Raw genomic sequence first — 56764 nt, forward strand, 5'->3', positions numbered from 1 at the left:
GAGTCGAAGGCGCGCCACTCGGGGCCGCGATCGATCTCGTCGGCCTCGACGACGAGTCCGCAGTCAGTACAGACGGTCTCGCCGTGTTCGGTGTCGCTGACTAGTCGGCCGCTACACTCCGGACACACCAGCTCGTCCTCGGGGGCCTCCTCTTCGTGTTCTCGTTCCTGATCTACCTCACTTTCGCGTTCGGTTTCGGCGTCGCTCTCCTCCTCGGCCTCTCGTGTGCGTTCGCGCGTATCGGCCATGATGCTGGATGCTCGAATGGTGTGATCGACGACACTACAGAACGTTCGAAGTGTTTTTCAGTTTGGGGTCGAGCAATATAACTCCTTCGCTGGTTCTCAGGGCGGTGTTCAGATACGGCTGAACAGTGAGGCGCGGTGTGATTTCAGTGATCCATGCGGAAATCCACCCGCCTCAACGGTTGTTTGGACNGCGGTGTTCAGATACGGCTGAACAGTGAGGCGCGGTGTGATTTCAGTGATCCATGCGGAAATCCACCCGCCTCAACGGTTGTTTGGACGAGATCGAGTGAGGTTTTGTGAAGCGAGAAGCAACGCCACGACTGTTGATGAAGCTCGGAATCCAGTTGCATCTCGCCGGTCTTTCGCTTTTAAATACTGTCTCGATTCTCGATGTGTTCGGCGTTAGTCGCGCTCGATCCACGATCAATAACTGGGTTCACAAGGCGGAGTTACAGCCAGAGTNGAGACCGTGATCCGACTCGACGACGAGCGCTACTGGCTGTACGCTGCGGTCGATCCCGAGTCGAACGAACTGCTGCACACGAAGCTTGATCCCACCAGAAACACCGCTCTCGCTCTGGCTTCTCCGCCGAACTCCGTGAGAAGCACCACGTCGATGACGCCACGTTTCTCATCGACGGCGCAACACCGCTACACGAAGCCTGCCGCCGCCGACAGCCTCGATTTCCGCTCCGAACGACACGGAAATCGTAACAGCGCCGGACGTGTCTTCCGCGAGGGAAAACGACGTACCGCCTCGTTCTCGAACTGTTTCAGTCATGCCGGCGCAGCAACTGCCGACGAGTGGTTGCGATCGTTCGCCGTCGCATCGAATCTGCGTATCTGAACACTACCCTGGGAAAACGACAGTTTCGACGATCCATCGACCCTCGATTCAGTGCCATCACGGAACGCCGTACGTCCAGCGAGTCCGAACGCTCATGACGACCGCCGGCCTCCTTGATGTATGGCCGAGCGTGGCGATCCGCGCCTGCCGGGCGTCGCTGACGACGACCCCGACCGCGTGATCTGTCACGTCGACATGGACTGTTTTTACGCCGCGTGCGAGCGCCTCCGCAAGCCGGAGCTGCGTGGTGAGCCCGTGGTCGTCGGGATGGGCTACGAACCCGGCGAGTCCCACGGTGCGGTTGCGACTGCGAGCTACGAGGCCCGTGCCCACGGGATCGAGAGCGCACAGGGGATCACGACGGCGCTCGACCGCCTTCCGCGCGTCGAAGACGTCGACGATCCCGACGACACCGACGCGGTGGGTCACTACTGTGCGGTCGACATGGAGTTTTACGAAACCATAAGTGACGAGGTACGATCCGTCCTCGACGACTGCGCCGACACCGTCCGGGCGGTGAGCATCGACGAAGCGTATCTCGACGTCACCGACCGCACAGGATGGGAGCGCGTCAACGACCGGACGCTCGCCGAGGGGTACGCCCGCCACGTGAAAGAGCGCATCCACGAGTCCGTGGGTGTGGTCGCGAGCGTCGGCGTCGCGCCCACGATGAGCGCCGCGAAGGTCGCGAGCGACCACGACAAACCCGACGGGCTCGTGGTCGTCGAACCCGGCGAAGTCCGCGAGTTCTTCGCGCCGCTCGATGTCGAGGCCGTTCACGGGGTGGGGCCCGTCACGGCCCGCGAACTCCGCGAGATCGAGATCGAGACTGCGGGCGATCTCGCGGCGGCCGATCCCGACGTACTCGCCCCCTTCGGCGAGCGCGGTCGGGAGATTTGGGAATTCGCCCGAGGCGACGACCACAGGCCGGTGACGCCCGTCGGTCGGCCGAAGAGTCTCTCGCGTGAGTCGGCGTTCACCGAGGCGACCGCCGACACCGACGCGAAACGCGACCGAGTGACGACGCTCGCGGCGGCGGTCGCCGACCGTGCCGACCGCGAGGACGCGCTCTACCAGACGATCGGTATCAAGGTCGTGACGCCGCCGTTCGACGTCAACACCCGCGCACGCTCGCTGCCCGGTCCCGTGGCCGACGCCGATCTCGTCGACGATGTCGCGCTCTCCTTGCTCTCCGAGTTCCACGAGGCCGACGTCAGAAAGCTCGGCGTCCGGGTCTCGAACCTCGCGTTCGCTGCGGGCGAACAGTCCGACCTCGACGGCTGGGAGACGGTCGAGCCCGTTGACGAACAGGCCGACGGCCGATCGGACGGCGGAACCGATCCGACCGACGAGACCGGATCAATAGGCGCGGCCGAACTGACGGAGTGGACGAACGAAGATTCGAACACCGACGAGGAACGCTCCGGCGCTGGGTCGAGCCAGGGACAGCGAACCCTCGGTGAGTTCGACGCAGACGGGTAGGTACAAGGGTTTCACGAGCCAATCGGAGCTATGGAGCTCCGCGCTCGCGATCACGTCCCCGCGCTGACCGGTGTGCTCTCCGCGATCTCGCTCGCGCTCGTGTTCGGAGCCGTTCTCGGGGCCCTCCCCGTCGAATCGCTCCCGCGCGTCCCCGCCGGAATCGTCGACGCGATCCCGCACGTGAACGCCGCCATCAGCCTCGTCGCCATCGGCACCATCACGACCGCGTGGCGCGCCATCCGTCGCGGCAACGTCGACCGCCACCGCGCGCTCATGCTGGCGTCGCTCGTTTTGTTCGTCGCCTTTCTCACCCTCTATCTCTACAGGGTCGCACTCGTGGGCACTGCGCCCTTCCCTGGCCCCGAGACGATCTACCAGTTCGTCTATCTCCCGGTCCTCGCGATCCACATCACGCTCGCGATCGTCTGTGTGCCGCTGCTGTACTACGTCCTCTTGCTCGCGCTCACGCGACCGATCGAGGAGCTCCCGCAGACGAGCCACCGCCGCATCGGGCGCGTCGCCGCGAGCCTCTGGCTGGTTTCGTTCGCTCTCGGCGTGGTGGTGTACGCGATGCTCTACGTGATCTACTGACGGTCGTTCCGGTTGGAAAGTATTTTGTTCGAGCTTACACGACCGGGTGCATGGCCGATCCGCCCCATTCTGGACCTCGATCGACGAAGCCTCCCGGCCGACCGAACGGGATGGCATCGTGACGACACTGCCTTCGGTCCGCAATGCACGTCTCGTCGCACGGATCGAGATACGGCGGTCGTGGCGCAAACTCCAGGCGAACCCCGGTCGACTCGCGCTGCTCGGGCTCGCGATGATGTTCCCCGCGTTGCTCGTCGTCGCCGCGCCGTTCGGGGCGTACTTCCTCGGACGTGCACTCCACGAGGGCGGACTCTCGTTCCCGCTCAGTCCGATCCGCGGAGTCACGACGTTTTTCCTCCTGCTCAGCGCCGTTGGCAACGCCTATCGCGTGCTCCAGCAGACCGGCGATCTCGACGAACGCGAGGGAATCTTGACCACGATCCCCGCACGCGACGCCGCTGCCGGGGTGCTCCTCACGGAGTTCGCGCGACTGCTCGTCATCGGCATCGTGCCGGTCGCCGGCGTCGCGATCGGGTTCGCACTCGGCGCGCGCTCCCCGCTCAGCGCGGTAGTGCTTCCCGGAGCGGTGCTGGGACTCGCTGCCCTCGGAGTCACCGCCGGATTCGCGCTCGGGATGGCGCTGAAGCTCGGGTTCGCCCGCTCGCAGTTCCTCGCGAGCCACAAGACCGCCATCGGCGCGGTCGCTTTTCTCGTGTACATGGCGGTCGTCTTCTTCCCACAGTTCGCGAGCATCACGGGCAGTTCGTTCGATCTCTACGCACTGCTCGGCGGGCTGCCGACAGGCTGGCTCGCGGATCTCGCGCTGCTCGGCGCGCCCGGCGCGAGCGTGAGCCCACTGCGGGCCGGATTCGCCGCAGGCACGCTACTCGTCGGCGTCCCGGCGTTCACCGGTCTCTCGATCCGGCTCGCGGGCCGGTACTGGTACGCCGACGCCATCCAGCCCGACGACGATGGCAACGCTGTGGAGGCGAGCGGGATCGACGATACACCAGTATCGATTTTCGAAGGTATCGTTGCACGGCCCACGCTCGCGGTCGCGAGGAAGACGTGGCTGCGTGCGCAGCGCGCGCCGATCACCCTCAGCTACGTGCTCTACCCGGCGTTCGTGTTCGTTGTCCCGCTTCAGAACGCCGTCCGCACGGGCGCGGTCCCGCCGACACTCCCCGCGCTCGTCGCGATCTACGGTGCGTGGATGACCGGTGCGGCGTTCGCACTCAATCCGATCGGCGACGAGAGTGCGACGCTTCCCGTCACGCTCACTGCGTCGGCATCCGGCACGCGGCTGGTCCGGGGAAAGATCCTCCCTGGAGTCGCGATCGGCGCGCCCGCAACGACGATCACGACGGTCGTCGTGGGTGCTTTCAGTCCGCTCGATGCCGTCTCGATCGCCGCTCTCGCCGTCGCCGCAGTGACGTGCTGTGTGGGTGGTTCGGGGCTCGCGGTCGGCATCGGGGCCGCCTTTCCTCGATTCGGGAGTGTAACCATCACGGGGAATCGTGAGGCGGTCGTCCCGAGCCTCACGGCGTTCGCAGTGTTCTCACTCGGCTTGTTCGTGTTCGCGCTGCCCGCTCTCGCCGTTGGTGTCCCATCGATCGCACCGGGAATCGCCACAGCCATCGACGTCTCGCCCACGACGGTAACGACGGTCGGTGTTCTGCTCACCGCGCTGTCGATCGGCGTCGTGGGCTGGCTCGCCTCCCGGTACGCCGGACGGACGATCGACGGGTACACGCTGTAGTGTTCCGGTCGCGTACCGTCGATCGATGTTTCCATGGTCGTTGGGCTCCCGTCGCGAACCGTACCACCTTTTGACCACGACTGCGGACACCGACCGTGCAGAACGTCACCGACCGCACGAGCAACCCCTTCGGGATGCGCCCGCCGTGCGAGCAGTTCGTCCCCGGCTACGGCGACGCCAACGCCGATTTCCACGTCATCGGCGATCATCCCGGCGTTCACGGTGGCGTCGAAACTGGCGTTCCCTTCACGAACGCCGCCGGCCGTCGCCTCCAACGCGTTCTCCATGCAGCCGGACTACTCGACGAACCAGACTCCGACGCCCCAACGACCGACGAGACCTTCTTCTCGTATCTCCACACCTGCGTCGCCGACGAACCCACGCCGGCGTCGTACGCCGACTGTGAGCGCTTCTTCGACGCCGAACTCCGCGCGATCAGCGCCCACGTCCTCCTCCCGGTCGGCGAGCGCGCGACCAGATACGTTCTCGAACACTACACCGCTCGCCCGGTGGCTGGCGATCTCGATATGGACGCACTCCACGCGACCGAACTCCGCGGCGGCGGCTGGCTCGTCCTCCCGGTCACCGAACTCGCGGACTGGACCGAGGACGACGCCGATCGGCTGACCCGCGCGCTCGAAACCCTCCTCGCGACCGACTACCGGCGCGAGACCGATCTCGGCCGGTTCATCCCCGGCGGTGACTCCTACCGCGTCCGGTGACGATTCCGACACCACTCACTGGCAAGCTGCTGCCGAAGACCCCACCGGCGGAACACTGACGACCGAGACGTAGCCTAGCAGCCACACTGATCGGCCAATCGGTGACAGCCGCAACGGTCGCTCACGACCCAAAACAGAACTGTGGCCCGAGAAGGGAACCGGGAACGTGGTGTCCGTTATTCCTCGGCCGACTCGTCGACGTCCAGCTCGAGTTCGTCGATGTACGAGTCGATCTCGTCGTCGTCGAGCTGGGCGAGGCGTTCGGTCTCGACGTCGACGGTGGCGACGCCGATCTCGGCGGCGTCAGGCTCGTCGTCGGTCGCGGTCGCGAGGGTTTCGAGCGCGAGCCCGACCCCGGCGTCCAGGTCCATCTCCTCGCGGTAGTTCTCTTCGAGGTGATCGAGCATCTCCGCGCGGCCTGACCCGACCGCGAGCGCCTGCCATTCGCTCGCCGTCCCCGACGGATCGGTCTCGTAGAGACGGGGTTCGCCGTCCTCGACGCCACCGATGATGAGTGCGACGCCGAACGGGCGCGCACCGCCGACCTGGGTGTACTGCTGGATGTGGTCGGTGATGTCCTTGGTGAGCGTCTCGACGCCGACCGGCTCGCCGTACCGGAGCTGGTTGACCTGGGCCTGCTGGCGGGCGAAGTCGATGAGCTGGCGGGCGTCGGCGACGTGGCCCGCGCTGGCGATACCGATGTGATCGTCGGCCTTGTGGATCTTCTCGACGCTGGAGCGCTCTTCGAGCGGCGACCGGAAGCGCTTGTCGACCGCGAGCACGACACCGTCCGGCGTCCGGACGCCGATGCTCGCCGTGCCGCGCTTGACCGCCTCGCGAGCGTACTCGACTTGATAAAGCCGCCCGTCCGGTGACCAGATCGAGACCCCGCGGTCGTAGGCCTGTTGTTGGGATTGTCCCTGCATAGTTCAGATATCGAGCGACGTCGCTCCCACGAACCCGGGTTCCCCGTGAACGTCGAATCGCCCGTTCCGCACGACAGCGGGCCGCTGTGAGTCCGCGAACACGACGTTTCTCTCGGCCGCTCCTCGGGACGCGCGACCTATATACCTTTCTTCACAGGCACGAACCGTCCCGCTCACTCCGAGCACCCGAACGCCGACCGGCGACCCCGAGATCTCGTCGACGCACGCGATCGCAGCGCGCGCCCGCTCGACCTCCCCGTGTCGCACACGGACGATCGCGGTCCCGTCTCCGTCGGCGAACGAGAAGTCGAGAACCCGGAGATCGACGTCCGCGGCTCCCGGATCGCCAAGCAGGTTCTGGGCGGCGTACCAACACGCGCGCTGGAACGCGTGTTTCCCGGGATCGGCGTCGGGCCACGCCTCGATCGCGATCGCGAGATACCGCCGGCGCGGCCGGAGGTGTTTCGGGAGGTGTTTCATTCCTCCGCGTCCGCCCCGTCCAGCCCGAACGCCCCTGACGCGCCGTCCGCAGCCGTCGCGTCGACACCGTCGCCGACTGCGGCACGTTCGGCGACCAGCACGCCGACCTGATCGTGGACGCGCTCGACCGCGGTGAGCGAAAAGCCCGCGTCGGTCAGCGCGTCCGCGAGCGTCCCGACGGTCGCGGGATCGTCGACCTCGGGGCTGTAAAACGGTGCGTCGGGATCGGCCTCGCCGAAGAGCATCACGTCGCCGAGGACGAATTTGTGGGGAGCCAGCCCCGCGATCGTCTCGATCGCCTCGCGCTTTTCGTCGTCGCTCAGGTGATGCATCGCGAAGTTCGAGACCACGATATCCACGGGATCGTCGACGGCGGGCTCTCGGAAGCTTCCCTCCGCAAGCGCGAGGTTGTCGATCCCGACCTCCTCGGCCTTCGCTTGGGCTTCGTCCATCATCCCTGCGGAGATATCTCGGCCGACGACGCGCTCGGCGTCGGGCGCGAGTGCGAGCGCGATCGCCCCCGTCCCTGTCCCGAGATCGAGCACGGTGTCGTCGGGCTCGGGGCTGGCGTGTTCCACGACGAGAGAGGCACACGCCCGGTACTCGTCGCTGTCCTGACTTTCGTCGTAGGCCGTAGCGTGATCGTCGAACCGTGCCGCGTGCTCCTCAATCGTCTTCTTCATACCGACCACGTTCGACCCCTGGCTCAATGAACGACTCGCTTAGGCGCTCACGATTCCGCGCGGCGAGTCGACTCCATTCGGCGAGCCCCCGCTCGATGTCCTCGCGATCGAACCCGATCGTCTCGCCGATCGCGAGGAGTTCGCGCGGTGCGCGGAGCTGAAGGTGGTTCTCTGGGCTCGCGCTCACCACGTACGGCGCGTCGTACTGGAAGGCGATCTCGCGGAGCTTCCGGAGGTCGGCAAGTGCCTGGACTCGCCGACCGCCGCTCAGCCGGAGCACTCGCCCGAAATCGAACTCGAAACGCACGCCGTTCCGTGCGGCCGCACGCGCGAGGACGTGGTTCACGTCGCCGTCGGCCATCGGACCGGCGAGCACGTCGACGCGGGGTTCCTCGCACGCGAAGCGGTTCAGCGCGCGTGATCCCTCGACCAGCACCAGGGTGCGCTCGTCGCGACAATCCTTGACGCGCGCGCTCGCCGCGGAAGCGTCGTCGGCCTCGATCCCGATCGCGTCAACGACATCGACGTCGTACTCCGCAGCGATCTCTTCGCCGTCCGGCCCGTCGCGATTGGATTCGTCGAGCAGTCCCGCTTCGGCTGCGTTTCGGACCACGATCCCGTCGAACTCGTACTCCGCCGCGGTCTGGGCGAGCCGTGCAGCGGTGCTCTCGCCGTCGGGAGACGCCCGGACTGCCTCGTAGTAGTTGACCATCTACGACCGCGCTTCGAGCGCGTCGGCGGCGTTCTCGACCGCCGCTTCCTTCTTCGCGGGGTAGGCTTCGATCTTCCCCCGGAGTTCGAGTCCCTCGCCCCGCTCGACCCGGCCCTTGTAGGCCGCCTGCTTGTCGAGGCGCATGAACAGCGCGCAGTTGTCGTTCACCCGGTCGCCGAGCTCGTCGCGGATCCGATCGAGGTCGAGGTCCGCGAGGCGGTCGAGAACGTGACGGACGTCGTCGGCGTTCTCGGCGCGCGCCGAGAGCACCACGATCCGGTCGCCGTGATGGCCCTCGCTCACGGCTCGGTTGATCTCGAACTCATCCGGCAGGAGGGTCCGAAGCGCGCGCTCGACACGAGCCTCGTCCTCGGTGGCGTAGCAGAACGAACGAAGATCGACGTAGTGGAAGGGAACCTCAGTCATATAGTCAGTACGGTGGTGCGGGTAAAAGGAACTGCGTTCAGTCCTCGGCGGGTTCGAGCGAGTCCTCGGGGACGCCCGATTCCTGGCCGTCCTCGAAGTTCACGGTGTAGGTCGGGTCGCCGAACATCGTCTCCATCACCTGCGTGACGGTGCCGGTTTCGCCGTCGTACTCGCTGTGCTCGTCGTGAAAGAGTACCTGATCGTCTTCCTCGAAGCTCATGGCTCCGCTACCGCTCGGTCGGATAAAAACAGCGTGGATTCGCCCGGTCGGACTCTCGCCGGCTGAACGTTTATGTCAGGGGCCGACGAACCCACCTCCATGATTTTGCATGTTCGATCACTGGTGTCGTCGAACCGTCGCAGTCCATGGAGCCCACCGCTCCGTCCCGACGCCGAACGATGACCCTCGACGAGCTCTGGTTTCTCGCCGACGAGGCCGACCAGCGCGCGGCGCGGGCCCACCACGACCTCCTCGACGGCCGCGAGCCGACAATGGAGACCACCCACCACCGTCGGGTGTCGCGACAGCGGTTTCGCACTCTCGCCGAGCGCATCCGCGAGACCGGCGCGCCGTACGGCGTACACACCATCGTCTATCAGCCATCGGGCGAACTCCTGCTGTGTCGCCACGAGGGCGTCGGACTGTGGGTCCTCCCTGGCGGCGAGATCGACGGCAACGAGGGGTTCCGGGCGGCCGCCGAGCGCGAACTCGCCGAGGAGGCCGGAATCGAGGCGCACTACGATGGCCTCGCCATCGCCGCGCGGATCGAGGTTCGGTGTGACGACCACGCCACGTGGGGCGTGATGCCAGTGTTCGCCGCCGTGGCCGAGACCACCGCCACCTGTCTCTTATACACATCTCTGANCAGAGATGTGTATAAGAGACAGCTCTTACGCTGACTCGGAACGCTTCTCCATCGGCCGTTCGCCGAGAATCTCGACCTCGTCACCGACCGCGAGTTCTGCTCCCCAGTCCGACTGGGGAACCTGCGTGTTGAGCATCAGCCGAAAGAAGTGATCGAATCGGTCGGAATCCGTCCACTCGGGCAACGTCTCCTCGCGCTTCTCGACGAAGACCCGCTGGAACTCGTCGTGACTCTCGCCGGTGTGTGGATCGCGTGTCGGCACGACACATCGTTGACACGGGTTGATCCCCTCGAACACGACGTCACCGATCTCGAACGCGACGAGGTGGTCGTGATCCGCGAACAGACGGTCCTCCCAGAACGGCGGAACGCCGTCGATTTCGAGGTTCGCCCGCAGTCGGAGCCGCAGCTCCTCGACATCGATCTCGGGGAACCACGAGGCGACCGCACGGAGCGTCCCAGTGCTGATGAGCGTCGGTCCCGAGAGGTCGGTATCGTCGGGGAACCCGCCGGCTGTCTCCCGCTTTAGCCGGGCTGGCGGATCGAAATGGGTGCTCAGCCAGTTCTCGGCCGATTCACGATCGGCTTCGAGATCGAACCGCTCGGCACTATCGTCGCCCTCCCGACGGAGCGCGACCTCGGTGAATCCGGGGTCGAACGATGAACGGATCCGATGGACCTTCGCAGTGCGCTTCCCGTTGATGTAGCGGCCGTCGTCGTCGATCATGGCGTACTCGCGGTCGTGTTCGAGCCCGCCGTTTTCGACGATCCGTGCCGTGTCGCACGCGACGGGATCGAGCGATTTGATCGGAAAGACGGCGATGCGTGCCAATCGGACCATTCGTGTTCCGCGACGATTGCACTGTGACTGACTACCGCGTTTCGATTCGTCGTGATGCGGCCAACGCAGTCGTCTCGTCTTCCGCCTCGTTGGTGGGGCGGTTCGGTCACAGCGACGGCAGCGATCGCAATCAAGCGTACTCGTCTCACCCGGAATCGTCGCAAACGGATTCCTGATTGCACGGATACACTATCGGTAGAAAGTCGTTGGTGAAACAGAAGACAGATGCCGAAATCATTCGAGAAACGAGCGAATGGACGAGCTTCGACGCCGCGACGCCCTCACGGTGTTTGGGTCGCTGTCGGCGTCGTTGGCAGCGATGTTCGGGGTAACGATGGCGGACTCGGCCCGAGAGGATGCAGACGAGCCATCATCGTCCGGTGAATCGCCCACAGACTCCAACAGTTCGTCGTCCCAAACGAACAGCAGCGCCGAGCAGCTCGCGTACGCGCACGACGTTCGAGCACGTGCTCGTGCGGCCGGCAGGCCACTGTCTACCGTCACCGATCTCGGGGAGTGGACGGCCACTAACGGGAAGATCACGCCGACGGACTGGCGAGACGACGGGACGGAAACCGCTGTGCGACTCGATTCGCCGGCGAGCGCGACGCGAACGGGAATCTCGACGACGTTCGATAGGGAAATCGACCTGACTACTGCGGCGCTGTCGCTGGGTATCGAACTCGAACGGGCCGCCACGGAGACCCTCCGGATCCGGCTGTTCGCGCCAGATGAACGCAACCAGTTCACCATGCAGCGCTACTGCAAACGGCGGCAGGGGGCCATCCGCCTCGACGTTGCTCCGGGAGAGACGATCGGTGCGCCCGATCCGACCGCCGTCCGCGGTCTGTCGGTCGAATCGTACACCGGCGGTGGGAAATCGCTCGGTCTCACGACAGGCGCGCTTCGGGTCAGGGACTCGCCACAACGCCGCCATGGCGCGGTTATTCTGACCTTCGACGACGGCGATCGCACCCAGCTGGAAGCCGCGAAACCACTGATGGACGAGTACGGTTTCGCCGGCACTGTCGGCGTGATCCCGTGGCTGGTGGGCGAGGACAACCGGATCGGCCGGCAGGAGCTCCACGAGATGGCGGCCGACGGCTGGGAGATGGCCTCCCATCCCCAGCGTGAGGGATCGCCGCTCCCGTCGCTATCGAAGTCCGACCAGCGCGCCCTCGTCGAGCGATCGAAGCGCTGGCTCCTCGACGAAGGGTTCGAGCAGCGCGGTGAGAGCCTGATCTGGCCGTTCGGCGCGTTCGACGAGCAAACGCTCGACCTCGTCGGCGAGTACCACCGGCTCGCTTTCGCCGGTGGCTCCTCGACGGCCCCGTGGGCGATCACCGAGCCGGGATGGGTGCCACGAGTGAACGGCGACGATTCGAACGCCGTCAAACGGGCCATCGACATGGCCGAGCAGTTCGGGAGCGTTGCAACCCTGATGTACCACACGATCGGAGAGACACGCCTCTCGATCGATGGGTTTCGCGAACAGCTCCGATACATCGATCGGGCCGACGTCGACGTGATCGTCCCGTCCGCACTCGCGAACGCACAGCCGTACTGACCGCTGACCGATCGCTGTCCCGCCGGCCGGCCGCCGTGACGGCAGTCGGCGATTCGTCGCCCATCGAGTTCTCACTCCCTCTCGCGCCCCGGTGTTCGGCCGTCGGAGCACTCAGCCGTGCTCGTGGTCCGCTCAGGCCGTCTCGTCGGGATCGATCTCGACGTGCCGTCCGCCACGAGCGAGGTCGACACCGATGAATCCGAGCACGAGCGCGAAGCCGACCATCCACACGGTGGAAAACGTCGCTCCCTCGTCACGGAGGAAACCGAACGTGGCGTTCAGGACGAGTGCAACCGCCAGCAGGAAGTAGGCGGCCCCACAGAGACGGTGCCAGCCGACCAGCGCCGTGAGTGGGGTGTCGAAACCAGCGAGCACGAACAACACGCCAGCCACGAGAAAACAGCCCAGCGGGAACGCAATGCCGACCGATTTCGGCACGCCAACGACGGCGAGAAATCCGCCCACAACGGCGAAATCCACGAGACCGAGCCACCGCGACACTCGACGATAGTTCATGGACGCATGCTCGCCGCCGACGAAATAGTGCTGTCGGCATCACGATCCGTTTTCCGTGGACCGATGCTTGACTACCCGTGGGATTTTCCCTCTCGCGTCTCGGCATTCAGCCGCCGGATCGCGGCCTGGGCGTTGCTCGCGTCGTAGCCGAAGAGGACGTCGGTCGCGTAGGCGTCGGCGACCTCGGCGGCGTGGACCAGATTCTCGATCTCGATGTCGACGGCGTAGAGTTCGATCGCGAGCGGTGCGTCGAGCGCGTCACGAAACCCGCTCGCGATCGATTCGAGCCAGTAGGTCGTGCCGTAGGCCGTGTCGTAGAGCGGGACGACGAACTCGTCGACGTGTTCGGAAAGCCCATCCAGATCGAGTCCCGATCGCTCGTGGAGATGCCCGGGGTAGGGATCGGGGTGGAGCGTGAGCGAGAGTTTGCCGGGAATCCGGTCGGCGGCCTCGCCCACGAACTCGGTGACGACCGACGCGCGCCACGCGAAGCGGTCGTCGTACTCGCTCGTTGCGAATCGCTCGACGCAGCGATCGCAGAAACAGTACTCGGGTCGGGGGAAGCCGACGTCGTCGAGGCGGACGTCGCCGCTCGTGTCGGCCGCGTCCGCGATGGTTTCGAGCAGGCCCTCGCGGTAGTCGGGATGGGTGGGGCAGACGTACCCCCAGTCGAAGTACTGGCGTTCGCGGGTGGCGAGGTCGCCGTCCTCGGTCACGGGGGCGAGCTCGGGGCTCGCGTCGGCGGCCGCGGTGTCGGCGTGACACGCGATCATGCTCGTCGCGCCGGCGATCGGTTCCCTGGCCTGGCCGCTCACTGACTTGACCTCGTAGCATCGCCGATCGAACGTCGGCCAGTCGAGCTCCTCGGCGTTGCGCGTCACGACCCCGAACATACCCGTGCTGGGAGCCGCCACGGGGTAAGCGGTTCGTTCGGACGCTACTTCGAGCCGGTGGCAGCGAGCACGACACCGAACAGGAGCCCGACGACCAGTAACCCCCCACCGCCGAGGGCGTAGAGCTCGGTGGTCGTGAACTGGAACCGGTCGCCGTAACGGACGATTCCCGCCGTGAGCAGTAGTGTGAGTCCTGATCCAACGAGCGTCGTCACGAAATCGAACCCGAATCGAGCGCCAGGATCGGCCATACTTCCTCCGCTCCCCGCCACGAGTTCGTTCTTCGGGTGGCTGTTGCAAGCCATCGATCCGCCCGCCGAACCGTTGTCGCCACTACGGCACGGAACACTGGAAGGCCGCCATCGCCGTGTCGGCCTACCGACGCGCGACAGCGACCGCGAGAACGATTGCGAACAACGCGACCACGGCGGTGAGTTTTCGAGACATCACCCGATACGACAGAACAGACGAACATAATCGTTGTGGCATCACGCCGCGAGTCGAACCGCGGTTCGATGTGGATCGGTCCGGTGTCGCCGCTCAGACGTCGATGTGCTCGGTGAGGTTTTCGCGGAGGATGGTCTCGCAGTACGCACACCGCACGCCGTCGTCGAGCACTTCGAACCGCGAGGTCACGGGCTCGCCGTCGGTGGTGATGCAGTCGTGGTTCGGACACGAGAGCACGCCCTCGACGACGGCGGGGCGTTCGACACGGTGTTTCTCGGCGACACCGTACTCCCGGATGATGTTGATCGAGGCCGCGGGCGCGATCAGCGAGATCACGTCGACCTCGTCCTGGCTGAGTTCGCGGCCCTCGATCTTCACGACGTCCTTGTGGCCCAGCCGATCGGACGGGACGTTCATCCCGACGCTCACGACCTCGTCGGTCGAACTGCCGATCCCGAGGATGGCGAGCACGTCGGGGGCGTGCCCGCCCGCGATGTGATCGATCACCGTGCCGTTTTCGATCTTGCTGATCCGGAGCTCGTGGTCGTCGCGCTCGCTCATCGAGACCCTCCGTTCGCGCTGTCGTCCTCGGTAGCGTCTACGGCCTCCCCATCGTCGGTATCGTCGAGCAGCAGATCGAGCAGCGCCATCCGGACGGGAACGCCGTTGTGGGCCTGCTCGAAGTAGTGGGCGTGATCGGTCGGGTCGACATCGGGCGCGATCTCGTCGACCCGCGGCAGCGGGTGCATCACGATGCACTCGTCGCGGGCGCGGTCGAGGGTTTCGGCGTCGATGCGGTACTCGCCCGCCACCGCACGGTACTCGTTCTCGTCGGGGAAGCGTTCGCGCTGGATTCGGGTGACGTAGAGCACGTCGAGCTCGGAGAGGACGTCATCGAGATCCTCGTGCTCACGGACCTGCGCGCCGGCCTCGTGGAGGTCGTACCGCACGGAACGGGGAAGCCGCAGACTTTCCGGACTCACGAAGTGCTGACTGGCATCGAACTTGGTGAGCGCGTACGCGAGCGAATGTACAGTCCTGCCGTACTTCAGATCGCCCATGATCCCGACCGTGAGATCGGTGAGCCCGCCCGCGTTCTCGCGCATGGTGTAGAGATCGAGCAGCGTCTGCGTGGGATGCTGGCCCGCGCCGTCGCCGGCGTTGAGCAGCGGCACGTCGACGAAATCGCTCGCCATCGTCGCCGCGCCCTCGCTGGGATGGCGGAGCACCAGCGCGTCGGCGTACCCTTCGATGACTCGTACTGTGTCGGCGAGACTCTCACCTTTGGTCGCGCTGGAGGAATCGACCGGCCCCATGTCGAGCGCGTCGCCGCCGAGGCGCTTGATCGCGGCCTCGAAGCTCATCCGCGTGCGCGTGCTCGGCTCGAAAAAGCACAGCCCGAGCAGCCGCCCCGCGTGGCGGTCCCGGTCCGGGGGATCGCGCTCGATGGCGGCCGCACGATCGAGCACCGTCTCGATGTCGGCGCGCGAGAGGTTCTTCGCGGTGATGACGTGATCACGATCGAGCATCGGTTGTGAGGAGACACCTCCGTTGTGCGGCTAGGTGGGCCATTCTCGTGTCGAGTCGAACGGCCGATCGTCTTGTAGTTGTGGATACGGCGATCGCGGCGCTCGAACCGGGTGTGCGGAGCGATCGATCGTGCGAACCGTCGCCGTCGGGCGGTGATCGGACGTTTCACAAGCCTTATGCGCGTCTCGGGGGTGGATAGCGCCAATGAGTCAACGCCGGGAGCAACTCGCCGAGCGACTCCCCGCGCTCGACGCCGTCGAGTCGTGGTATCACGTTCCTCTTCTGGTCGTTCTCGTCGGGTTCATGTTCTGGATCCGGGTGCGCAACTGGCGGCGATTCGTCGTCGACGGCGAAGTCCTCTTCAGCGGCAACGACGCCTGGTATCACCTCCGACAGGTGGAGTACACGGTCGTGAACTGGCCGTCGACGCTGCCGTTCGAGCCGTGGACCAGCTTCCCCACGGGGACGGCGATCGGCCAGTTCGGCACGCTGTACGATCAGATCGTCGCCACCGCGGCGCTCGTGATCGGGCTCGGCAGCCCTTCGGAGCAGACCACCGCCCTCACGCTGCTGTTCGCGCCCGCAGTGTTCGGGACGCTCGTCGCGATCCCGGCGTACTTCCTCGCCAAACGCTTCGGCGGCCGGTTCGGCGGCGTAGTCGGGGTAGCGATCCTCGCGCTCTCGCCGAGCACGCTCCTCGCACGCTCGGTCGCGGGCTTTTCGGACCACCACGCAGCGGAGGCGTTCTTCCAGGTGCTCGCGGTCGCCGTGATCGTGATCGCACTCACGGTCGCCGAGCGCGAGAAACCCGTCTACGAGCAGTTCGTCGAGCGCGACGTGTCCAGCCTGCGCCGACCGATCGGCTGGGCCGTCCTCGCCGGGATCGCCATCTCGGTCTACATCTGGGTGTGGCCACCCGGCCTCCTGCTCGTCGGGATCTTCGGCGTCTTCCTCCTCGTCGCGCTACCGGCCGCGTATCTGCGTGGCGAGAGTCCGGAACACGTCGCCATCGTGAGTGCGGTCGCGCTGTCGGTCGTCGGCGTGCTCACGCTCGTCACCTTCCAGTCGACCGAGATCAGCGTGACCAGCTTCTCGCTGCTCCATCCCGCGCTCGCGTTCCTGGGGGCGATCGGCTGCGTGTTCATGGCGTGGCTCGCCCGGACGGTCGAAGCACGCGACTTACCGGGACTCGCTTACCCGGGGACGATCCTCGGGCTGTTCGTCGCTGGTGCGGTCGTGATGGCGGTCGCCACACCCTCGCTGTTCGAGTACTTCCTCAACCAGCTCGAACGCATCGTGGGGCTCGGGTCGAGCGCGACATCGCTGACCGTCGGCGAGGCCCAGCCGCCCTTCCAGGCCGGCGTGCCGTTCGGAGAAGCGGTCAACCAGGCGCTCGGCTTCTTCCGGAACTCCTACGGGCTCGCCTTCTTCACCGGGATCGCCGGTGCGGTGGTGTTGATGGTGCGACTCGCGCTCGGCCGGAGCAAACAGCCGGCTGCTGCGGTGTTCGTCCTCGTCTGGACCGCACTGATGATCGCGGCGACGCTGACCCAGACCCGGTTCGACTACTACCTCATCGTCCCGATCTGCGTGCTCAACGCCGTCCTCGTCGGGGAGCTGATCCGATTTCTCGCTTCCAGTGATGCAGCAACGGGCCTCCGGAACCTCGAGGCCTATCAGGTGCTCACGGTGCTCGCGGTCGTTTTGCTCATCACCGCACCGCTCGTCGTGGGCAGCGGCGCCGCGCTGACGAGTGCCGGCGGCCATGCGGACGAGCGTTCGTACCCCGGCTCCACCGTCCGTGGCTGGAGCGGAAGCCTCGACTGGATGGCGAACAACACGCCTGCGGAGGGGACTTACGGCGGGCACAACAACTCGATGGACTACTACGGGGAGTACGAGCGTACCGACGACTTCGACTACCCCGACGGAGCCTACGGCGTGCTATCGTGGTGGGACTACGGCCACTGGATCACGACGCTCGGCGAGCGCATCCCGACGGCGAACCCCTTCCAGCAGAACGCCCGTCAGGCCGCGAACTTCCTGCTCGCCGACGACGTCTCGCGAGCCAACGAGATCACACGGACGGAGGATGGCGAGGGCGTGCGTTACGTGATGATCGACTGGCGGATGGCCGATCCCGCCGGCGGGGCGTTGTTCACCGCGCCGTTCACGTGGTACAACGACGGCCCGCTGTCGATCTACGACGACGTGACGCCGATCGTGACCCAGCAACCGGGGAGCCAACAGCCCTCGCTCGCGTTTTACGCCTACGAGCAGCGCCACTACGAGACGATGCGGACCCGGCTGTACTCGTTCCACGGCAGCGCGGTCGAACCCGAGCCGGTCGTGGTCGACTACGAGAGTCCGATCCCGCAGGGCGACTCCACAGCACAGGCATCCGTCCCGTCGGGCAACGAGTCGGCGATCAAGCGCTTCGACAACATGTCGGCCGCACGGGCGTTCGTCGAGGAGGACGGCTCGGCCCAGATCGGTGGTGTCGGAGCCTATCCCCAGGAACGCGTGGCAGCACTCGAACACTACCGACTGGCCGACGCGAGCCAGCAGCCCTCGAGACAGCTCGCCCAGAGCCTGTTCCAGCGACTCCAGGCGACGGGCCTGAACGCGAGCGAGCTGGTCCCCACGTCGCCGAGCTGGGTCAAGACGTTCGAGCGGGTGCCCGGCGCGACGGTCGAGGGCACCGGCCCGGCGAATACAACTGTCGAAGCCACCGTCGAGATGGGTATGCCCGGCTCCGAAAGCACGTTCAACTACACCCAGCAGGCCACGACCGACGACCAAGGTGCGTTCACGATGACGCTGCCGTACTCCACCACCGGCTACGACCAGTGGGGGACCGAGCAAGGCGCGACGAACGTCTCGGTCCAGGCGAACGGGCCGTACACGTTCCAGACGCCGGTCGAGGGTGGCGGTGACAACGCGACCCGGTGGAACGCGACCACCGACGTCTCCGAGGGAGCGGTGATCGGCCGCACCAACGAGAGCGTCACGGTCGATCTCCAGCAGGAATCGGTGTCGCTGCCGACGAACACCTCGGCCGGAAATGCGACGGCCGGGAACGCGACGAACGGCACGTCGAGCGGCAACGCGAGTGCCGCGACGAACGCCTCAACCACCGAGAACGGCTCCACCGGCACGAACACGACGAACGCGAGCGCGATGGCGGCTCCCGGCGAGCGTGTCGCCGGCGCGGCTCGGACAGCACCGAGCCAAGCACGGGTAGCACGATGAGCGGGCGAGAGTCGATGCGTGAGTGGTTCATCGTCTACCTCAAGGGGATGTTCATGGGGGCTGCGGACGCAGTGCCCGGCGTCTCGGGCGGGACGATCGCGCTCATCACGGGGATCTACGAGCGGCTGATCGCCGCGATCACGGCGCTCGATCCGGGCGTGCTCCGGTACCTGCCGCGGGTCCACCGCCGGACGGAGCGCGCCGAGCTCCGGGCCGCGCTGGTGGCAATGGACGTTCCCTTCTTACTCGCGCTCGGGGCAGGGATCGCCACGGCGCTGGTCACCGTCGCACAGGTTATGACCTACGCCTTCGAGACCTACCCGGGGCTCGTGGCGGCGCTGTTTTTCGGCCTGATCGCGGCCTCGGCGATCGTGCTTTACGACCACGTCTCGCTCGACACGCCACGACGAGTCGCGGTCGCAGTCTTCGGGTTCGTGCTCGCGTTCGCGCTCTCGGGGCCGGAAGTCAGCAACTCGATGCCGAACTCGCCGCTGTTCGTACTCGTCGCCGGCTCGATCGCGATCGCCGGCATGATCCTGCCCGGGATCTCGGGGGCCTTTTTCCTCTACGTTCTCGGCCAGTACGAGTTCTTGACGGGCACCCTCACGGAGTTCACCGACGGACTCGTCGGCCTCGCGTCGGGCGGCAGCCTCGAAGTGCTGATCGAACCAGGCATCGTGATCCTCGCGTTCGGCGCTGGTGCGCTCGTCGGTCTCTTCTCGATCGCCTACGCCATCCGGTGGGCGCTCGCAAACTACCGAGAGGCGACGTTGACGTTCCTCGTGAGCCTGATGGTCGGCGCGCTTCGCCTACCCGCGACTGAAGTGATCAACAACACGCCCGTCGCGACACCGACCGCGATCGGATCGGTGCTCGCCGTCGCCGCGGTCGGTGGCGCGCTCGTGCTTCTCGTCGATCGCTACACCGCCGACATCGACTTCTCCTGAGGCGCGCTCGACCATCCGTTTCAGTCGCCCGGTTCGTTGCTCTACACCCCGTACCGAACGGTGAGAACGGCGAGTCATGACTGGTGGAGACTAGGCCGACCGTCCGGGGAACGTGACGGGAAAGGTTGATAGTTAGTAGGCGAGTACCAACAGGTATGAGCTCCGCCGACCCGCAGGGGATCCAGGCGTTTCCCGAGGCGCTCACCGAGCCCGACGCGTGGCTCGAACCGTTCGAGTGGTACCAGGAGATGCGCGAGGGGTCGCCGGTGCGGTACGATCCGGCACGCGGGTCGTGGGACGTCTTCCGCCACGCAGACGTCAAGCGTGTCATCAGCGACGACGAGACGTTCTCGGTGGACCCGCGCAACGCGAGTGATTTCGTCGAAGCCGGCGGCGAGGGCGAGGGACTCATCCTCGATACGATGCTGTTTCAGGACCCGCCGCGCCACGACGAGCTCCGCGCGATCGTCGAGGAGGCGTTCAGTCCGCGCGTCGTGGCCGAACTCGAACCGCGCCTCCGCGAACTCATGGGTGACCTGCTCGACGACGCCCTCGCCACGAACGACGGCACGATGGATCTCGTCGACGAACTCGCCTATCCGTTCCCGGTCATCGTGATCGCCGAGGTCCTCGGCGTGCCGAGCGAGGACCGCGCGCAGTTCAGGGAATGGTCGGAGTCGCTCGTCGCGGCCGCGGACGGCGAGGCGGGTGCAGAAGTCGCCGAACGACAGCAGGCGAGCCAGCGCGAGATGGCGATGTATTTCCTCGAACTCATCGAGGACCGTCGCGAGAACCCGCGCGACGACCTCCTCTCGACGATCGCCACGGCGGAGTTGTCCGACGGCAGCACACTCCCCCAGCAGGAGGCGCTCGGGATGTGTATGCTGTTGCTCATCGCCGGCAACATCACGACCACGAACCTCATCACGAACGCCGTGCGGTGTTTCGGGAACCACGATCTGTTCGCCGAGCTGGCGGGCGAGGAGAACGCCATCGGGACTGCTGTCGAAGAGGTGCTGCGGTATCGCGCACCCGTGCAGGCGATGACGCGCGTCGCGCGGTCCGACGTCACGCTCGGCGGCGAAACGATCGAGGAAGGCGACCGACTCGTGGCGTGGCTCGGCTCGGCGAACCGCGACAGCCGCCAGTTCGCAACCGCCGACGAGTTCGTGGTCGATCGCGCGCCCACCGGGCATCTCGGCTTCGGCCACGGCACGCACTACTGTCTCGGCGCGCCGCTGGCCCGACTCGAAGCCCGCGTCGCGCTGTCGGAACTGCTTTCGCGAGTCGACGGACTGGCGCTCGCCGACACCGACCTCTCGCCGACGCGAAGCTCGTTCATCTACGGTGTGGAGTCGCTGCCGATCCGCTACGACGCGGCCTGACGGCGCGTCAACTGCGCCCGTCGATGGAGTTGCGTGGATGGTCGGTCCGCTGAATCGCGGCGCCACGACGGTCAATCGCCGATCGATGGCACACGAGACCGGCAGCAGAGTCGGGAGCGCGGACGGGAGGCTATATAGTGTGCCGGCAGCCGCAGGCAGAACTGAAAGACGGTTGGTAAGTGTTTGTCGGGACAGGGGGAGAAGAATGAGTACACTATCCGAAGACGTACGGCTACCGTGTGGGTGGGTGTGCAAACACGCCGAGGAGGACGAACTCGTGTTCGCGTACGACACCTTCGAGGTGGAAGCAACGAAGGCCGACAGATCGGACCCGCTATCGTTCGATATGGCCGGGCGCTGGCGGCTGACGTGCCGGAAGCGCGCCGGCGGGACGGTGAACGAGCGCTCGATCGGCTACGTCACGAGCCGCGGGGCCGCGACCGATACGCTGCTGTCGTGTATGAAACACGCGAGCGCGAGCGCCAGACGGAGCGATTCGACCGATCCGTTCACGCTCGACACCATCGCCGCGGGCGCGGACCGCTGTGACGGCACGTCGCCGATGCGGACCGACACGCGCCCTGACGCTGGCCGGCGAGGACGGACGTACTGATCCCGTACGTCCGACGGACCCGACGACAACACACCTATTACACGCCGGGCGCAACCCCCGGCGATGAAGAACGTCGACGACCTGATCGGCAGCGCGAACGAACTGGCTGACCAGGGGCTCTCGAACGGCGAGATCGCCGACGAGCTCAACGTCTCGCGCGAGACCGCGAGCTGGCTGGTCGAACGCGGCGGCGGCACCGCGACCCGGGAGCCCGCACCGACCGACGCGCTCGAAGACATCCACGTCGACTGGAGCGCGTTCGGCCGCGATAGTACGAGACTCTCGTACGTCGGCCGCGCGATGGCCGACCTGCTCGGTNGCCATCAGAGATGTGTATAAGAGACAGCCTACGCGCCCCGGAAACACCAGTGGGAGGAGGGCGATATCGACGACCTCAGCGGCAACTTCTCACGGAACTTCGCCGAGATCCGCGGGCGGGAGTGTTACGTGGTCGACGACACCATCACGAGCGGGACGACGATGACCGAGACGATCGACGCCATCACCGAGCAGGGTGGCACGCCGGTCGGCTGTGGCGTGCTGGTCGACAAGCGCGGTGTCGGGGAGTTGGAGGGCGTGCCGGTCGAATCGCTTCTCCAGGTCATCCGCGTCGGGCAGGAGGGTTGAGGTAGCCTGCCGCGATCTGTCGTGGTATACCACCACGTGGTCAGTAGTAACATGTATCAACTGCCGGAGTGAATCGAGAACAGTGTCGCCGGATAGCGGATCCGACAACGCCACCGAACGGCGCAAGGCCGGACCACGAACCGCCGAGAAAGTCGGCGTCGAGCGGTGGATCGAAGGCGTCTTCTTCGGTTGTGCGGAGGTCGCGATACTCGGCTTGCCGGCACTTTTCAGTCTACTCGACGCATCCGCCAACGCCGAGGTGAAACTCGCTGCTATCGTCGCGCTGTCGACCGCCGCGATCGCCATCGGGACGATCCGAACCGGATGGACGAGGCTTTCGTGGCCGCCGCTAACGCCACGACTGCTTCTCGCCCGCGCCGTCGTCCACAACCTGCTCGTCCTGGTCGCGGCCTACGGCGGCGCGACGATCGACCTCCTCTCGGGATCGGCGCTCGGCTCTGCCGCGTTCGCCGTCCTCGTCGCGGCCGGCACGGTGTGGGTGTTCCCGCAGATCACCGCCCACGCCTCGACGCTCCCGTCGTGGTGGAAATGGGGTCCGTAGTGGCCTCGGACCGCGCCTCTCAGAGCGGGTCGGTCTCGAACTCCATCTCCACATCGATGTCGAGAACGTCGACGAGCGTCGGTGCGACCGTCCGCGCGTCGACCGTCTCGGGCACCGACGCGGGTGCGGCCGGACCGCCGAGCCCGTAGAACCCTTCACAGTCCCGGCGGCCGTGTGAGCCGCCGACGAGCGTCGGGTCGAGCGATGCGAGGCCGCTGTCGCCGAAGAACAGTTCACAGGGATCGAAGCCGGGCTTGGCGTGGATGTCCATGTCGGTCGCGTAGTACGGTGCATCGCTTTCCTCGCGCCACCAGTAGTACTGGAACCACGCCGAGGACTCCGCGACGAGCACTAAGTCGCCCGCGCTCGGATGATCGACGCCGTACTCGACCTTCCCCTCACCACCGAGCACGCGTTCGACGCCGTCCAGCGGGGCGAGCGCCTCACGAGCGTCATCGACACTCCCCTCGTCGGTGTAGACGTGTGTCACCTGGTGATCGACCATCGCAAACGCCCTCGACGAGCCGAGATCGACCTCTTCGCCACCCTCGCCGTCGTCCATCACCGAGAGCAGTCCGGCGTCGCGGAGCGCACGGTTCGGAAACACGGGCGTATCGACGTCGTGAAAACCGTATTCGCTGACGACGTTCACGACCGTCTCGTCCCACCGGTCGTCGCCACGGAGGCCGTCGATGAACTCGCCGACGAGATCATCGACGACGCCGATCGCGTCGTCGAGTTCGTCGCTGGAGCCGTGTCGGAGACCGTCGTAGTCGAGGTGGGGGACGTAGATCCAGAGCAGGTCTGGATCGTGGCGCTCGATCGCCTCGCTCGCGGCGTCGAGGATCCACGTCGACGATTCCTCGTTCGCGCCCGGTCCCCAGTAGGTGTGCAGCGGGAAGTGGCCGAGCTCTTCCCGAAGATCGTCGTAAAAGTCGTCGGGGTTGGTCCAGCAGTTCATTTCGAGGATGTTGTTGTCCTCGTCCTCGATCGGTGAGGGCGTGAGCGCGACGTCGGCGGTCGTGTCGATGAGATGCTGGAAGCAGAACACGCCGGTGGTGAGGCCGGCGTCGCTCGCGGTCTCCCAGAGGCGGTCGCGGTCGGCTCGGTCGCGCTCCCAGAACGCGGCCACGTCGTGCTCGCGGTCGTACTCGCCGCTGGAGACGTCGCCGTGGGATTCGGGCGAGCGTCCGGTGGCGAGCGTGGTCTGCACGGGAAGGGTGACCGCCGGGAACGGTGGTTCGAGCGTCGCCCGCGCGGGCTCGCCGACGAGATCGGCGATGTTCGGTGCGAGCCCTCGGTCGAGGTGGTCGGGTTCGAGGCCGATGACGTCGAGGACGATCGCCCGGCCGGCACTTGTGGTTCCGCCAGCGGTTGTCGTGGTTCCGTCGTCGTCAGGTTCGGTGGTCATGGCGAGTTCTCCGTCTCCACCTCGGTCGTCGCTGCGTTCGTGTGTCGGTCCACGTACTCGGAGAGTCGTTCGAACTGCCGAGAGAGATCGTGTTCGTCGACACCGAGCGGGTCCTTGAAGAAGGAGGCGAGGTGGGGCTGGAGCCCGCCTTCGTCCTGTGCGTCGGCGTGGGCAAGGAGCCGAACGAGATCGAGCACGAGCGGTGCGGCGAGCGCCGAGTCCGACCCCTCCCACGTGAACTGCAACTTCATCTGCGTGTCGAGAAAGCCCTGGAATCGGATGTCGTCCCACGCGGTCTTCCAGTCGCCGAGCGCGGGCGTGTAGTCGATTCTGACCCGGTTGTGGATGTCGTCGTCGAGAATTTCGTCGAGGACGCCACCCTTGCTCTGGAGCTTGCCCGCTTTGTTCGCGTCGTCTTCGAGCACTTCCCCATCGCGGTTCCCGAGGATGTTGTGGCCCTCCCACGAGAGCACTCGGAGGTTCCGTCCGGCGAACATCGGCGCGAGCGCGCTCTTCAGGAGCGTTTCGCCGGTTTTGCCGTCACGGCCCATGTGGGGGACGTTCTCGCGCTCGGCGAGGTCCTGAATCCCACCGAGCGCGTTCGCGGCGTTCGGCGTGAAGTTCACGAACGGGTGGCCGTCGTCGATGGCGGCGTAGGCGTAGAGCGCGCTCGCCGGCAGCGGGTCGTCGGCGTCGAGCGCGGCCTCGATCGCTGCGATCGAGTCGTACTGGTCGGGATCGGTCGGCATCGGCTCCGAGGAAGCGACGTTCACCACCACGACCCGATCGAGACTCTCATCCTCGCGGAAGGCGGCGTAGTCGGCACGGATGCGCTCGACGATCTCCCGAATCGAGAGCGTCTCGTCGTCGAACGCTGCATCGTCGGCGATCTCCGCGACGGTGCGCCCGCAGTTGCGCGCGGTGCCGGTCACGATCCGGTCGTCGATCGTGGCGAGGTCGTCCCGAACCGCGTCGAGGGTGTCTCGATCGGGAACGCCGTTGCGTTCGTGGAGGCGTTCTGCCGTCTCGACGACGCTGCCGGCCTGGATGTCGTGGCCGCCGAACACCAGCGATTCGACCGCTGGAAGGTCCAGATCCGTCAGGGGAGCGCGTTCGGTCACCATCCCGTCGGTGGCGGTCGCCTCGCGAGCGATCGCGTGCGCGCCGATCATCGCGGTCGTGGCGACGTTTCCGCGTGCCCCGATCAGCCACACGCCGATTCTCGCGCTCACCGCGACCGCCCGACCATCGTGGCGCTTGCCTTCTCCTGCTGGCATGGCTGCGATTCGCTCCCCTGTTTCCCGATCGGTTCAGAATTCCGTCGCTGCATCGCTTGAGACGACGGTTCCGAGACACACCTACTTTGTGATGTCGGCACCGAACGGTGTGAGTCGTCAGTCGAAACGTCCTGAAAGACAGTCGACTCGATTCTCATAGCAGCCGACTCCGACACGACGAATACTGACTCAGCTCAGATGAGAACCGCAACAGCCCACATACCTCCCCAGCCGATTCGCTCGTCGCTACGCTCCTCGCTCATCCCTCGCGCAGTGTCCGCGCTCGGCGCTCACTTCGTTCGCACACGAGCGCGCGCCAACCGTCAACGATGGTATCGAGTCGCGAACCGAGCGTGTACGATCAGCACATAGTAGTGCGTCCGGCACCCACCCACGGACATGGAGATCATCGACCCGCACATGCACATGGTGTCGCGCTCGGCCGACGACTACCGACGTGCGCGCCGTGCCGGCGTCGAGTGCTGCATCGAGCCCGCGTTCTGGAGCGGGACCGACAAACAGCACGCCGGCTCCTTTTTCGATTACTTCGAGCAGATCATCGACTTCGAGACCGACCGCGCGGAGCGCGCGGCGGGGATGGATCACTACGTCACGATCGGGCTCGAACCCAAGGAGGCGAACTACCGCGAGATGGCCGAAGAGGTCCTCGAACGCCTCCCCGAGTACCTCGACCGCGAGAACGTCGTCGGCCTCGGCGAGATCGGGTTCGATCAGGGAACCGACGACGAGGAGTGGGCCCTTCGCGAACAGCTCCGGATGGCCGACGAGCGCGAACTCCCGGTCATCATCCACACGCCACACACAGACAAACTCGAAGGCACCGAACGGATCGTCGAGATCATCGAGGACGAAGGTGTGAGCCAGGAACGCATCGTCATCGACCACAACACCCCCGAGACGATCGAGACGTCTCTCACGACGGACTGCTGGGTTGGCTTCACGCTCTACCCCGGCAAGATCGCCGACGAGAAAGCGATCGATCTCCTCGAAGAGTACGGGACCGACAAGATGCTCTTCAACAGCGCCGCCGACTGGGATCCCTCCGATCCGCTCGCGGTGCCGAAGGCGAGGGACAAGATGCTCGATCGGGGCTGGCCACGCGAGGACGTCAAGAAAGTCGTCTTCGACAACCCCTACGAGTTCTTCGATCAGTCGCCGAACTTCGAGTACGACCCACGATGAAGTTCGGGTTCTCGGCCAACGCGTTCCGCGAGTACGACTGGAAAGAAACGATCGAAATCGTCGCCGACGCGGGCTACGACGGGATCGAACTCCTGTTCGACCGGCCGCATCTCTACCCCCACGACGTCGACGACCAGACGGTCGCCGACGTGCACGACGCGCTCGACGAGCACGCACTCGCAATCAGCAACTGCAACGCGTTCATGCTCACGGCGATCGAGGGGTTCCACCATCCCTCGTACGTCGAGCCCGACCCCGACTACCGCCAGGAGCGCATCGACTACACGAAGGCCGCGCTGCGGACCGCAGCCGCGCTGGATCACGACTACATCTCGATCGAGCCCGGCGGGCCGATTCCGGACGAAAAATCCCGCGAGTGGGCGCTCGATACGTTCGTCGAGAGCCTCCGTGAGGTGCTCCCGGTCGCCGAGGACGTGGGCGTGGATCTCCACGTCGAACCCGAACCCGATCTCCTGATCGAGACCTCCGCCGAGTTCCAGGAGTTCGCCGACCGGATCGACCATCCCCGGATTCGGTGTAACTTCGACGCCGGCCACCTCTTTTGTGTCGGCGAGGACCCCGTCGAGGCCTTCGACGCGCTCGAACCGTTCGTGGATCACGTCCACCTCGAAGACATCCCCGAAGATCGGAGCCACGAACACACCCAGCTCGGCGACGGCGCGATGGACATCGACGGGTTCCTCGGCGCGCTGGACGACCGGAGCTACGAGGGGTTCGTCACGGTCGAGCTCTACCCCTACGAGGAAACCGCGGCCGAGACCGCCCGCGACGCGATGGCCTACCTCGAAGACGGCGGGTGGGTCTGAGAGGGTGGCCGTCGGCGAGTCGAGTCCGCGGGAGCGAGTCGCGGCCTACGCGAGCCTGGTGCGCGTCCCGAACCTCTTCAGCGCGCCGCCGGACGTCCTGCTCGGCGCGGCGCTTGCGACTGCGGCCGGCGCGTCGGTCCCGATTCCCGCGCTCGTCGGCCTCTGTCTCGCGTCGGTGCTGCTGTACGCCGGCGGCGTAGTATTAAACGACTACTTCGACGCGCCGATCGACGCGACCGAGCGACCCGAACGACCGATCCCCTCGGGGGAGGTGTCGCGGCAGGCGGCGGGCGTGCTCGGCGGATCGCTGCTGGTCGCGGGTGTCGCGCTCGCGTTCGTCGCTGCCGGCCTGCGTGCTGGCGTTCTCGCGGCGGCGCTCGCGGCCACGATCGCACTCTACGATGGCGTACTGAAAGGCGGTCCCGTCGGTTTCCTCGCGATGGGGACTGCACGCGGGCTGAACGTCCTCCTCGGGACGGCCGCCGCCGCGAGCGCGGTCGCCCTCCCACCGTGGGCGCTCTCGGTGCCGGCGGTCGTCACGCTCTATATCGCCCTGGTGACGTACATGGCTGCGAACGAGGCGACCGACACCCCGCGAGGGGCGGTCGCTGCCACGGCCGCCGGCGTCGTCGTGGCCGCCGCGGCGGTGCTCGGGCTGGTCGCGACTGTCGGTCCGCCGATCGTCCGGGCCGGACTCGCGGTCGTACTCGTCGCCGGCTTCCTCGCGTGGACCGGGCGCGCGCTCGAACCGGCGTACGTCGATCCTCGCCCTCGAACTGTCGGTCCCGCGGTGGGGGCCTGCGTGCTCGGGCTCGTGATCCTCGACGCGGCGTTCGCGGCAGTCGCCGGCGTCGCGTGGGCGCTCGTCGTGCTCGTCTTTCTCGCTCCTGCGGTCGGACTCGCCCAGGTGTTCGACGTCTCGTGAGGGGCGGTGCCTCGTAAGGTGTTTGTCGTGGACGGCCGTTCGGATGGGTATGGTCGATCTCGCGTTCTCGACGAACGCCTACACCCGCCACGCGCTGCCTGAAGCGGTCGAGCGAATCGCCGATCACGGCTACGCTGGCGTTGAGGTCCTGGGCGACGAACCCCACGCGTACTTCCCTGAGTTTGACGAGGCCAACGAGGAGGATCTGGTCGCGGCGCTCGACAACTCTGAACTACGGGTCTCGAACATCAACGCCAACACCGCGACGGGCTACTACGACGACGCGCCGCCCTCCTCGTTTTTCGATCCGAGCGTGGTCACCGCCGACGATGGCGATCGCGAATGGCGGGTCGAGTACACGAAACGTGCGATCGATCTCGCCGCCCTGACCGATGCGCCCGCGGTCTGTCTCGCCACTGGCCGGCCGCTTCCCGGCACGCCGCCCGAACGCGCCCACGAGCATCTCCGCGACTCGCTCGATTCGATCCTCGATTACGCCGAAGAGCACGGCGTGGAGATCGGGATCGAATACGAGCCCGAACTCCTCGTGGAGTGCACCGAGGAAGTGCTCGACCTCATCGACGATGTGGGCCGCGACTCGCTCGGGATCAACCTCGACGTCGGCCACGCTGCGGTCTACGGCGAGGATCCCGCCGAAGCGATCCGTCGGAGTGCAGGCCACATCACGGGCGTTCATCTGGAAGACATCGTCGGCGGCGTTCGAGGCAAACACTACCACCGGATTCCCGGTGAGGGCGACCTCGACTTCCGCGCGATCTTCGACGCGCTCGACGATGTCGGCTACGACGGGTTCGCCACGCTCGAACTCTACACCTACCCCGATCGCCCCGACGAGGCCGCCCGCGAGGCCTACGAGGCGCTCTCGGGATACTGCTGAGATCACAGTCGTCTCGGTGGGGCGGACGACCACGGAAAACGATCCGATATTTTCAACACAGTCTCCTATACGGGGAGGAGTCGTGGGAAACGGGGTGAGCGAGCCCGTCCGATACCCTCAAACCACGTCCCCACGGGAATCCGATATGGAGTTCCACGACGCCGCGAACTTCCTCTTCGGGCTGCGGCGCTACCCCCCCAAGCCGCGGCTGTCCGCGACGCGCGACCTTCTGGCCGCACTCGACGATCCACAGGACGGGATCGCGTTCGTCCAGATCGCGGGCTCGAACGGGAAGGGATCGACCGCCCGGATGACCGAGTCGATCCTCCGCGAGGCGGGACTCGATGTCGGACTCTACACCTCGCCACATCTCGATTCGGTCCGCGAGCGCGTCACGGTGAACGGCCGGTCGATCACGGAGGCCGCTCTCGCGGAGTACGTCGAAGCGGTGCGGCCCTACATCGTCGATCGCGCGACCGACGGCGATTCGCCGACCTTCTTCGAGACGATCACGGGGCTCGCGTTCTGGGAGTTCGCCCGCCAGGACGTGGACTGCGCGGTGCTCGAAGTCGGCATCGGCGGGCAGTACGACGCGACCAGCGTCGTCGATCCGGTGGCGAGTGCGGTCACGAGCGTCACGCTCGAACACACCGACGTGCTCGGCGACACAGTAGAAGAGATCGGACGCGACCTCGCCCACGTCGCCCCCAGCGACGGGCCGCTCGTGACCGCCGCGACCGGCGACGCACGGTCGGGGATCGACACGGTGGCCGACGAGGTCGTGACGGTGGGATCCGGCACCGAGGACATCGCCGTGAGCTACGACGGCCGCGTCGGTATCGAGGGGCGCATCGAGCTTGTGGGGGACGACTGGACGGTCGAGACCCGACTCCCACTCGTGGGCGCACACCAGGCCGACAACGCCGGCGTCGCGGTCCCGCTCGCCCGCCACGTCGCAGACGAACTCGGTGTCGGGGTCGAACCGGACGATCTCGCGCACGGCCTCCGCAGGGCTCACTGGCCCGGTCGGTTCGAGGTCATGGGCCGCGAACCACTGATCGCGCTCGACGGCGCACACAACCCCGGAGCGTGCGAACGCCTCGCGAGCGTCCTCGACGAGTTCGAGTACGACGATCTCCACGTGGTGTTCGGCGCGCTCGCCGACAAGGATCACCGAGGCATGGTCGAGGCGCTCCCGACGCCGGATCGCGCCGTCACCTGCCAGCCCGACATCGACCGCGCCGAGGACGAGGGCGTGCTCGCGACGTCGTTCGAGCGCGAGGGCGTCGCCGTCGAATCCCGCAATGCCGTCACCGACGCGGTGGCCGAGGCAGTCGCGGCCGCCGATCCCAACGACTGCGTCGTCGTCTGCGGCTCGCTCTACACCGTCCGGGAGGCCCGGACCCGGTGGAGTCGCCTCGACGTCCCGAAACGTGTCGATGATCTCGACGACGCCCGCCGCGTGCTCTCCGGGGCGCACGTCACCGATCCCGGCGTCTACCGGATGCGAGGGAAAACCGTTCACCGTACCCTGAAAACGCGGGTACGACCGCGCCAGGCCCAGTATCTCAAAGAAGAGCTGCTCTCGCTCGGCGGCGAGTGTGCGGTCTCGGGGTTGAACGACCAGAACGAGGAGCGACTCGACGTCGTTCTCGCGGGCACGCTCGCCCAGTTCAAACGCCTCGTCGCGAAGCTCGACGCCCAGCCATACGGGCTCGGCCCGCTCGCCGCCGATATCGCTCGCGCGCTCGACATCGATACCGCGAGCAGCGGTCCCGATGGTGATACGGCGCTGGAAACGAGCCGCCCGTGGGACGACGGCACCGCCGTCATGGGGATTTTGAATGTCACGCCCGACAGCTTCCACGACGGCGGCGAGTTCGACGAGACCGACGCCGCGGTCAAGCAGGCCGAGGAGATGGTCGCAGCGGGGGCCGACGTGATCGATATCGGTGGCGAAAGCACCCGTCCCGGTGCGGAGCCGGTGTCGGTGGCCGACGAGCGCGATCGGGTCGTCCCCGTGATCGAGCGTATCGCCGATGTCGACGCGCTGCTCTCGATCGATACCCGGAAGGCCGAGGTCGCCCGGGCGGCGCTTTCGGCCGGAGCCGACATCGTGAACGACGTCTCCGGACTCGATGACCCCGAGATGCGGTTCGTGGCCGCCGAGTTCGACTGTCCGATCGTCGTGATGCACAGTATCGACGCGCCAGTCGATCCCGACGCCGAACCTGAGTACGACGACGTGGTCGAGGACGCGATCCGGGAGCTCGAACCCCTCGTCAGGCGGTGTGTGCAGGCGGGGCTCGACCGCGAGCAGATCATCGTCGATCCCGGACTGGGCTTTGCGAAAACCGAGCGTGAGGACTTCTCACTTCTCGGGCGTCTCGGGGAGTTCCGGGCGCTCGACTGCCCCGTCCTCGTGGGCCATTCACACAAATCGATGTTCGGCCTCGTCGACAGCGAAGCCGGCGAGCGACTCCCGGCGACGGTGGCGGCGAGCGCGCTCGCGGCCGAGCGCGGTGCCGACATCGTCCGTGTTCACGACGTCGCCGAGACCGTCGCCGCCGTCAGCGTGAGTGCGGCCACCACTGCACCGCAGACGTTCGATCGCGACGAGTGAACCGTTTTTCCTCGTCGGGTGCGTAGTGTTCAGATACGCAGATTCCATGCGACGGCGAACGATCGCAACCACTCGTCGGCAGTTGCTGGATCGGCGTGGCTGAAACAGTTCGAGAACGAGGAGATCGTCGTTTTCCCTCGCGGAAGACACGTTCGACGGCGTTACGATTTCCATGCTGTTCGTCGCGGAAATCGAGACCATGGCGGCGGCGGCAGGCTTCGTGTAGCGGTGTCGCGCCGTCGACGAGAAACGTGGCGTCGTCGACGTGGTGCTTCTGACGGAGTTCGGCGGAGAAGCCATGAGCGAGAGCGTTGTTTATGGTCGTTTCAAGCTTCGTGTGCAGCAGTTCGTACGACTCGGGATCGACCGCAGCGTAGAGCCAGTAGCGCTCGTCGTCGAGTCGGATCGCGGTCTCGTCGACCGCGACGTAGTCCGGCGTCTTGCCGGACTCTGGCTGTAACTCCGCCTCGTGAACCCAGTTATTGATCGTGGATCGAGCGCGACTAACACCGAAAACGTCGAGAATCGAGATAGTATTTAAAAGCGAAAGACCGGCGAGGTGCAACTGAAATACTCAGCTTCATCAACAGCCGCGGCGTCGCTTCTCGCTTCACAAAACCTCACTCGATCCCGTCCAAACAACCGTTGAGGCGGGTGGATTTCCGCATGAATCACTGAAATCACACCGCGCCTCACTGTTCAGCCGTATCTGAACACCGCCGACGAGAGCCGTCGTGGTAAAGGTTCTACATGTTCCGGACGGATACAGCATCGGTTCATCATCGACCGTTTGGCCGAATCGTCGCCAGTCAGGCGGTCGCGCTCAGTACGACGTGATCGGTTCCCGTTCGGCGTCTTTCGACTGTTCCGTAGCGGGAAAGATGGTTCCGGAGGTCGAGTTCGCGATGGTGTACGATCGTCAGGCTGCCGTCGGCAGCGAGAACACCGTGTATCCCGGCGAACAGCTCCGAGAGCACACCGTGACCGGCGTGTGTCGGGGGATTGCAGAGCACGCTGTCGAACGTCCGGTGGGCGATGCCTGCAACGCCATCGGCAGTGACGACGGTTCCGTCCACCTGGGACGCGCGGAGGCTGCGCTCCGCGCACGATGTTGCAACGCAGTCGTCGTCACTGAGCCAGACCTCACAGTCCGCCACCCGGCCAGCGTACGCCCCGATCGCACCGTAGCCACAGCAGAGGTCCAACACCGTTTCGCCGTCCTCGATCGTTGCCGTTTCGAGAAGGAGGCGTGTCCCGTCGTCCAGTTTGTCGGCCGAGAACAGACCCGGGACGGTGACGAGCGAGAGTGCCGTCCCGTTCACTTTCGGATGAATCGTTCGCGGCGAGACGTACGTCGGCGGCTCGAACGACGGTGAGAGAGTCGCCGCGAGAAGCGCACAGCCGTTGCGGTCGGCGACCCGTTCGACAGTCGCAGCCACCTCCTGGAGACACGCCTCGTAGCGCGCGAGGCCGGAGCGTTTCGAGGCCGCCAGATAGAGGGTTCCACCGAGTCGCAGCATGGCGAGAGAGTCGACGAGACGTTGTTTTCCGACCGAAATCGGCGTATAGGGCTTCGGGGCGTATGCGACCGTATCGAACGTCTCATTGAGGACGGTGACGTCGGCGTTGAGCGTGATCGCTGCATCGGCACCGTTCTCGGCCGCGTTTCGTTCGCAGAGCTGTGCCGCACGAGCACTCGATTCCACCATGTGGACGGCGGTTGCACAACCAGCGAGAACGGTCCCGACCACGCCGTAGTTCGCAGCGCGATTCAGGAGATGGCCGAGATCGGCGTTCCAGAGCGCGTCCACTAGCAGGAGTTCGGCGTCCCGGAACGAACGTTTCGAGTGGACGCCATCCGCGGTGTGGAAGCGGTACGTTGGGCGCGCGTCCGCAACGCGCGATTCGAGGGTCAACTGGTAGGGCGCGCGCTTCATCGAAAGCGCCCTCCAATCGATAGCGAAACCGGGGATTGCCCTCGATCAACTCGTCGTTCGAGGGAGAGACGGTGCTGTTGGGTGTCGAACGGTCGCGTCGACGGCGTGATTGGCATATGCGTGGGTTCGGCAGCTCAGGGGTGATCGAACAGCGAGGCAGCCCACGCACTGCGCTCGTGGCAGTGAGAACCGACGAAAACGGTTCACGCACGACTGAGCGCAGCGCGCGAACCAGGTGCCAATCAGCGTGACGCCCCGGCGAGGTCACAGCCGGTCGTGAAGCCGGTTGGGTCGCCGAACCGCCCACAGTTGGCGAGCCGGCCGAACCTGTCCCACAGCCGCACGATGACGTGCGCTACTGTGAAACGACGATCGGCCCGAAGCTCTTGTCCAACGTGCTTCGGCATTTCTGTCCCACCTACTAAAGATTCGTGATCGAGTCGATCGTCTCTCCGTTGAATTCTGCTGTCTACGGAGCTACTCCTCGGAAATCGTTACGGGAAGTGGATTTGAACCACGCGAACCTCGGTCGCTGCGCTCTCCTGGTGGATGAAGGGCGAAGGAACGAACGCCGGAGCACGCTTCGCGCGTGGTTCGAGGGAGCGAAGCTCCCTCGTCATCACGAAAGGCGCGAAGCGCCTTTCGAACGACTCCGAGCATCCGCTCGCCTTCGGCTCACGGGAACGGAGTGAGTGACTGAGGGCTTTGGCAGTACTGAGGCGGAGCTGTGAGGTCGCGGTAATCGTATCGATCGCACCACGAGCGAACGAGCAACGCGAGTGAGCGAGTGGGCCGAGGAACCCCCGAAGTTCTCGTGAGCGAAGCGAACGAGAGCACGGAAGAGCTTCGCTCTTCCGGAGGGGGTGACAAAGGCTTTTGGTCCAGATTTTGCGAGTAGAGAGGTTCCGAAGGAACCTCTTACAGCCGGCGCTTCGCGCCGCGATTCGAGGCGGCTCCGCCGCCTCGTGCGCCCGCGAGCAGAGAGCGACCGTAGCAAAAGGTGGGATAGCGGGAGGTAGATTTGAACTACCGGTCTGCGGGTTATGAGCCCGCCGGAATCTCCTGGCTATCCTATCCCGCTACCTCTTCGTATCGCTGTCCGTTGGTTAAGGGTTGTGATTCATCCCTCGCCAGGCCCCGTGTGGACCTGCCACGTGAACAGGCTCTCGGCGACGAAGTTGACAAGCAAGCCCGCGCCGATCCCGCCGAGCTTCGAAACGACGAACCAGGCGTCGAGGCCCGCGATGGCGAAGTCGATCCCGATCGCCCGGTAGAGCAGTCGAAACATGCCGAGTTGGACGAGAATACCGCCGGTACGCACGAGGTTCGATCGGGCCAGCCGTCGAAGCGTCGGCCGAATGCCGCCCGTCCCTTCCTCCGAGAACGTCCAGTTATCGTTGAGGAAGAACATCACGACGACCGAGACCTCGATCCCGACGAAGACGGCGACCTCGGGATAGACGCCGAGTTCGCGCAGCGCCGTCGCGGTCGTCACGTCGAACAGCGCGCCGACGACCCCGACCGAGGCGAACTTGCCGAACCGCACCGCCGACACCAGTTCGAGAAATCGTCTCGTCACTCGACCGTTCGCGAGCCATGCCTGGAGATCGGCCAGCAACGAGCGCACGCTCATCGATCGGGGCGGCCCGCGTCGACCAGCGCGGTCGGCTCCTCGCGCCGTGCGGCGATCGCGTCGTGAAGTGAGCTCTCCGCGACCAGCGCCGCACGATGGCGGGCGGCGAGCAGGCCGTTCGCGAGCGCGAGCGACGTTTCGACGGGCGACACAGTGGAGTCGGGCTCGTCGTGCCACGTGATCGGGACCTCTCGGATCGAACAGCCGAACGCGTTGGCCATCGCCACCAGCTCGATGTCCCACGCGAACCCCGGCTCGTAGAGGTGTTCGCGGATCGTCGTCCATGCCTCGCGCGAGATCGCCTTCGCGCCACACTGATAGTCGTACAGCGGCGGATCGACGAGACGACGGGCGAGCCATGCGAACGTATCGCCGAGCCGACGGCGCGCGAACGTCCGGTGGCGTGCGATCGTCGCATCGGGATGGCGACGCGAGCCGACCGCGAGCGCCGCTTCGTCCGCCGCGACTGGCGCGATCACGTCGGCGAGCGAGTCGGCGGGCGTGCTCCCGTCGGCGTCGGCGAAGACGAGCACGTCGGTGTCGAGTGCCTCGAATCCGGCGGTGATCGCGCGTCCCTTCCCCCGGCGATCGGGGGACGTAGCGACGGTCGCCGGGAGGTCCGCGAGCCGTTCGGCCACCCCGGACTGGGGCGCGTCGAGTTCGATCCGAATGGTCGTCGAGGCGCAGCGCTCGTCGATCGCGGCGACGTAGGTCGCGAGACGCTCGACGTCGGGCCGGTAGGCCGGCACGACGACCCCGACGGACCGGTGCATGGAGCCACCTCCGCGGGCGCGGACAAAAGGGGTTCGGAACCACTGACTCGGATTCGTCTCCGATCTGGTCGCTCGCCGATCCCACAAGAGCAATATGCGCCGGTTCCCGGCTTTGGCTATGGAGTACGGTCTCGTCGTCCGGTGGCTCGCCGTCTTCCTCGTCCTCGGCATGGCGGGCACACCGCTGGCCGCGCTCTGTTTCCGCCGATTCCCCGACCGTGGGGCCGCCCTCGCGTTGCCGCTCTCGCTTGCGATCGTTGGCATCGTGGCGTACTGGGTTGGTCATCTCTCGCTCACCCTCGGCCTCGTCGCCGGACTCGCCGTCCTCGTGGGCCTGTCGGCGATCGCGCTCCGACGACTCGATCGCGACGAGATCTACAGCCGGCGAGCGCTCGCCCCGATAGCGGTGTTCGGGCTCGCCTTTCTGTTCATGATCGCAGCTCGGGCAGTCGATCCAGCAGTACACCCTGGCGGTGGCGAGAAGTTCCTTGATTTCGGTCTCCTCAAGTCGCTCTCGCGCACGACACGCCTTCCACCGGAGGACGTCTGGTTCGCCGGCGAATCGGCCAGCTACTACTACGGCGGCCATCTCCTCACGACGCTGCTCTCGAAGCTCACGCTCACCGAACCCCGATACGCGTACAACCTCGCGCTCGCGGGCTTCTACGCGATGGTCGTGACCGCGGCCTACGGGCTCGCGGGCGCGATCGCGGCCGAGCGCGACCGATCACCCCGCACCGCGGGTGTGATCGCGGCCTTCCTCGTCGGGTTCGCGAGCAACCTCGAAACCGCTGGCCGGGCAGTGTTGTGGGCGCTACCCGACGGTGCGACGGAATCGGTCGCCGGCTGGCTCGGCGTCGAAATTCGGGGTCTCGCCGCGTCACCGACGGCGTTCACCTACTGGGACGCGAGCCGCGTCATTCCCGGCACCGTCAACGAGTTCCCACTCTTCGCGTGGCTCAACGGCGATCTCCACGCTCACATGATGAGCACGCCGTTCCTCCTGCTCGCGGCGGGACTCTGGTTCGCGTACTACCGGACACCTGCCGACGCGGTGTGGCGACGGCGACTCTTCGTGTTTGGCGCTGTGCCGCCGCTCGCAGGTCTTCTCGCGGTCGTCAACACGTGGAGCTTTCCGACCGTCGCCGGGATCGGGTGGCTCGCGCTGACGTTCGCCGATGCCGATCCGGTGTCGCTGTTTCCCAAGCGGATCGCGGGTCGCTTGCGCTCGCCCACCGACACCGGCCTCAGCCGGGAACTTCGCAGGACGGTGAGCGCGCTCGCGGCCGCGGCGGTCGTCCTCGTGCTCGGGTTCGTGTGGTCGGTCCCGTTCTGGCTCGGTTCGGCGAGCGGCCGCGCGGTGGCGTTCCTTCCGGCCCGAAGCCCGCTCGGCCCGCTGCTGCTCGTCTACGGTGCGTTCCTCCTGGTGTTCGTGCCGTACCTCGCCGCACGCACCCGTTCGGAACTCCCACGACGAAGCCAGTTGGCAGCCCTCGCAGCGACGGGTGGCCTGATCGCGGTCGCGTTGCTCGCGGATGCGGCTGCTGTCGGCGTGTTCGGTCCGCTGCTGGTCGTCGGCTGGCTCGTTCTCGTCACCCGACGGAACGCCGGATCGAGCGGTGCTCGATCGACGGTCGTCGACAGCGGCCGACAGCACCCAGCCGAATCCGATGGCGGGGTCGCTACCGGCGACTCACTCGTTCCAACCGTCGGCTACGAGACGGTGCTGCTGGTCGCCGGAGCAGGGCTCGTCCTACTGGTCGAGTTCGTCTACATCCAGGAGAACGCGGGACCGGGACGGTTCAACACGGTGTTCAAAACGCACGCGCAGGTCTGGGTGCTCTTCGCGACTGCCGCGGGCGCGATGGCCGCGTGGCTGGTCGACGCCCGTCCCGTAGGGACGATTGCCGACGCGATGGCGGGGCGATGGCGGGTCGCCGGTCGCGCGCTGCTCGCGCTGGTCGTCCTCTCGACGTCGATCTACGGCGGCCTCGCGCTCACCGATCAGTTCACCAGTGAGAGCCCGATGACGAGCGCCGACGACCCCACGCTTGACGCGCGTGCGTTCGTCCCGGCGACCCACCCCGACGAGGCGGCCGCCATCGCGTGGCTCGACAACCGGTCCGGCCAACCCCACATCGTTTCGGTCCCGGGGTGTGGCTGCAACGAGGAGCGGACTCTCCGGCCCTACCGCTGGGTGAACGCACCCTCCAGTCTGACGGGACTGCCGACGGTCGTCGGCTGGGACCACGAAGTCGGCTATCGCGGGACCGACCCCTACCACGAGCGCGTCGCGGACGTCGCGGCCATCTACGAGGGCGCTCCCACGGTCCAGACCGAACTCCTCGCGGAGTACGACGTCCAGTACGTCTACATCGGGCCGAACGAGCGCGCGGCGTACGGATCGATCTCGGTCGCGGATCTCCAGGGCGTCAGCGTCGCTCGGGAGTTCGAGGACGTGACGATCTACCGCGTCGATCACGAAGAGCTACCGACCTGAGTGGCATCGGATCGCGCTGCCAGCCGTCGAAATTCTACGGTGTACTGTCGAAGGGGTTCCAACGATGGCCGGAGCGCCGTGGGCGAGTTCCGAGACAAACGAGTGCCGCAGGCCACTCCCTCCCAGCCGATTCCTTCGCTCGCTACGCTCCCTCAGTCATCCACCGTCAGAGCGAAGTCGTTCGAGAGAGCGAAGCTCTCTCGGGATCTCGAAGTGTCGAAAGCACTTCGACGACTCGTCGGAAGACCGACGGTCTTCCGAAATGACGAGACGCCGAAGGCGTCTCGAACCACGCTCACTTCGTTCACGCCTCACACCGCTCGCGCAGACCTCGCGCGAGTCACGCGTCTCCCGACGCGTTCCCGCGCGCCACCGCTCCCTGAATGAACGGTGACGAGCGCGATCTACCCGAATCCAGGTGGACCGTCATCGTCGTCCACGCTGCCGGTGTCGATGTCCGGTCCCACGTCCTTTCGCTGGCGCTCCAGTTCCTTGATCTGCCGGAGGTAGTAGAGTGCGCCGCCGGCCGCGACGAGCACCAGTACGGCCGCCCCAGCGATGAAGAGATAGAGATCGCGCTGGAGGTAGTACCGCACCACGACCGAGCTGCTATCGACGTTCTCCCACGTGAGTCGAACCCGATCATCGGCGGTGCGATCGGCGGTGTAGCCGCCGGGCGAGACGCGGGCGAGCGGCTCGTAATCGACCCGCATCCCCTTCGGGATCGTGACCTCGTACGTTCCCTCGACGAACGTCCGAGTCCCCAAGCGCTTGCCCTGGGCCGACGCGGTGAACGCGACTTTCCCGTTCTTCGCGGGGAGGTTGATGACCGCTCGCTCGCGCTCGCTCGTGACGTTCAGCCCCGACGATTCGGACGGGGTGACGACGGTCCCGTTCGGATACTGGAACTGGAGCGCGGAGACCGGCAGTGGTTGGTTCTGCCCGAGCTCGTTGCGCTGGAAGACCGGGAACGTCGACTCGTTCGAGACGTTATAGACGGCTGTGTAGCGTCCACCGGTGACGTTGATCGTGGCGTTCGTCCCGTTGGTTTCCCAGTCGTAGCTCGCGTTGGCGGCCGCGTCCCCGCCACCCGAACCGAAGACCGACGAACAGCCCGCCAGCGCGACGAACGCGACCACTAGCCCGAACGCGAGCAGCCGCCGGCGCGTCATGGCACGACACAGAGGAGCTCGGCGGGCAGATACCCACCGATGCTCGCGAGCAGCCCCGGCGGATCGGTGTTCTCGCGACAGATCACGCTCTGTTCGAGGAGCCCGATCCGCTCGACGGTTACGATGTCGTTCGCGTGGCCCGCGCGGTTGACGGTCGCGCGCGCCTCTCCACGGGTCGCGCTGTTGACGTTCACCCGACCGGCCCCGCGCGTCCAGTCGTACAGCCGATCGCGCTCGTCGTCGGCCAGCCGCGATGGCTCGCCGTAGACGAACTGAAGCGGGAGATGCTGGACGAGGCCGTACCGCGTTCTGATCTGCTCGGGACTCCCCTGACCCAGCCCGATCTCGTCGGCCGGCACGTGGATGTCCTCACCGGCATCAAGCACGAATCCCGACTCGTCCCACGATTCGAGGGTCCCAGTGTAGGTTTCGCCGGGCTCGAACTCGGGCGTGATCGCCCCCCACTCCTCGCGGAGGACGTTCCGTGCGGCAACCTTGTCCTCGCCCTCGACGGTCACCGACGGGAAGTCGTCGTGGCGGACGCCGACCTCGTACGCGACGTCGAGTTCGCCGATCGCGTTGTCGACGAGCGAGCCCAGTCCGGTGAGCGCACGCTCGCGGGCGTCACCTCCGACGTAACATTTCGTGGCAAGAACGACCATTAGGCAGGGATGGTGAGTGTGTCGCGGAGATCGTCGATGCGTTCGTCCATCGCGTCGATCAGCCGATCGTTCTCCATCGATTCGAGTTCGGAGCCACACTGGGGACACTCGAACCCGAACTCCATCGCCTCGCCGAACTCGAACCGGAGCGAGTCGACCTCACACAGGTAGAACTCGTTGTCGCGTTCGTACTCCCGACGCACCTCTAGGGCTTCGAGCAGCCGCCCCATCTCGTCCTGGAGATTACCGGGGATCGACTCGTACTCGAACGTCCAGAGGTACGTGAGCCAGCCCGAGTCCTCGTCACGGAGCCGACGATAGCTCGCGAGATCGTTCTCGTAGAGAATAAAGAGCGCTCGCCGGACGTCGTTGAGTTCGAGTCCGAGGTCCTCGGCGAGCTCTTCGTCGGTCACTTCGCCGTCGGGCGGCGCAGCGGCGACGGGCATCCCGCGCGGGCCGACGAGCTCGTGGAGGTACGTCTGTACCACCGGATCCTCGAGGAGTTCCTCGAACGCCATTACCCGTCTTCGGGCATGCCGGCGTGTAAACCCATCGTTCGTCGGGTGCGGCTGCGCTGTCCCCAACCGGCGACACGATCGGCGGCGACGAGCGCGGAACCAGCGCAGACGGAATCGGTGCGGGCAGGACCGGCACGGACAGAACCGGTGCGGACGGGGCCAGAGCGGGCGTTCGTGATACACGTCCAGATCGTCCGGTGTTCTCGACTGACGACAACCGTGTATCGGTGCTGGCGCTGTGTGGGGACATGGTGGAACTGACCGTCGCCGACGCCAACGACAGCGTCATTCGGCAGTGTACCGAGTTCGAACTCCGTGAGCACGGCCTCATCACGAAAACCGAGAACGGGGACGAAACCGGCTTTTCCCGTTGGGGAGTTTCGCCTACGTCGGGCAAACCCAACGGCGGGGCGACCAGCAAGCGATTGTCAAACAGCGAGGCGACCGACAGTCGACTCCCCAGCAGTCCACTCGACCGCAAACCAGCCAGCAGCACCGCCAGCAGTAGTTCGATTCTGAAGGCTAAGGAGCGTTCGACCGCTCAGGCAGATCCGTCGATAGCCAGTTCGTCGAGGAGCGTCTCGGCGGCCGCGGCCGACGAGCCGGGACCGCGGGCGGTGACGAGATCGCCGTCGACGGTGACGCTCGTGTCGGCGTCGAGTTCGGCGTCCCAGTTTGCGCCCGCCGCGCGGACTTCGTCCTCGACCCAGTAGGGGAGCTTCCGCCCGTCGGGCATTCTGTCGTGCTCGTCGACGATACCCTCCTCCCATTCGTTCGGGAAGCCGGTGACGTTTCGACCGTCGACGATCCGCTCGCCACCCTCGTCCCACGTGAACGCGAGGATGCCGATGGCGTGACAGACCACGAGCGCCGTGCCATCGTCGCCGGCGACCGTCTCGGCTAGCAGCGTGCGGGCGTGGCGGTCCTGGTTGATATCCCACTCGGTGCCGTGACCGCCGGGGAACACCACCGTATCGTAGTCGTCGGCGTCGGCGGTGGCGACCGGGATCGGATCGTTGAGTCGATCGTCGTTCTCGTGGACGTCCATGACGTGTTCGGCGGTCTCCTCGCCGACCTCGTCGGGGTCGACCGATCGCTCGTCGATTTCCGGTGGAGCGCCGCTCGGCGTGGCCACGGTGACGTCGACGCCTGCATCCGAGAGGCTGGTGAGCGGCTCGATACATTCCTCGCCCCAGTAGCCCTCCTCGCTGACGACGAACAGTGCAGTTGCCATCAGCCTAGATACGGCCACGTAATCAAAAAGACTCCCGGATACCGGAAAAACGCCAGCCATTCGTGTGACTCATTGGTCACCGAGAGAATATTCCCACGACAAATAACCCCATCATCCGCATCCACAAGAACAATAAGGGTCAATATCTGTTAAAGGTACGTATGTCACAGGGCCCCGCACGACGTGGTGACGAGAAACACAAACGAATCGATCGACGCAGTTGGCTCAAGGCGATCGGTGTCGCTGGTGCTGCCGGACTGGCCGGCTGTAGTGGCGGTAGTAACGGTAGCGGCGGTGGCAACGGCACCGACCAATCCGGTGGTGGCAACGGATCGAACGGCAGTCAGCCCTCCAACGCGACGAACGGCTCGGCGCTCGGCGGCGGGAACGAGTCCGGCAACCAGAGCGGCGGAACCTCCAGCGGTGGTGTCCCCGAGGTTGGCGGGACGTACAGCACGGTCGTGTCCTCCTCGCCGGAGACGCTGAACCCACTGTACAACACGGAAGACGGTGCTGGCGACCTGATCGGCTACGCGCTCGATTATCCGTACGGCTTCAAACCGGGCACGGAGTACTTCCAACAGCTGTACGACATGACGACGGACAAGGGGAACGTGTGGGTCGCGAAACTCCGTGAGAACCTCGAGTTCGGTGGCGACTACGGCGAGGTCACCGCGGAGGACTTCGTCTATCAGGTCACTCAGCTCCACCAGAGCGAGTGGGCCGCGACCGCGGACGCCTCGTCGTGGCCGAGCGAGGTCAACGTCGAGGCGACGGGCGACTACGAGTTCCAGATCGAACTCCCGAACCCGAACGCGCTGTATCCCGAGACGTACGACCCGCTGCTGTACCCCATCCCGAAGGAGTTGATGCAGCCCTACGTCGAGGAGCAGAACGCCGACGGACTCCGGAAAGAGCAGGAGCTTCTCGGGCTAGGGTTCGCCGGGAACATGGGGGCGTACACCCTTGACAGCCGGAACCGTTCGAGCAGCCTCACCTTCAAACGAAACGAGAACTACTATCTCCGGGATGCCGAAGGCGTGCCCGAGCAGTTCAGCAAGGCACCGTACTTCGACACGCTCGAAGTTCAGATCGTCCAAGAAGAGCAGTCCCGACTCGCCGCGCTCGAAGCCGGTGAGACCGACTCGGCGGCAGTGCCGCCGAACCGGGTCTCGAAGTTCCGCAACCTCGAACGGACCGACGTCTACGTCATCCCGCAGCCGTACAACGAGGTCTGCGTGTACAACATGCGCGACAACGGCTGGAACGCGGGGCCGGGCAACCTCTTCCGGAAGAAGAAGTTCCGGCAGGGTCTCGGCTGTGCCGTCAACAAACAGCGCCTCGTCAAGGGCGTTTTCCGTGGGTTCGCCGATGTCGAGTACACGTGGCAGCCCCAGTGGTCGAAGTGGTACCCCGACGACACGAGCAACATCATGGAGTTCGGGACGGGCGATCTGTACGGCCCGGAGGCAACCCAGAGTCGCATCAAGGAAGCCATCTCGGACACGGACTACGGCTACAGCGGCGGAATGTTGAAGAACCCGAGCGGCGAGACGGTGAACCTCACCCTCTATCACAGCGCCGGCCAGCCCACCGAGCGGTCGATGGCCGACTTCATCGCCCAGGAGTTCAAGCAGAACGCCGGCATCAACGTCAGCGTTTCGGCGATCCAGGGTGCCCAGTTCTCGCGGGAGTACTGGCAACAGCAGATCCCGGACAACCCCGACCAGTACGAGTGGAGTGCGGGGGCGAACAACGCGGGGCCGCGCGAAGTCACGAGCGCCAACCCGTGGGACATGTCGGTGGTCTTCGGTCTCAACACCTATCCGCTCAACCCCACCACCGCGAACGTGTTCTTCCAGAAGGACTCGGCGTACAACCCGTACGGCTACTACCCCTCTTGGAACGCCAGCGAACTGTTCGAACAGGCCAGCAGCGCGACGAGCGAGGAGGAACTCCAGCCTATCTTCAACGAGATCTTCGCGAAGATCTCCGAGGACCAGCCGATGGGGATGCTCGCGTTCCCCGCGGCCACGACCGGCTACGCGACGGGAATCGACGGCCCACAGGAGAACTTCTTCAGCGGCTGGGACTTCTCGACGTGGCACCGCAACGGCTGACGTAGCGACCCCGATCGCAGACTCCCACTCGACGATCTTTCAATCAATGTACGAGACACCCTCACTATGGGACTAGGATGGTATATCACACGCCGGGTCGGCTGGTCTTTCATCGTCACGTTCATCATCGTCTCGATAACGTGGGCGCTGTTGGCCGCCGCACCCAACCCCGAGATCGCTCAGGCAGCGACTCAGGTCGCGCTTCAGGGCGGCGATCCGGCGGCAGCACAGGAGGCTGCGGAGCGAGCACGCCAGCTCCGCGGACTCGATGCCCCACTCTACCAGCGCTACATCGACTACGTCACCAGCGTCTACACCCTCGATTGGGGCTGGTCGGAAACCCGGAGTCAGCCGGTGATCCAGGCGATCCTCGGGGCGCTGTACTACACGGCACAGTACTCGATCCCGTGGACGCTGCTGGTGATCGTCATCGGCCCGATCGTGGGGCTGTACTCCTCGGCCAACCAGTACAGCTGGAAGGATCACCTGGCGACGGGCTTTGCCTTCTTCGGGTACGCGATTCCGAACTTCTTCTTCGGGATCATCCTCCTGCTGATCTTCGGCGTCGAACTCGGGTGGATCCCGGTGATATACAACACCGGCGTGCCGGTGTTCAGCCTCGAGAACGCCAGACAGCTCGCGATACCCGTGTTCGTGCTGGTGACCGGCTCCATCGGCGGGATCATGCGCATCTCGCGCAACGAGTCGGCCGCGTTCATGAACGCGGACTTCGTGAAGACTGCGAACGCGAAGGGCGTTTCGAAGCTCAGGATCTACGCGCGACACGTCCTCCGGCCGACGATGGTGCCGCTGTCGACGACGATGGTCAGCCAGCTGTTGGCGCTGTTCACCGGGTCGTCGTTGCTCGTCGAGATCGTCTTCGGGATCCCCGGGATCGGTCGGCTGAGCTACCGTGCACTCATCGCACAGGACACGAGCGTCGTGCTGGGGTTCGTGTTGTTCTTCACGTTCGTTGCCACGATCGCGAACCTCGTTCAAGACCTCACATACACCGTGCTCGACCCACGGATCGACTTCGATGATCGATAATGGCTACTGACGAACCTTCACAACGATTCGACTCGGTGGACTGGAACGACGTCGCCGGCGGGAGCAGCCGCGCGTTCTCGGCGAACTTCAAGGGCGTCGCTGCCGTCCTCGGCGCGATCTTCGCGCTGATCCTGTACGACCTGTTCGTCGTGCCGGGCGACACCCCGACGTTCGCGGCGATCGGCTGGAACTACGACGTCACCGGCCTCGACTGGCTGTTCGCGATCTCGATCGTCCTGTTCGGGTTCTACGGCGTGTTGCCGCTGTACCAGAACGCCCGGATGACGCGGTACTACTGGCAACAGTTCCGGAAAAATCGTCCCGCGGTTCTCAGCCTCGTCTTCCTCGCTGCTGTCTTCGTCGGCGGGCTTCTCGGACCGCTGTTCATCTCGGCACCGGAGGTCCAACTGTTCACGAAGTATCAGCCACCGGTCGGCTTCGAGATCAGCCGTCAGTACGTCATCAACTGCGCCGGCCCGATCGTCGACGGTGCGTGTCAGGGGACGTGGCAGTACCCGCTAGGCACTACCCAGAACGGCCGTGACATCTTCAAGATGATCGTCTACGGGATGCAGATCACGATGAAGATCGCGTTCATCGCCACGCTGATGGTCTTGACCATCGGCACCGCGGTCGGGACCACCGCCGCGTACATGGGCGGCCTCGTCGACGAGGTGTTGATGCGATACGTCGACATCCAGCAGTCGTTCCCGACGTTCATCCTCTACTTGCTCATCCTCTACATCTTCGGCGGGAGTCTGACTCTCTTCATCCTCCTGTTCGGGCTGTTCGCGTGGGAAGGAACTGCGCGGTACGTGCGGAGCAACGCGCTCGCGAAGAGCCAGGAGGAGTACATCAAGGCGGTCCAGCTCAGCGGCGCGAGCACCTATCAGGTCATCCGCCGCCACATTATCCCGAACACCGCGAGCAGCTGGATCACGGACCTCACGCTACTGATTCCGGGATTCTTGTTGTTTGAGGCCCAGCTCGCCTTCCTCGGCCTCGGCGATTCGACGGTCCCCTCGTGGGGCCAGCTGATCGCCGCCGGACGCGGTGATCTCTCTTTTGCGCCGTGGATCACCCTGATGCCCGGCTTCGTGCTGTTCTTCACCATTCTCGCCTTCAACTTCCTTGGCGACGCCGTGCTCGACGCGATCGACCCAGAAACCCAGGCGGAGGCTGAAAGATGACAACGGACACACCACTCCTCTCGATCGAGAACCTCACCACGACCTTCGAGACCGACGCCGGACTCCTCACCGCCGTCGACGGGATCAGTTTCGACGTCAACCGCGGCGAGACGGTCTGTATCGTCGGCGAGAGTGGGTCTGGAAAGACCGTCGCGAGCGAATCGATCACGCGCCTGATCCCGTCGCCGCCCGGTACGGTCGACGGCACGGTCCGGTTCGAGGGCCGCGACATCGCGTCGATGAGCGAGTCCGAACTCCGGGAGATCCGGGGGCAGAACATCGCCCACATCTTCCAGAACCCACAGGATGCGCTGAATCACTGCTACACCGTGGGGTGGCAGATCACCGAGGCGGTGCAGGTCCACGAGAACGTCTCCAGCGAGGCGGCCCGCGAGCGCGCGGTCGATCTGCTCAACCGGGTCGGCGTCGCCAACGCGGCCGCCCGGCTCGACGACTACCCCCACGAGTTCTCGGGCGGCCAGAAACAGCGCGTCATGATCGCGATGGCGCTAGTCACGAACCCCGACCTGCTCATCGCCGACGAGCCAACGACGGCGCTCGACGTGACCGTGCAGGCCCAGATCCTCCGGCTGCTCGACGATCTCCAAGAAGAGTTCGGGATGAGCGTCCTCTTTGTCACCCACGACCTCGGGGTCGTGGCCGAGATCGCGGACCGAGTCGTCGTGATGTACGCGGGGAAAGTGATGGAGCGCGGCGACGTCTACGAGATCTTCGAGTCGCCCTCGCATCCGTACACCCGCGCCTTGATGGACTGTCTCCCCGGCGGGGACCGCGCCGCGGGCGGGATCGAGGGCACGCTACCGAACCCGACCGATCCGCCCGACGGCTGCCGGTTCGCACCCCGGTGTGAGTACGCCGTCGACGAGTGTACACAGGGTGATCAGCCAGAGGAGGCGGAGCTTTCGGCGAGTCACAGCGTCTCGTGTGTGTACTACTACGGCGGGCGCGACGCGTCGGTGATCACGGGCGAGGACGACGATGGCGGCTGGTCGAACTCGCCAGGAGGGTTGGCGGATGACTGACCCGCTGCTCTCGGTCCGCAACCTGAAGAAACACTACCCGATCAAGGAAGGCGTCCTCTCGCAGCAGGTCGGGGCCGCCCGCGCCGTCGACGGGATCAGTTTCGACATCGGACAGGGCGAGACGCTCGGGCTGGTCGGCGAGTCCGGCTGTGGGAAGTCGACCGCCGCGTCGTCGATCATCCGGCTGGAGGAGCCGACCAGCGGTGAGGTGCTGTTCAACGGCGAGGGATACGACGACAGCCGGACTTCCGGGGACGAGCCTGCGACGAACGACGTCACGGAGTTCGACGACAGGCAGCTCAAGGCGTTTCGCCGGGACGCCCAGATGATCTTCCAGGACCCGTCGTCGAGTTTCGATCCGCGACAGACCATCGGGGCGTCGATCGCCGAACTCCTCGAAGTCCACGGGATGACCGACAAACAGCGCCGCCGGGCGATCGTCGGAAATCTGCTCGAAGACGTCGGCCTCTCGGCGGACGACTACGATCGCTACCCCCACGAGTTCTCGGGCGGTCAGAAACAGCGCATCGCGCTCGCGCGGGCGCTGGTGCTCAACCCCGATCTCATGATCGCCGACGAGCCGGTGAGCGCGCTCGACGTCTCCATTCGGGCGGAGATCCTCTCGCTGGTCAACGACCTCCAGGAGAAGTACGGTCTCTCGGTGCTGTTCATCAGTCACGATCTCTCGGTCATTCGGGACGTCTGTGACCGGGTTGCGGTGATGTATCTCGGCGAGATCGTCGAGATCGCGTCGACCGAGGAGATCTTCGCGGACCCCCAACACCCCTACACCGAGGCGTTGCTCTCGGCGATCCCGACCCCGGACCCCCGGAACACCCGCGAGGACATCGAACTGAAAGGGAAGGTACCGAGTCCGACCGATCCGCCCGACGGCTGTCGGTTCCACACGCGGTGTCACCGGGTGATACAGCCCGACGAGTACGATCTCGAACAGTCACACTGGCGGGCGCTGTTGACGTTCCGGGATCGCGTCGTCGAGGGTAGCGTCGACGTCGCGAAGACGCGACGCGCGCTCGACACCGACAGCGACGGCGAGGATACGGTCTCCGACGCGAAGCTCGAACGCGAACTCCGGACGGAGTTCGACCTCCCCGAGACGCTCTCGGATCGGTCGGCCGAGGACACGCTCGCCGAGGCGCTCGATCGGCTCGTCGCGGGCGACCGCGATCGGGCGGGCGAGCTGCTCTCGACGTTCACCACGCCCTGTGAGGAATCGAAACCCGAACTGACCGACCGCGGGACGAACCACCAGGCCTCGTGTTTCCTCACCGAGAACGAGGCACCGTTGCAGGACGTCGCGGACCTCCGGGCCGACTGACGATCACCGCCGGCGGTTCGTCGAACTCCTTCGACCGAACGAGGGGTCCGCCGTCGCTGCTCGAAAACGAGAGACCGGCATCGATCGATCCCGTACGATCGGGGCCTCAGCCGTCGCCGTGGGGATCGGTGATGACGACTTCCTGATCCTCGACGTCGACGTTGATCAGGGTCTTCACGTCGTACGGACTGTCGTCGAGTTCGTTGCCGCCGCCTTCTTTCTTGATGACTGCGACGACGTCGACGATCTCCGCGCCGATCTCCTCCAGCGCGCCGGTGATCCCGCGGAGCGTCCCCCCAGTAGAAAGCACGTCGTCGAGCAGGAGGACCCGATCGCCCGCGTCGACGTCGTTGACGTACATTTCGTTTTCGGAGTAGCCCGTGACCTGCGAGAGCGCGACCTCACCATCCAGCCCGTACTGGCGCTTGCGGACCACCACGAGCGGGATGTCGGTCATCAGCGAGGTCGCCGTGGAGATGTGGATGCCCATCGCGGCGGGTGTCACGATCTTGTCGACGTCTTCGAGCGCGGCCTTCCGGATGATCTTGATGACGATCTCGCGCAGGAGTTCGGGTTCGAGCATCGGGACGCCGTCACTGATCGGATGGACGAAGTAGTGATACCCTTCCTTCTCGATGATCGGCGCGTCGAGCAGCGAGTCCCGAAGCTGATTCATGCTGCCGATACACCGACTCGTCGGTAAAACTTGACGGTCGTCGGTCGTGCGCCACGCTCGCTAACCCATCGGTAGTATCGACGCCTGGCCCCATCGAGAGATGGGTTTTTACCGCCCGCTCGTCAACCCTCGATCATATGGCCACGACGCCACGCGAGCGGTTCCGACAGAACGCCACGGGGATCGCCTCGACGGTGGTGACGGGGGTCTGGCTCGCGGCCATGCTCACCGGTCAGGGCTGGTGGCTCGCGGCGCTGCTGTTCGGTTACATCGTCGTCGTCCCGGTCGTCTCGATGCTGTTCGGCGACGACGAGGACTGGGAGGAACACGCCGACGAGGACTGGACGGACGAGGAGTACTGGGAGGACAGCTGGACCGGTGGTGGCTGGACGGCCGACGAATCGTCCAGTGACCCACCGGAGACCGACAACCAAGACGCCCTCGAAACGCTCAGAAACCGCTACGCCCGCGGCGAGCTCACCGACGAACAGTTCGAGCGAAAAGTCGAGCGACTCCTCGATACCGAGTCCATCGAAACCGTCGAGGATCAGTATCGCGAACGCGAGCGATTGCGGGAGTAGTGCAGACGATCGGTTCGGCCCTCCTTGGTTCGCCAGCTGTCCGTTATCGCCGCCGAAAAATGGGAATTGCACCGCGTCGTTCAGCTCACTCCAGATGAGGGAAGCGAGAACGGCTTAGTTAGGAGTTTTGGTTGTTGCCGCCGCCACTCACATCGGTGCTGAAGAGCGTCGCCGAGTTACCCTCATCGTCATCGTAAACAACGCTCACAGATTCGCTGGGACTCAGACCAGTCGCAATCTGAGCACCAGCCGTGATTTCATCGCCGCCCACAGCGTCCTGTCGAGTGCCGTCCACGACAGTGTAGATATTTGCGCCGTTTAGCGTGTCTCCTCCGCCCATCGTTATCGTACCACTATCATAGGTGAAGGTGGCTTGTGGTGCATCCTGCTGATTCCCGAAAACGCCAGTGGCGAACGCGCCCACCACGGCGGCGAGGATGACGACCACAGCGATCATCAGGACGACACCGATGACTGGGCTGACTGCACGTGAATCCGATCGAAGTTCGTTGATTCGTTCTCTCATTTTGGTTTCGCTCACCCACCAGCCACGGACTCGGCGGCTCTCGACGCGTTCCAACCGTTCGGCTGCTGCCGCCGCCGGAGTTCGTTTCGCGCTGGTGTGGGCCACGAGTTGCGCAATATCCTATATAATATTTCGCCCGGTGGTTGGAGATATCATTGTCGGGCTACGTCGCTCGTCGACACACTCGCTCGATCCGAGTGATCCATCTCGATGAGGCGTATGTCACGAACGATCCGGTGAGGACGGATTTGAGAACGATTAAGTCTCGCCGTTGGCTGATTCGAGGTGTGTCTCTCGCGACGCTCGCCGCGCTCCCCGTGGCCCCGACGGTCGGCCAACTCGGAATCGGCAGCGTCGCCCAAGCTGGCTCCGAGCCGGTGGCTGCGGTGCTGTTCGCCGCACTCGGACTGCCCTTTCTCGGCGCGCTGGTCGTCCTCCCGCTGTATCGCGTGCTCGGCGAACGCGTCGCGTACGTCGCGGCCGCGGTCGCGCTCGCCTCGTTCGGCCTCGTTGCGAGTCAGTACGGTGCGGAGGGGACGGTTTCAGTTCCGTGGATACCCACCTTCGACGTCTCGCTCACGCTGTATCTCGACGGGCTCTCGCTGCTGATCGCGCTGCTCGCCAGCGGGATCGGGGTGCTGATCTTCACCTACTCCGGGAGCTACATGCACGACGAACCCGGGCAGGCGCGCTACTACGCCACCCTGCTCGCGTTCATGGGCTCGATGCTCGGAGTCGCGCTCGCGTCCGATCTCATCTCGCTGTTCGTCTTCTGGGAGCTCACCAGCATCACCTCGTTCGGCCTGATCGGCCACTACCGCGATGACGCGAGTTCGCTGTACGCCGCCCGGAAGTCGATGCTGATCACCGTCTCGGGTGGACTGTTCATGCTCGTCGGCTTCCTCCTCCTCAACTACGTCTCCGGCGAGGCGCTCACGAACGCGACGTTCACCCTCGTCGGCACGCCCGACTCGCTGATCGCGAACGCCGATGCGATCCGCGCCGCGCTCCGCGAGACAGGACTGTTCGTGCCCGTGCTCGGACTGATCGCGATCGGCGCGGCCGCCAAATCCGCACAGGTTCCATTCCACCTCTGGCTCCCGAACGCGATGGAGGCCCCGACGCCCGTCTCGGCGTTCCTCCACTCCGCCACGATGGTCAAGGCCGGCGTCTACCTCATCGGCCGGGTCAGACCGCTGCTCGTCGGCGAGGAGTGGATGCTGCTCTTTGGCACTCTGGGTCTCGTCACGATGACCGTCACGGCGCTGCTCGCCGTCGGCGCGAGCGACATCAAGGAACTCCTCGCGTACTCGACGGCCTCCCACCTCGGACTCATCACCGCGGGCTTCGGCTTCGCCAACCAGCTCGGCGCGGAAACAGGTGTATTCCACATCCTGAATCACGCGCTGTTCAAGGCGACCCTCTTTCTCGTCGCAGGGATCGTCGCCCACGAGGCTGGCACCAGAGCGATCGACGAACTCGGCGGCCTCCGCCACGACCTCCCGATCACCGCCGTCATCACGGCGATCGCGGCGCTCGGAATGGCCGGCCTCCCGCCGTTCAACGGCTTTTACTCCAAGGAACTCCTGTTCGAGGCGGCCTACGAGGTCGCCCACACGGACGGCGGACTCATGTGGCTGTACCCGATCGTCGCAGTAGTAGGAAGCGTCTTCACCTTCCTCTACTCCATTCGGTTCCTCTGGCTGTTCATGGGAGAAAAACCCGCCGGGCTCGGCGAGGTCCACTCCCCGCCCGCTCTGCTGGTCGCGCCGCCGGCCGTGCTCGCGGCGCTCGCCGCGGTCGTCGGGATCGATCCCCAGCTCGCCGTCGATACGATCGTCCAGTCGGCGTTCGAGGGCACGGTCGCCGGTGAGGCCCACACGATGAGCGTCCACCTCCCGACCGAACTCAAACCCGCAGTCGTGATGAGCGCGATCACGATCGCCGTCGGTATCGCGGCGTCGCCGTTTTACGACCGCATCCGCGATGGCGTCCGGTGGCTGAGTCGCGGCCCGCTCTCGGCGAACTGGTACTACGACGGCGCGGTCGACGGTCTCGAACACGCGAGCGCGCTTTCGCTCCCGCGAGTCCAGACCGGCTACTTCCGGACGTACGCGATCTGGACGCTCGCCGCGACCAGCCTGCTCGCGCTCGGTGGCTATCTTGCGGCGGGCGTCTCGCTGCCCCCCTTTACTGGGCTCTCCATCGCGCTCCCGGTCGTGATCGTGCTCGCGGTGGCGGTCATCGGCGCGGCCGCGGTCGGCGTCGCTCCCTCCCACGTCGCGGGCGTGCTCACGCTCTCGGTGCTCGGATTCATGATCGCGCTGTTTTACGTGCTCTCGAACGCACCCGATCTCGCACTCACCCAGCTGGCCGTCGAGACCCTCGTGCTGGTGCTCTTCCTCCTCGTGCTCGACAAACTCCCCGCGTTCTACGGCGACCTGAACCGGTCACGGGCGATCCGTGACGGCGTCCTCGCGACCGGGGTCGGCGCGACGGTGTTCACGACGGTGCTGGTGGCGACCGCCGCGAGTCCGAACGACGTGATCGCGGAGTTCTTGATCGAGCGCGCGCCGGTGCCGAAAGAACACGGTCCTCTCATCACGGAGTTCGGCGGCGGCGGGAACATCGTCAACGTCATTCTGGTGGACTTCCGAGCGTTCGACACGATGGGCGAGATTGCGGTCGTGGCGATGGCGGCGCTGTCGGTACTCACGCTGATCGCCATGCGCGGCCGGGGGGAGTCGTCGTGAGCGCCCCCGACGCCGACACCACGGTGATCGCCAAGACCGTCACCAGAGTGGTGTTCCCGCTCATCCTGCTGACCGCGATCGCGCTCCTGTTCCGGGGCCACAACCTTCCGGGAGGTGGGTTCATCGCGGGCGTGCTCACGGCGGCGGCGTTCGCGCTGCTGTACGTGATCTACGGGCTGGACTTCGTGGAGACCGAACTCCTCGATCGCGGTGGCACACCCACGACCGCCGCTGGACCCACGATCGTCTCCGACTACCGGCTCGCCTTTGCGGCCGGGCTCGGACTCGCGATTACGGGCGGTCTCGCCGCCATCGCGCTCGGCCAGCCGTTCCTCACCCAGGCCGTAGTCTTCCTCCACGATCTTCCGCTCTACAAGGAGCTGGAGGTCGCGAGCGCGTTCGTCTTCGATCTCGGGGTGTATCTCGTGGTCGTCGGCGCACTCCTCACGATCCTCGCGGTGGTGGGTGCGGAATGACGCAGTTCGTGCTCGCGGGCGTGCTCGGTCTCCTGTTCACGGTCGGGACCTTTCTCGTCCTCCGACGAGACATCGTCAGGGTCGTCTGGGGCGTGACCATCATCGCCCAATCCGCGAACGTCTACCTGGTCACGATGGGTGGGCTTTCTGGTACCGTGCCGATCGTCGGTCACGGACCGCCAGCGAACCCCGGCAGCGTCACCGACCCGCTGGTGCAGGCACTCGTGCTGACCGCTATCGTCATCGGCTTTGGCACTACTGCGTTCGCGCTCGTGCTCACCTACCGGGTGTACGAGGAACACGGCACGATCGACCTCGACGAGCTCGGCGAGACGGGAGGCGAGGTCTGAATGGCCGCCCAGGTCGTTATCGCGCCGCTGCTGGTCGCGCTCGTGACTGCCGTCCTGACCCTCCTGCTCCGTCGGTTCTCGCGCGCCCAGCGTGCGGTGAGCCTCGCAGGTGCGCTCGGCTACGCGGCGAGCGTGGCGCTGCTCGTCGCGGCCGTCGCCGACCAGTCGATCCTCGTCTACCAGCTCTCGGGATGGCGCGCACCGTTCGGCATCACCCTCGTGGCCGACGCGCTCTCGGTGTTCATGCTCGGGCTCACGGCGGTCGTCTCGCTCGCCGCGGCCGTCTTCTCCGCCGGATACATGAGCGAGTACGGCCAGCAGCTCTCCTATCACGCGCTGTACCACCTGCTGGTGGTCGGTGTCACCGGCTCGTTCCTCACAGGTGATATTTTCAACCTGTTCGTCTGGTTCGAGGTCATGCTGCTGTCGAGTTACGTGCTCGTCGTCTTCTACTCGGGGCCGGAACACACCCGTGCGGCGCTCCAGTACACCGTACTGAATCTGATCGGAAGCGCGGTGATGCTGCTCGCGATCGGCGGGCTCTACTCGACGACCGGCACGCTCAACATGGCCGACATGGCCCGCCGGCTCGCCAACCCCGCGGAGTTCGGCATCGACCCGGTTCCCGTCCTGGGGATCGCCGCCATTCTGTTCGCGGTGTTCGCGCTCAAGGCCGGGATCGTCCCCTTCCAGTTCTGGGTACCCGCTGCCTACCGCGCCGCGCCCGCTCCGGTGTCGGCGATGCTCGCTGGTGTCACCAAGAAAGTCGGCATCTACGCGATCATCCGGCTCTACTTCACCGTCTTCGCGGCCGCGAGCCTCCCGGCCGGCCTCTCGCTGCCCGGGTTCGGCGGCGACTCCTTCCTCGCCTTCTTCGGCCCGATCATGTTCGTGATGGCCGCGGCGAGTATCGTCCTCGGCGGTGTGGGGGCAGTGAGTCGAGTGGACCTGGACGGCGTGCTCGCGTACTCCAGCATCGGTCAGATCGGGTTCGTCGTGCTCCCGCTCGCGATCGCCGCGACAGTACCGGAGGTGCGCGAGCTCGGGATCGCGGCGGCGCTGATCTACGCGCTCAATCACGGCCTCGCCAAATCGATGCTGTTCCTCGCGAGCGGCACAGTACGAGAGGCCGTCGGCTCGGTCCGATTCGAGTATCTCGGTGGACTCGCGCGCCGCACACCGATCCTCTCGATCGGCTTCTTCGTCGGCGCGCTCGCACTGGTCGGGATCCCGCCGCTGTCGGGCTTTTTCGGCAAACTGCTCGTCTTCCAGACTGCCGCCGACGCCGGGGCCGTGGGTGGGCAGGGAGCGACGATCGCGCTCGCTCTCGCATTGGGTGGCGCGATCCTCACAGTCGCGTACTTCTCTCGTGCATGGAACGAGGGATTCTGGGGCACCCAGTCCGAGGCCGTTCGGACGGCGACGTACTCGCCGACTCTCGTGGCGGTCGTGATCGCACTCGCAGCGGCGCTCGTGATCGTCGGTATCGGCTTCGATCCCGTACTGCGTGCGGCCAACGCCGCCGCGTCGGCGGCGGTGGATCGAGGCACGTACGTCGATAGCGTGCTCCCGGAGGTGTCGCCATGAGACGGTGGCCGGCACTCGGTGTCGTGCTCGCGGTGCTTTGGCTGTTCGTCCGTGGGATCGAGCTCACTCCCGTGCTGATCGCCGAGGAGTTCCTGATCGGGCTCGCCATCGGCCTCCCGATCGCGTTCGTCTTCCGGCGGTTCTACGCGACCGAGTTCGCGCTCGCGGGGACGCTCCGGATCGTTCCGTACGTCGGGCTCTACCTCGCGGTGTTCGCGAAAGAGCTGATCGTGGCGAACGTCGACGTCGTCTACCGGGTGCTCTCGCCGTCGATGCCGATCGAGCCCGACGTGGTCGCGGTCCCCCTCCGAGTCGAATCCGACGTCGCGATCACCACGATCGCCAATTCGATCACCCTGACACCCGGAACGCTCACGATGGATTACGACGACGCAACCAACACACTCTACGTTCACGGTATCACTGGTCGGAATCGGAAGGGCGTCCTCGCCCCGATCCGAACGTGGGAGGATTACGCGCTCGTGATCTTCGACGAGGACGCGAGTCCCGACGACACGCCGCCCGCTCCACGGGGTGATCTCGGTGGCGACTGATATC

The 56764-nt window shown here is 65.7% G+C and carries 53 protein-coding genes, 1 tRNA gene and 3 pseudogenes (1 of these 57 cut by a window edge); 31 read left to right on the forward strand and 26 right to left on the reverse strand.

Annotated features, from left to right (window positions below; translation table 11 throughout):
- Positions 1 to 248, reverse strand: a 248-nt coding sequence (locus C450_RS14730; protein ID WP_005044710.1) for a TFIIB-type zinc ribbon-containing protein, incomplete at its 3' end; no start/stop codon positions are given.
- A 296-nt stretch (positions 249 to 544) separates the two neighbouring features.
- Between C450_RS14730 and C450_RS14735 the strand changes: the two are divergent.
- From C450_RS14735 to C450_RS14755, 5 genes and pseudogenes are all read left to right on the forward strand, one after another.
- A pseudogene (locus tag C450_RS14735) lies at positions 545 to 1095 on the forward strand (IS6 family transposase).
- Between the two features lie 120 nt (positions 1096 to 1215).
- Positions 1216 to 2577, forward strand: coding sequence for a DNA polymerase IV (dinB, locus tag C450_RS14740; RefSeq protein WP_005044711.1), 1362 nt, complete (start codon positions 1216 to 1218; stop codon positions 2575 to 2577).
- A gap of 30 nt (positions 2578 to 2607) precedes the next feature.
- On the forward strand, positions 2608 to 3168 hold the full coding sequence (locus C450_RS14745; RefSeq protein WP_005044713.1) for a DUF420 domain-containing protein: 561 nt from the start codon (positions 2608 to 2610) through the stop codon (positions 3166 to 3168).
- A gap of 118 nt (positions 3169 to 3286) precedes the next feature.
- A complete protein-coding gene (locus tag C450_RS14750) occupies positions 3287 to 4927 on the forward strand; it encodes a hypothetical protein (protein WP_241430409.1) in 1641 nt (546 codons plus the stop codon).
- A gap of 95 nt (positions 4928 to 5022) precedes the next feature.
- Complete coding sequence (locus C450_RS14755; RefSeq protein ID WP_005044716.1) at positions 5023 to 5649, forward strand: uracil-DNA glycosylase family protein; 627 nt, start codon at positions 5023 to 5025, stop codon at positions 5647 to 5649.
- Between the two features lie 176 nt (positions 5650 to 5825).
- Here C450_RS14755 and psmA read toward each other — a convergent pair whose 3' ends face one another.
- From psmA to C450_RS14785, 6 genes are read right to left on the reverse strand one after another with little or no spacing between them, the layout of a single operon-like run.
- Entirely contained in the window at positions 5826 to 6575 is a 750-nt protein-coding gene (gene psmA, locus C450_RS14760; RefSeq protein WP_005044718.1) for an archaeal proteasome endopeptidase complex subunit alpha, read from the reverse strand.
- 3 nt (positions 6576 to 6578) lie between these two features.
- Positions 6579 to 7055: an Rpp14/Pop5 family protein gene (locus tag C450_RS14765; RefSeq protein ID WP_005044720.1), complete on the reverse strand. Its 477-nt coding sequence runs from the start codon at positions 7053 to 7055 to the stop codon at positions 6579 to 6581.
- Positions 7052 to 7738, reverse strand: a complete 687-nt coding sequence (locus C450_RS14770; RefSeq protein WP_005044723.1) for a class I SAM-dependent methyltransferase — start codon at positions 7736 to 7738, stop codon at positions 7052 to 7054. The genes C450_RS14765 and C450_RS14770 overlap by 4 nt, the downstream gene beginning before the upstream one ends.
- Positions 7722 to 8450, reverse strand: a complete 729-nt coding sequence (locus C450_RS14775) for an RNase P subunit p30 family protein (protein WP_005044725.1) — start codon at positions 8448 to 8450, stop codon at positions 7722 to 7724. The genes C450_RS14770 and C450_RS14775 overlap by 17 nt, the downstream gene beginning before the upstream one ends.
- Positions 8451 to 8876, reverse strand: coding sequence for an RNA-binding protein (locus C450_RS14780; protein ID WP_005044726.1), 426 nt, complete (start codon positions 8874 to 8876; stop codon positions 8451 to 8453).
- Between the two features lie 37 nt (positions 8877 to 8913).
- Entirely contained in the window at positions 8914 to 9096 is a 183-nt protein-coding gene (locus tag C450_RS14785; RefSeq protein WP_005044728.1) for a DUF1918 domain-containing protein, read from the reverse strand.
- A gap of 179 nt (positions 9097 to 9275) precedes the next feature.
- Here C450_RS14785 and C450_RS14790 point away from each other — a divergent pair, with 179 nt between their 5' ends.
- Entirely contained in the window at positions 9276 to 9776 is a 501-nt protein-coding gene (locus C450_RS14790) for an NUDIX domain-containing protein (RefSeq protein WP_049910284.1), read from the forward strand.
- Here C450_RS14790 and C450_RS14795 read toward each other — a convergent pair.
- Positions 9768 to 10583: an MOSC domain-containing protein gene (locus C450_RS14795; RefSeq protein WP_005044732.1), complete on the reverse strand. Its 816-nt coding sequence runs from the start codon at positions 10581 to 10583 to the stop codon at positions 9768 to 9770. The two genes, C450_RS14790 and C450_RS14795, sit on opposite strands and share 9 nt — an antisense overlap.
- A gap of 253 nt (positions 10584 to 10836) precedes the next feature.
- On the opposite strand from C450_RS14795, the gene C450_RS14800 reads away from it, so the two are divergent.
- Complete coding sequence (locus tag C450_RS14800; protein WP_005044733.1) at positions 10837 to 12150, forward strand: polysaccharide deacetylase family protein; 1314 nt, start codon at positions 10837 to 10839, stop codon at positions 12148 to 12150.
- Positions 12151 to 12282: 132 nt separating this feature from the next.
- On the opposite strand, the gene C450_RS14805 is transcribed toward C450_RS14800, so the two are convergent.
- The 5 genes from C450_RS14805 to pyrB all read right to left on the reverse strand — a co-directional run bounded on the left by C450_RS14805 (position 12283) and on the right by pyrB (position 15535).
- A complete protein-coding gene (locus tag C450_RS14805; protein ID WP_005044735.1) occupies positions 12283 to 12666 on the reverse strand; it encodes a hypothetical protein in 384 nt (127 codons plus the stop codon).
- Between the two features lie 71 nt (positions 12667 to 12737).
- Complete coding sequence (locus C450_RS14810; RefSeq protein ID WP_005044737.1) at positions 12738 to 13559, reverse strand: hypothetical protein; 822 nt, start codon at positions 13557 to 13559, stop codon at positions 12738 to 12740.
- A gap of 44 nt (positions 13560 to 13603) precedes the next feature.
- The gene (locus C450_RS14815) at positions 13604 to 13810 is read right to left on the reverse strand and encodes a hypothetical protein (protein WP_005044739.1); all 207 of its coding nucleotides are present in this window, start codon (positions 13808 to 13810) and stop codon (positions 13604 to 13606) included.
- A gap of 289 nt (positions 13811 to 14099) precedes the next feature.
- On the reverse strand, positions 14100 to 14567 hold the full coding sequence (gene pyrI, locus C450_RS14820; protein ID WP_005044740.1) for an aspartate carbamoyltransferase regulatory subunit: 468 nt from the start codon (positions 14565 to 14567) through the stop codon (positions 14100 to 14102).
- Positions 14564 to 15535 (reverse strand): aspartate carbamoyltransferase, encoded by a 972-nt coding sequence (pyrB, locus tag C450_RS14825; protein ID WP_005044742.1) that lies wholly within the window; start codon positions 15533 to 15535, stop codon positions 14564 to 14566. The genes pyrI and pyrB overlap by 4 nt, the downstream gene beginning before the upstream one ends.
- A 205-nt stretch (positions 15536 to 15740) precedes the next feature.
- Between pyrB and C450_RS14830 the strand changes: the two genes are divergently transcribed.
- The 6 genes and pseudogenes from C450_RS14830 to C450_RS14855 all read left to right on the forward strand — a co-directional run bounded on the left by C450_RS14830 (position 15741) and on the right by C450_RS14855 (position 22922).
- Complete coding sequence (locus C450_RS14830) at positions 15741 to 18788, forward strand: oligosaccharyl transferase, archaeosortase A system-associated (protein ID WP_005044743.1); 3048 nt, start codon at positions 15741 to 15743, stop codon at positions 18786 to 18788.
- Positions 18785 to 19735, forward strand: coding sequence for a DUF368 domain-containing protein (locus tag C450_RS14835; RefSeq protein WP_005044744.1), 951 nt, complete (start codon positions 18785 to 18787; stop codon positions 19733 to 19735). Before C450_RS14830 ends, C450_RS14835 begins: the two co-directional genes overlap by 4 nt.
- 155 nt (positions 19736 to 19890) lie before the next feature.
- Positions 19891 to 21120, forward strand: coding sequence for a cytochrome P450 (locus C450_RS14840; RefSeq protein ID WP_005044746.1), 1230 nt, complete (start codon positions 19891 to 19893; stop codon positions 21118 to 21120).
- 205 nt (positions 21121 to 21325) lie between these two features.
- Complete coding sequence (locus C450_RS14845; RefSeq protein ID WP_241430410.1) at positions 21326 to 21733, forward strand: hypothetical protein; 408 nt, start codon at positions 21326 to 21328, stop codon at positions 21731 to 21733.
- 63 nt (positions 21734 to 21796) lie between these two features.
- Positions 21797 to 22360: pseudogene (locus C450_RS14850) on the forward strand (phosphoribosyltransferase family protein).
- A gap of 82 nt (positions 22361 to 22442) precedes the next feature.
- The gene (locus tag C450_RS14855) at positions 22443 to 22922 is read left to right on the forward strand and encodes a hypothetical protein (RefSeq protein ID WP_005044756.1); all 480 of its coding nucleotides are present in this window, start codon (positions 22443 to 22445) and stop codon (positions 22920 to 22922) included.
- A 19-nt stretch (positions 22923 to 22941) separates the two neighbouring features.
- Here the strand turns inward: C450_RS14855 and C450_RS14860 are convergent, their stop codons facing one another.
- Both C450_RS14860 and C450_RS14865 read right to left on the reverse strand, forming a co-directional pair.
- A complete protein-coding gene (locus C450_RS14860) occupies positions 22942 to 24333 on the reverse strand; it encodes an alkaline phosphatase family protein (protein ID WP_005044758.1) in 1392 nt (463 codons plus the stop codon).
- Positions 24330 to 25610, reverse strand: coding sequence for an inositol-3-phosphate synthase (locus C450_RS14865; RefSeq protein WP_005044761.1), 1281 nt, complete (start codon positions 25608 to 25610; stop codon positions 24330 to 24332). Before C450_RS14865 ends, C450_RS14860 begins: the two co-directional genes overlap by 4 nt.
- A gap of 399 nt (positions 25611 to 26009) precedes the next feature.
- Here C450_RS14865 and C450_RS14870 point away from each other — a divergent pair, with 399 nt between their 5' ends.
- The 5 genes from C450_RS14870 (at position 26010) to folP (ending at position 32086) form a co-directional block, all read left to right on the forward strand.
- Positions 26010 to 26813 (forward strand): TatD family hydrolase, encoded by an 804-nt coding sequence (locus C450_RS14870; protein ID WP_005044763.1) that lies wholly within the window; start codon positions 26010 to 26012, stop codon positions 26811 to 26813.
- Positions 26810 to 27640, forward strand: a complete 831-nt coding sequence (locus C450_RS14875) for a sugar phosphate isomerase/epimerase family protein (RefSeq protein ID WP_005044765.1) — start codon at positions 26810 to 26812, stop codon at positions 27638 to 27640. The genes C450_RS14870 and C450_RS14875 overlap by 4 nt, the downstream gene beginning before the upstream one ends.
- 4 nt (positions 27641 to 27644) lie before the next feature.
- On the forward strand, positions 27645 to 28565 hold the full coding sequence (locus C450_RS14880; protein ID WP_005044767.1) for a UbiA family prenyltransferase: 921 nt from the start codon (positions 27645 to 27647) through the stop codon (positions 28563 to 28565).
- A gap of 49 nt (positions 28566 to 28614) precedes the next feature.
- The gene (locus C450_RS14885; RefSeq protein ID WP_005044770.1) at positions 28615 to 29463 is read left to right on the forward strand and encodes a sugar phosphate isomerase/epimerase family protein; all 849 of its coding nucleotides are present in this window, start codon (positions 28615 to 28617) and stop codon (positions 29461 to 29463) included.
- Between the two features lie 145 nt (positions 29464 to 29608).
- Complete coding sequence (gene folP / locus C450_RS14890) at positions 29609 to 32086, forward strand: dihydropteroate synthase (RefSeq protein WP_005044772.1); 2478 nt, start codon at positions 29609 to 29611, stop codon at positions 32084 to 32086.
- 29 nt (positions 32087 to 32115) lie between these two features.
- Here folP and C450_RS14895 read toward each other — a convergent pair.
- The 5 genes and pseudogenes from C450_RS14895 to C450_RS14915 all read right to left on the reverse strand — a co-directional run bounded on the left by C450_RS14895 (position 32116) and on the right by C450_RS14915 (position 36429).
- Positions 32116 to 32700, reverse strand: a pseudogene (locus C450_RS14895) (IS6 family transposase).
- A 195-nt stretch (positions 32701 to 32895) separates the two neighbouring features.
- Positions 32896 to 34023 (reverse strand): methyltransferase, encoded by a 1128-nt coding sequence (locus tag C450_RS14900; protein WP_005044776.1) that lies wholly within the window; start codon positions 34021 to 34023, stop codon positions 32896 to 32898.
- A gap of 1006 nt (positions 34024 to 35029) precedes the next feature.
- A tRNA-Met gene (locus C450_RS14905) sits at positions 35030 to 35104 on the reverse strand.
- 39 nt (positions 35105 to 35143) lie between these two features.
- Positions 35144 to 35656, reverse strand: coding sequence for a GtrA family protein (locus C450_RS14910; RefSeq protein WP_005044778.1), 513 nt, complete (start codon positions 35654 to 35656; stop codon positions 35144 to 35146).
- The gene (locus tag C450_RS14915) at positions 35653 to 36429 is read right to left on the reverse strand and encodes a glycosyltransferase (protein ID WP_005044780.1); all 777 of its coding nucleotides are present in this window, start codon (positions 36427 to 36429) and stop codon (positions 35653 to 35655) included. Before C450_RS14915 ends, C450_RS14910 begins: the two co-directional genes overlap by 4 nt.
- 118 nt (positions 36430 to 36547) lie before the next feature.
- Here C450_RS14915 and C450_RS14920 point away from each other — a divergent pair, with 118 nt between their 5' ends.
- Positions 36548 to 38929, forward strand: a complete 2382-nt coding sequence (locus C450_RS14920; protein WP_005044782.1) for a DUF2298 domain-containing protein — start codon at positions 36548 to 36550, stop codon at positions 38927 to 38929.
- A gap of 404 nt (positions 38930 to 39333) precedes the next feature.
- Here C450_RS14920 and C450_RS14925 read toward each other — a convergent pair whose 3' ends face one another.
- The 4 genes from C450_RS14925 to C450_RS14945 all read right to left on the reverse strand — a co-directional run bounded on the left by C450_RS14925 (position 39334) and on the right by C450_RS14945 (position 42515).
- The gene (locus C450_RS14925; RefSeq protein ID WP_005044784.1) at positions 39334 to 40101 is read right to left on the reverse strand and encodes a DUF5803 family protein; all 768 of its coding nucleotides are present in this window, start codon (positions 40099 to 40101) and stop codon (positions 39334 to 39336) included.
- A complete protein-coding gene (locus C450_RS14930; RefSeq protein WP_005044786.1) occupies positions 40098 to 40763 on the reverse strand; it encodes a DUF2110 family protein in 666 nt (221 codons plus the stop codon). The genes C450_RS14925 and C450_RS14930 overlap by 4 nt, the downstream gene beginning before the upstream one ends.
- Positions 40763 to 41281: a transcription factor TFIIE subunit alpha gene (locus C450_RS14935; protein WP_005044788.1), complete on the reverse strand. Its 519-nt coding sequence runs from the start codon at positions 41279 to 41281 to the stop codon at positions 40763 to 40765. The genes C450_RS14930 and C450_RS14935 overlap by 1 nt, the downstream gene beginning before the upstream one ends.
- Positions 41282 to 41822: 541 nt before the next feature.
- A complete protein-coding gene (locus tag C450_RS14945; RefSeq protein ID WP_005044793.1) occupies positions 41823 to 42515 on the reverse strand; it encodes a type 1 glutamine amidotransferase domain-containing protein in 693 nt (230 codons plus the stop codon).
- A 161-nt stretch (positions 42516 to 42676) separates the two neighbouring features.
- On the opposite strand from C450_RS14945, the gene C450_RS14950 reads away from it, so the two are divergent.
- The 5 genes from C450_RS14950 to C450_RS14970 all read left to right on the forward strand — a co-directional run bounded on the left by C450_RS14950 (position 42677) and on the right by C450_RS14970 (position 49257).
- On the forward strand, positions 42677 to 44635 hold the full coding sequence (locus C450_RS14950; RefSeq protein WP_005044795.1) for an ABC transporter substrate-binding protein: 1959 nt from the start codon (positions 42677 to 42679) through the stop codon (positions 44633 to 44635).
- A gap of 66 nt (positions 44636 to 44701) precedes the next feature.
- On the forward strand, positions 44702 to 45685 hold the full coding sequence (locus tag C450_RS14955; RefSeq protein ID WP_005044797.1) for an ABC transporter permease: 984 nt from the start codon (positions 44702 to 44704) through the stop codon (positions 45683 to 45685).
- Entirely contained in the window at positions 45685 to 46875 is a 1191-nt protein-coding gene (locus tag C450_RS14960; protein WP_005044798.1) for an ABC transporter permease, read from the forward strand. The genes C450_RS14955 and C450_RS14960 overlap by 1 nt, the downstream gene beginning before the upstream one ends.
- Entirely contained in the window at positions 46872 to 47918 is a 1047-nt protein-coding gene (locus tag C450_RS14965) for an ABC transporter ATP-binding protein (protein ID WP_005044799.1), read from the forward strand. Before C450_RS14960 ends, C450_RS14965 begins: the two co-directional genes overlap by 4 nt.
- A complete protein-coding gene (locus tag C450_RS14970; protein WP_005044801.1) occupies positions 47911 to 49257 on the forward strand; it encodes an ABC transporter ATP-binding protein in 1347 nt (448 codons plus the stop codon). Before C450_RS14965 ends, C450_RS14970 begins: the two co-directional genes overlap by 8 nt.
- 106 nt (positions 49258 to 49363) lie before the next feature.
- Here C450_RS14970 and hpt read toward each other — a convergent pair whose 3' ends face one another.
- A complete protein-coding gene (gene hpt, locus C450_RS14975; RefSeq protein WP_005044803.1) occupies positions 49364 to 49933 on the reverse strand; it encodes a hypoxanthine/guanine phosphoribosyltransferase in 570 nt (189 codons plus the stop codon).
- 137 nt (positions 49934 to 50070) lie between these two features.
- Between hpt and C450_RS14980 the strand changes: the two genes are divergently transcribed.
- Complete coding sequence (locus C450_RS14980; protein ID WP_005044805.1) at positions 50071 to 50514, forward strand: SHOCT domain-containing protein; 444 nt, start codon at positions 50071 to 50073, stop codon at positions 50512 to 50514.
- Positions 50515 to 50632: 118 nt separating this feature from the next.
- Here the strand turns inward: C450_RS14980 and C450_RS14985 are convergent, their stop codons facing one another.
- On the reverse strand, positions 50633 to 51055 hold the full coding sequence (locus C450_RS14985) for a type IV pilin N-terminal domain-containing protein (protein ID WP_241430411.1): 423 nt from the start codon (positions 51053 to 51055) through the stop codon (positions 50633 to 50635).
- 302 nt (positions 51056 to 51357) lie between these two features.
- Here C450_RS14985 and mbhE point away from each other — a divergent pair, with 302 nt between their 5' ends.
- The 6 genes in view from mbhE to C450_RS15015 are tightly spaced (each overlapping or abutting the next) and all read left to right on the forward strand, a layout consistent with a single transcriptional unit that may run on beyond the window.
- Complete coding sequence (gene mbhE / locus C450_RS14990; protein ID WP_049910288.1) at positions 51358 to 53793, forward strand: hydrogen gas-evolving membrane-bound hydrogenase subunit E; 2436 nt, start codon at positions 51358 to 51360, stop codon at positions 53791 to 53793.
- Positions 53790 to 54269: an MnhB domain-containing protein gene (locus C450_RS14995; RefSeq protein WP_005044811.1), complete on the forward strand. Its 480-nt coding sequence runs from the start codon at positions 53790 to 53792 to the stop codon at positions 54267 to 54269. Before mbhE ends, C450_RS14995 begins: the two co-directional genes overlap by 4 nt.
- Positions 54266 to 54619 (forward strand): sodium:proton antiporter, encoded by a 354-nt coding sequence (locus tag C450_RS15000; protein ID WP_005044813.1) that lies wholly within the window; start codon positions 54266 to 54268, stop codon positions 54617 to 54619. Before C450_RS14995 ends, C450_RS15000 begins: the two co-directional genes overlap by 4 nt.
- A complete protein-coding gene (locus C450_RS15005) occupies positions 54620 to 56206 on the forward strand; it encodes a Na+/H+ antiporter subunit D (protein WP_005044815.1) in 1587 nt (528 codons plus the stop codon). It begins immediately after the preceding gene.
- Positions 56203 to 56760: a Na+/H+ antiporter subunit E gene (locus C450_RS15010; RefSeq protein WP_005044816.1), complete on the forward strand. Its 558-nt coding sequence runs from the start codon at positions 56203 to 56205 to the stop codon at positions 56758 to 56760. The genes C450_RS15005 and C450_RS15010 overlap by 4 nt, the downstream gene beginning before the upstream one ends.
- A protein-coding gene (locus C450_RS15015) for a monovalent cation/H+ antiporter complex subunit F (RefSeq protein WP_394324913.1) crosses the window boundary here: on the forward strand, positions 56750 to 56764 show its start. It continues 276 nt past the right edge of the window; only the first 15 of its 291 coding nucleotides appear in the window; its start codon is at positions 56750 to 56752; the stop codon falls past the right edge of the window. The genes C450_RS15010 and C450_RS15015 overlap by 11 nt, the downstream gene beginning before the upstream one ends.

Origin of the sequence: Halococcus salifodinae DSM 8989 (assembly GCF_000336935.1) — an archaeon.
GTDB classification, from domain to species: Archaea; Halobacteriota; Halobacteria; order Halobacteriales; family Halococcaceae; genus Halococcus; species Halococcus salifodinae.

Bases quoted from the DNA above. Each gene is read 5' to 3' on its own strand.
- dinB (WP_005044711.1), top strand. From the start codon at position 1,216: ATGGCCGAGCGTGGCGATCCGCGCCTGCCGGGCGTCGCTGACGACGAC.
- C450_RS14745 (WP_005044713.1), top strand. From the start codon at position 2,608: ATGGAGCTCCGCGCTCGCGATCACGTCCCCGCGCTGACCGGTGTGCTC.
- psmA (WP_005044718.1), bottom strand. From the start codon at position 6,575: ATGCAGGGACAATCCCAACAACAGGCCTACGACCGCGGGGTCTCGATC.
- C450_RS14765 (WP_005044720.1), bottom strand. From the start codon at position 7,055: ATGAAACACCTCCCGAAACACCTCCGGCCGCGCCGGCGGTATCTCGCG.
- C450_RS14770 (WP_005044723.1), bottom strand. From the start codon at position 7,738: ATGAAGAAGACGATTGAGGAGCACGCGGCACGGTTCGACGATCACGCT.
- C450_RS14775 (WP_005044725.1), bottom strand. From the start codon at position 8,450: ATGGTCAACTACTACGAGGCAGTCCGGGCGTCTCCCGACGGCGAGAGC.
- C450_RS14780 (WP_005044726.1), bottom strand. From the start codon at position 8,876: ATGACTGAGGTTCCCTTCCACTACGTCGATCTTCGTTCGTTCTGCTAC.
- C450_RS14785 (WP_005044728.1), bottom strand. From the start codon at position 9,096: ATGAGCTTCGAGGAAGACGATCAGGTACTCTTTCACGACGAGCACAGC.
- C450_RS14795 (WP_005044732.1), bottom strand. From the start codon at position 10,583: ATGGTCCGATTGGCACGCATCGCCGTCTTTCCGATCAAATCGCTCGAT.
- C450_RS14800 (WP_005044733.1), top strand. From the start codon at position 10,837: ATGGACGAGCTTCGACGCCGCGACGCCCTCACGGTGTTTGGGTCGCTG.
- C450_RS14805 (WP_005044735.1), bottom strand. From the start codon at position 12,666: ATGAACTATCGTCGAGTGTCGCGGTGGCTCGGTCTCGTGGATTTCGCC.
- C450_RS14810 (WP_005044737.1), bottom strand. From the start codon at position 13,559: ATGTTCGGGGTCGTGACGCGCAACGCCGAGGAGCTCGACTGGCCGACG.
- C450_RS14815 (WP_005044739.1), bottom strand. From the start codon at position 13,810: ATGGCCGATCCTGGCGCTCGATTCGGGTTCGATTTCGTGACGACGCTC.
- pyrI (WP_005044740.1), bottom strand. From the start codon at position 14,567: ATGAGCGAGCGCGACGACCACGAGCTCCGGATCAGCAAGATCGAAAAC.
- pyrB (WP_005044742.1), bottom strand. From the start codon at position 15,535: ATGCTCGATCGTGATCACGTCATCACCGCGAAGAACCTCTCGCGCGCC.
- C450_RS14830 (WP_005044743.1), top strand. From the start codon at position 15,741: ATGAGTCAACGCCGGGAGCAACTCGCCGAGCGACTCCCCGCGCTCGAC.
- C450_RS14835 (WP_005044744.1), top strand. From the start codon at position 18,785: ATGAGCGGGCGAGAGTCGATGCGTGAGTGGTTCATCGTCTACCTCAAG.
- C450_RS14840 (WP_005044746.1), top strand. From the start codon at position 19,891: ATGAGCTCCGCCGACCCGCAGGGGATCCAGGCGTTTCCCGAGGCGCTC.
- C450_RS14845 (WP_241430410.1), top strand. From the start codon at position 21,326: ATGAGTACACTATCCGAAGACGTACGGCTACCGTGTGGGTGGGTGTGC.
- C450_RS14860 (WP_005044758.1), bottom strand. From the start codon at position 24,333: ATGACCACCGAACCTGACGACGACGGAACCACGACAACCGCTGGCGGA.
- C450_RS14865 (WP_005044761.1), bottom strand. From the start codon at position 25,610: ATGCCAGCAGGAGAAGGCAAGCGCCACGATGGTCGGGCGGTCGCGGTG.
- C450_RS14870 (WP_005044763.1), top strand. From the start codon at position 26,010: ATGGAGATCATCGACCCGCACATGCACATGGTGTCGCGCTCGGCCGAC.
- C450_RS14875 (WP_005044765.1), top strand. From the start codon at position 26,810: ATGAAGTTCGGGTTCTCGGCCAACGCGTTCCGCGAGTACGACTGGAAA.
- C450_RS14885 (WP_005044770.1), top strand. From the start codon at position 28,615: ATGGTCGATCTCGCGTTCTCGACGAACGCCTACACCCGCCACGCGCTG.
- folP (WP_005044772.1), top strand. From the start codon at position 29,609: ATGGAGTTCCACGACGCCGCGAACTTCCTCTTCGGGCTGCGGCGCTAC.
- C450_RS14900 (WP_005044776.1), bottom strand. From the start codon at position 34,023: ATGAAGCGCGCGCCCTACCAGTTGACCCTCGAATCGCGCGTTGCGGAC.
- C450_RS14910 (WP_005044778.1), bottom strand. From the start codon at position 35,656: ATGAGCGTGCGCTCGTTGCTGGCCGATCTCCAGGCATGGCTCGCGAAC.
- C450_RS14915 (WP_005044780.1), bottom strand. From the start codon at position 36,429: ATGCACCGGTCCGTCGGGGTCGTCGTGCCGGCCTACCGGCCCGACGTC.
- C450_RS14920 (WP_005044782.1), top strand. From the start codon at position 36,548: ATGGAGTACGGTCTCGTCGTCCGGTGGCTCGCCGTCTTCCTCGTCCTC.
- C450_RS14925 (WP_005044784.1), bottom strand. From the start codon at position 40,101: ATGACGCGCCGGCGGCTGCTCGCGTTCGGGCTAGTGGTCGCGTTCGTC.
- C450_RS14930 (WP_005044786.1), bottom strand. From the start codon at position 40,763: ATGGTCGTTCTTGCCACGAAATGTTACGTCGGAGGTGACGCCCGCGAG.
- C450_RS14935 (WP_005044788.1), bottom strand. From the start codon at position 41,281: ATGGCGTTCGAGGAACTCCTCGAGGATCCGGTGGTACAGACGTACCTC.
- C450_RS14945 (WP_005044793.1), bottom strand. From the start codon at position 42,515: ATGGCAACTGCACTGTTCGTCGTCAGCGAGGAGGGCTACTGGGGCGAG.
- C450_RS14950 (WP_005044795.1), top strand. From the start codon at position 42,677: ATGTCACAGGGCCCCGCACGACGTGGTGACGAGAAACACAAACGAATC.
- C450_RS14955 (WP_005044797.1), top strand. From the start codon at position 44,702: ATGGGACTAGGATGGTATATCACACGCCGGGTCGGCTGGTCTTTCATC.
- C450_RS14960 (WP_005044798.1), top strand. From the start codon at position 45,685: ATGGCTACTGACGAACCTTCACAACGATTCGACTCGGTGGACTGGAAC.
- C450_RS14965 (WP_005044799.1), top strand. From the start codon at position 46,872: ATGACAACGGACACACCACTCCTCTCGATCGAGAACCTCACCACGACC.
- C450_RS14970 (WP_005044801.1), top strand. From the start codon at position 47,911: ATGACTGACCCGCTGCTCTCGGTCCGCAACCTGAAGAAACACTACCCG.
- hpt (WP_005044803.1), bottom strand. From the start codon at position 49,933: ATGAATCAGCTTCGGGACTCGCTGCTCGACGCGCCGATCATCGAGAAG.
- C450_RS14980 (WP_005044805.1), top strand. From the start codon at position 50,071: ATGGCCACGACGCCACGCGAGCGGTTCCGACAGAACGCCACGGGGATC.
- C450_RS15000 (WP_005044813.1), top strand. From the start codon at position 54,266: ATGACGCAGTTCGTGCTCGCGGGCGTGCTCGGTCTCCTGTTCACGGTC.
- C450_RS15005 (WP_005044815.1), top strand. From the start codon at position 54,620: ATGGCCGCCCAGGTCGTTATCGCGCCGCTGCTGGTCGCGCTCGTGACT.
- C450_RS15010 (WP_005044816.1), top strand. From the start codon at position 56,203: ATGAGACGGTGGCCGGCACTCGGTGTCGTGCTCGCGGTGCTTTGGCTG.